This is a genomic window from Nocardiopsis deserti, assembly GCF_008638355.1.
Classification (GTDB): Bacteria; Actinomycetota; Actinomycetes; order Streptosporangiales; family Streptosporangiaceae; genus Nocardiopsis; species Nocardiopsis alborubida.
On sequence record NZ_ML703349.1, the window covers coordinates 400,534 to 458,204 of the forward strand.

The window sequence follows — 57,671 nt, forward strand, 5'->3', positions numbered from 1 at the left end:
AGGAGGTCATCGCCAGCGGCGAGCGCGTCCGCGACACCTGGCGGGTCCTGGGCTGGCGCGACGCCCCCACCCTGGAAGCCGACATGCGCGTGCGCCGCCTGTGGCTGCGCGGCACCGCGACCGGGCGCGTGGCCCTGTACCTGGCCTTCGCCCGATCCGGCCAGGCGCCCACCACCCCCTTCCGGGCCGGCACCGACGTGGAGGCCGAGTTCGCCTTCTACCCCGACGGCAACCGCGTCGCCCCCGTCGGCGACGGAGTCACCAGTGACGCGGCCCCACCCGAGGGCGGCACGGTCACACAGGCCCTCGACTCCTTCGCCGCCTCCCTCGCCGAGGACCCCTGGCGCGACACCTGGCCGGTCGTGCTCGACCGCGCCGCCCCCGCCCGCGACGGCCGGTGGTACCTCACCGACGACGAGGGACACGCACTGCCCCTGGCCTCCCCCGAGCCCTGGCGCCTCCTCGCGGTCACCGGCGGCCACCCCTCCACCGTCGCCGCCGAGTGGACGCCCGGGACGGGACTCACCCCCATCACCGTGTGGGACCGGAACGGAAAGGCGGTCTCCCTGTGACCCCCGACCCCCTGGCCGCCGTGGACTCCTGGGACCGCCTGGTCTCCACAGCCCTGGTCGGCACCTCCAAGCGCTCCGTCCCCGACACCCCCGACCTGCCCCCCATCCCCGAGGACGAGGACTCCGTCGCCCTCCTGGACCGGGCGGCCCTGATCGCCGTCCGCCGCGCCGCCGGGTACACCCCCGCCACCGGGATCGCGCCGGTCGAGCCCGGAGCCGAGGACGAGCGCCCCGAGCCCGGACAGGCCGCCACCACCCGGCTGGACGGCCTCCTCACGACACGGGCCGAACTCCTCCCGGAGTGGCTGGAGCTGGTGGCCGCCTCGGGACGGCGCGTCGCGCACTCCAGCGTTCCCGCCCTCCTCGAGCAGGGCGCGCGCGACAGCCAGCTGCGCCCTGCGCTCGCCGCCGCGGTCGGCACCCGCGGGCACTGGCTGGCCGGGCTCAACCCCGCCTGGTCCTACATGCTGGCCGAGTCGGTCCCCACCGACCGGTTCAGCGAGCGCGACTGGGGCTGCGGCACCCCGGGCGAGCGCCGCCGCGCGCTCGCCGCGCTGCGCGCCACCGACCCCGACCGCGCCCGCGAACTGCTCGGCGCGGTCTGGGCGGGCCTGGCCAAGGCCGACCTGCGCCGCCGCCTGCTGGAGACCTTCGCCACCGGGCTCGGCCCGGCGGACGCGGAGTTCCTCGACCGGGCGCTGGACGACCGCAGCGCCAACGTGCGCGGACTCGCGCTGTCCCTGCTCACCCGGCTGCCCGACAGCGTGCACGCCGAGCTGCTGCGCGGCCGCGTCCGCGCGCACGCCTCGCTAGACGCGGAGGGGGCTCTGCGGATGGACCCGGCCTGCGCCGACGACTCCGCCATCCGCCGTGCCCTCGCCCTGGCCGCGTCCGACGGCCGGGGCGAGGGCACGAACCAGCGGCAGGAGAGAATGTGGGCGCTGGTCACCCACACACCGCTGGATGTGTGGCCCGGACTCGTGGGCACCGATCCCGCCGGGGTCTTCGCGGCGGTGGTGAAGAGGCCCGGAGGGTACGGCAGGAACAACTGGCTGTTCGGAGCCCTCGTCAACGCCGTGGTGGTTCAGCGGGACGCGGAATGGGCCGGGGCCGTCCTCGGAACGGTCGGGGCCCAGACCATGCGCCATCCGAACACCGGCCAGCTGTTCCAGCTGACGAGTCTGCTGGGGCTGCTGCCGCCGCGGGAACGCTGCGAGCTCGTGTGCGGCCTCCTCGACGACTCCGCCCCCCTGATCCGCTGGGGGGAGCTGCTGCACGCCACGCACGGACCCTGGACCCCGGAGCTGAGCACGCGGGTGATCGGACGCCTGCTCACCAGGGCCCCCAAACACGACCACCACGGATACCGGGAGCTGTGTGAGGCCGCGGCCGCGCACATGGCCCCGGGGTACGTCGCCGACCTGCCCGGCGAACCCCCGATCGACACCTCCGCCGACGCCTACCTCCGGCTCCGGGACACCCTCCGGTTCCGACTCGACATGCACAGGGAGCTCAGTTGACCACCTCCACCCCCTCCATCCGCACCGACGCCGCCCAGGCCATGCGCCCGCACGCGGAGCAGACCTACTCCGCCGAGCTGGAGGCGCTGGCCAAGGTCGACGACCGGCAGCGGCCTCCGGGCTGGAAGCTCTCCCCGTGGGCGGTCACCCAGTACCTGCTGGGCACCACCCTCGACGACGGCACCGAGATCAGCGCCAAGTACATCGGCGCCCGCCGCGTCGTCGAGGTCGCCGTGGCCACCCTGGCCACCGACCGCGCCCTGCTGCTCATCGGCGTCCCCGGCACCGCCAAGACCTGGCTGTCCGAACACCTGGCCGCCGCTGTCTCCGGTGACTCCACGCTGCTCGTCCAGGGCACCGCCGGAACCTCCGAGGAGGCCGTGCGCTACGGCTGGAACTACGCCCGGCTGCTCGCCGAGGGCCCCTCCGAGGCGGCCCTCGTGCCCAGCCCCGTCATGACCGCCATGTCGCGCGGCTCCATCGGCCGCATCGAGGAGCTCACCCGCATGCCCTCCGACGTGCAGGACGGTCTCATCACCGTGCTGTCGGAGAAGGCCCTGCCGGTGGCCGAGCTGGGCATCGAGGTGCAGGCCCAGCGCGGCTTCAACATCATCGCCACCGCCAACGACCGTGACCGCGGCGTCAACGACCTGTCCAGCGCGCTGCGCCGCCGGTTCAACACCGTGGTGCTGCCCGTCCCCGACAGCGCCGAGGACGAGGTCCGCATCGTCACCCAGCGGGTGGAGCAGCTCGGCCGCGCCCTGGACCTGCCCGAGGTGCCCACCAGCCTCACCGAGATCCGGCGGGTGGTCACCGTCTTCCGCGAGCTGCGCTCGGGGGTGACCGAGGACAACGGCACCAAGGTCAAGTCGCCCAGCGGCACGCTGAGCACCGCCGAGGCGATCTCGGTGATCACCAACGGCATCGCGCTGGCCGCGCACTTCGGCGACGGGCAGCTGCGCCCGGCCGACGTGGCCGCGGGCATCCAGGGCGCCGTCGTCCAGGACCGGGTGTCCGACGGCGTGGTGTGGCGCGAGTACCTGGAGACCGTCGCGCGCGGGCGCGACGGCTGGGGCGAGTTCTACCGCGCCTGCCGCGAGGTGGGCGCCTGATGGGTCGGCCCCGACTGGACACGAGCGGGCTGCACGTCCTCGGCGTGCGGCACCACGGCCCGGGGTCGGCCCGGGCCGTCCGGGCGGCGCTGGAGGAGATCAAGCCCGACGCCGTGCTGATCGAGGGACCGCCGGAGGCGGACGCCCTCACCTCGCTGGTGGGTGAGCTGGAGCCTCCGGTGGCGCTGCTGGCCTACCTCGCCGACACCCCGAAGGGGGCCGAGCCCAGGGCTGGCGAGGGCTGGGCGTTCTGGCCCTTCGCCAGCTTCTCCCCGGAGTGGGAGGCGCTGCGCTACGCGGTGGAGAACGGCGTGCGGGTCCGCTTCTGCGACCTGCCCGCCGCGCACACCCTGGCCGAGCGCGTCGCCGAGGCCGAGGAGCGGCGCCGGGCCGAGGAGGAGGGTGCCCGAGCCGAGGGCGGCTCCGAGGATCCGGGGGCTGAGGAGGCTCCTGGAGACAGCGGAGTTTCCGGGACCGGTGGGAACGCCGGGACCGGAAGCGGCGACGAGAACCCCGGGGCCGCTGGGAACACCACGGCTCCCGGGGACACCGAGGCGGCCGGAGCCGGCGCGGCTGTTGCGGCACAAGAGACCGACGAGACCGACGGAACCGAGGCATCGGAGACCGCTGACGGGACGGACGGCGGCGAGGTCGGTGAGCCGGAGCGGATCCGGCTGGACCCCCTCGGAGTGCTCGCCGAGGCCGCGGGCTACGACGACGCCGAGCGCTGGTGGGACGACGTCGTCGAGCAGCGCAGGGACGGGGAGCCCTCCCCGTTCCCGGCGATCGCCGACGCCATGGCCGCCGTCCGCGCCGAGTCCGGCCCCGAGACGGAGCGCGACGCGCGCCGGGAGGCGTACATGCGCCAGACCCTGCGCGCCACCCTCAAGGAGGGCCACGAGCGGATCGCCGTGGTCTGCGGCGCCTGGCACGCACCCGCCCTGCGCGACCTGGCCGACCACCCGGTCAAGGACGACACCGCGCTGCTCAAGGGCCTGCCCAAGGTCAAGGTCACCGCCACCTGGGTGCCCTGGACCCACGGGCGCCTGGCCGCCTCCAGCGGTTACGGCGCCGGGGTCGCCGCCCCCGGCTGGTACCACCACCTGTTCACCGCGCCCGACCTGCCGGTGCACCGGTGGCTGACCGACGCCGCCCGCATGCTCCGGGAGGAGGGGCTGGCGGTGTCCTCGTCCCACGTCATCGAGGGCGTGCGGCTGGCCGAGAGCCTGGCCGTGCTGCGCGGGCGACCGCTCGCCGGACTCGACGAGGTGGCCGAGGCGCTCACCGCCGTCCTGTGCGAGGGCGAGCCCACCCGGGCCGCCCTCGTCCACCGCCGGATGGCCGTCGGCGAGCGGATGGGCGCGGTGCCCCCGTCCACGCCCATGGTCCCGCTCCAGCGCGACCTCATCGCGTTCCGCAAACGCCTGCGGCTCAAGGCCGAGCCCTTCGACAGCGACCTCGACCTGGACCTGCGCAAGGACAGCCAGCGCGAACGCAGCGTGCTGCTGCACCGGCTGCGGCTGCTCGGCGTCGAGTGGGGCGTTCCCCGCATCCCCGACGGCGGGCAGAAGGGCACCTTCCGGGAGTCGTGGCGGCTGCGCTGGGACCCCGACATGGACGTGGCGCTGATCGAGGCCAGCCGGTGGGGCACCACCGTCGCCTCCGCGGCCACGGCCCGGGTGGCCGACCTCGCCGAGGACGCGGCCCTGCCCGCGCTGACCTCCCTCACCGAGCAGTGCCTGTTCGCGGACCTGGGCGAGGCCCTGCCCCGCGTGCTGTCCCTGCTCACCGACCGCGCGGCCACCGACAGCGACGTCACCCACCTGATGGAGGCGCTGCCGCCGCTGGCCCGCTCCGCCCGCTACGGGGACGTGCGCGGCACCGACAGCGCCTACCTGAGCACGGTCGCCGAGCAGATCCTGCGGCGCGTGTGCGTCGGACTGGCACCGGCCGTGCACGGACTGGACGACAACGCGGCGGCGCAGTTCGTCCGGCGCATCGACGCCACCCAGGGCGCCGCCACCCTTCTCGGCGGGGAGGGCGCCCAGGCCTGGACGGCGGCCCTGGCCGCCCTGGCCGTGCGCGACACCCTGCCCGGCCGCATCGCCGGTCGGGTCAACCGGATCCTGTCCGACTCCGGACTCGTGGACGCCGACGAGCTGCGCCGCCGCCTCGGCCTGGCGATGTCCCCGGGAGCCGAACCCGCCTCGGCCGCCGCCTGGCTGGAGGGGTTCCTCCAGGGCAGCGGGCTGATCCTGGTGCACGACGACCGGCTGCTCGGACTGATCGACGCCTGGCTGCTCTCCCTGCCCGAGGAGCGCTTCACCGCGGTGCTGCCGCTGCTGCGGCGCACCTTCGGGGCCTTCGACGGCCCCGAGCGCCAGGAGATCGGTGCGGCCGCCCTGCGGCTCGGGACGGCGCCCGTCGCCGACCGGACCGCCCCGGCCCGCGTGGACGTGGACACCGGACGCGCGGCCCCGGCCCTGGCCACCGCGCTGGCCATCCTCACCGACGGAAAGGTGCGCAGATGAACGCCGTGGACGAGCGGGAGCGCCGCTGGAGGCTCGTGCTGGGCAGGGAGGCGCAGTGCTCCGGCGGGGTCGGCGCCTCCGGCCTCAGCGCCGCCGACCAGGGGATGGACGGGGCCCTGGAGGCGCTCTACGACAGCGTCGGCCCTGGCAGGACCAGCGCCCAGCGCTCCGCCGGGCTCGGCGGCTCGGCGCCCCGCGTGGCACGCTGGCTGGGCGACATCCGCGAGTACTTCCCCTCCACCGTGGTGCAGGTGATGCAGAAGGACGCCATGGACCGGCTGGGGCTGCACCAGCTCCTCCTGGAGCCGGAGATGATGGAGGCCGTCGAACCGGACGTGCACCTGGTGGGGACCCTGCTGTCCCTCAACCGGGTGATGCCCGACCAGGCCCGCGAGTCCGCCCGCGCGGTGGTGCGCCGCGTGGTGGACGACCTGGAGCGCCGGGTGGCGCAGAAGACGCGTTCCCTGGTGCAGGGGGCGATCGACCGGTCGTCCCGCACGCACCGGCCGCGCCGGGCGGCCGACATCGACTGGAACGCGACCATCCGCCGCAACCTGGCCCACTACCTTCCCGAGTACGACACGATCGTGCCGCAGACGTTGGTGGGGTACGGTCGCCGCAGCCGGGGCGTGCAGAAGGACGTGGTGCTGGCGATCGACCAGAGCGGATCGATGGCCTCCTCGGTGGTCTACGCGAGCGTGTTCGGCGCGGTGCTGGCCTCGATGAAGACCCTGCGCACGTCGCTGGTCGTGTTCGACACCGCGGTGGTGGACCTGACCGAGCAGCTGACCGACCCGGTCGAGGTGCTGTTCGGCACGCAGTTGGGCGGCGGTACGCACATCAACAAGGCCATCGCCTACTGCCAGGGGCTCATCACCAAGCCGAACGACTCGGTCTTCGTGCTGATCAGCGACCTGTACGAGGGCGGTGTCCGAGCGGAGATGCTGAGGAGGGTGGCCGCGATGCAGGCGGCCGGGGTCCAGGTGGTGGTGCTGCTGGCGCTGTCGGACGAGGGCGCGCCGTTCTACGATCGACAGAACGCGTCCGCGCTCGCCGAGATGGGGGTGCCCGCGTTCGCCTGTACCCCCGACGCGTTCCCCGAGCTGATGGCGGCGGCCATCCAGGGGCAACCCCTCACGTCCTGGGTCGAGAAGCACCAGGACGCCTGATCCGGGCGGGCGGGGCCGTGGCGGTCCCCGCCCGCCCCCTTCGTCGGGACGCGCCCCACGGATGATCTTGCTCCCAGAGGCACAGTGAGCCGCCCACAGTGACGCCAGGAGCAAGATCATTGAGGAAGGGAATCCCGCACGCCACACCAGCAGCTGCGGCCAGTCCACTCACTATGCTCGCCCACGAACGGTGATCCGCTCCGCGGCCGGACCGAGCGGCACCGGTTACCCCCACCTCCGGTCGGGAGAGCCCTTGAGCTACGACGTGGTGGCCCTGGTCGCCGAGGAGCCCGACGAGTACGCGATCGTCCACGCCCTTCAGAACGTGGACCCCGAGCTGAGGCTGCACTGGCACGGCCACACCCATGTCATGCAGATCCGTGACGGGGACGCCCGTCTGCTGGCCACCCTCGAACCCGGGCAGCTGGTGGAGCGTCCGGACGCGGTCGCGCGCCTGCTGGGGCCGGAGGCCGTGGCGGGGCTGCCGGAGAGGTTCTGGTGGGTGGAGACACGCGCCCGCCCCGACGAACGGGGGCGGGAGGTGGCGCACCGGTTCGCCGACGGGCTCGCGCTGCGGCTCGGCGGGGCGGTGTGGACCTCGGGGCAGGCCGACTTCGGCCTGTGGGAGGAGCCGGAGCACCCGGCGGTCGAGCGCACCGCGACCAGGGCGCTCCTGGTCGCCCAGGACCGGGCGGTGGTGCCGTTCTCGTCCTGGCTCAGCGACGCGGTGGCCACGCAGGGCGGGGAGAGAGCGCTCCAGGTGCTCACCCCGCCCACCGCACGGCTGACCTACGCGGTGCGCACCTTCGCGGCCGGATCGCTGGGGCGCTGGGTGGTGCGGGGCGGGGACGGCGGCCACTACGACGGCATCACCGGCCTGCCCCTGCGCTGGGACGACGAGCAGGGGTTCCGCGCGGACAGGGAACCGGTCGGGCTGGCGTGGGCGGCCGGGAAGCCGGACGCCGAGCCGGTTCCGGGGTTCCTGGCGGAGTTCGCCGAGAGCGCCGGAACGCAGGTCGTGGTGGACGTGTCCGTGCTCCACCGTGACCCGTTCACCCCGGACCCGGGCCGTGCGGCGGAGGTCGTCGCCGAGCACCTGGCCGGGACCGCGCCGTCGGCGTGGGGGCCGCACGAGCCCGCGCTCATGGCCTGGGACCGCGAACGGGTGGCCGGTTTCGTGCACGAGCGCGGACCCAGGCCCTCGATCCTGTACCTGGAGGGGCCGCTGGGCGGGGGGCGCCCCTTCTCGGGGCAGCTCCACCTGGCTCGGCGCGGGAGCCGACTCCTGGAGCGGGTGTCGGTGGTGACCGGGTTCGAGGACGAGGGCGCCGTGCCCTTCGACGCGTTCCCGGCCCTGGTGGAGGCGCTGGCGGCCGAGGGGTTGCTGGAGGGCTTGCGGGTGCGCCGCATCCCCGGACGCGCCGATGTCACCTACGTGCCGGTGTGGGCGGGACCCGCGGTCCCGGTCGGGCTCGCGGTCGGGCCGGACCGGCTGCGCCGGATCGGCACCGGCCGTGCCCAGGCGGGGCCGATCCCGGGCACGCTCGTCGGCGAGGGTGACGGTCAGGCGGTCTGGTACCCGGTGGCGGGGGAGGCCGGGGCGCCCCTGCGGGCGCTGGACCTCATGCGGCGGCAGACGGAGTACCTGTCCGCGGCTCCCGCGAAGAGGGCCTGAGCCGTTCCGGAGGGAGGCCGGTTCCCCTCTCCCAGCGTGAAAGTGACGCACGTCACTTCGATTGTTCCCATCTGCGTGTTCTACCCGGCTCGGCCAGGGATCCCACCCCTGACCACCGCCGGGTCGGTTCCTCCCGCGGAACCGGGACCGATCATGGAACGTCACTCCATATGCGCATACTGCTGTTGGAGTCCGCCAGGCGGACCACGGAGTCGACGAGGGAGGGTAGCGGCCGGATGAAGTTCGAATTGGTGGAGCCGCCGGAGGAGTCGGACGGGGACGCCGCTGTCGCCGGACCGCGGGAACCGGCACCCGCCGACGCGATCGTGGTTCTCAAGGAGTCGGACGCGACCTCCCCCAGGCCTGTGCGGGAACGCAGGGCCAGGGCGGTCGAGGGCGTGCGCGCCTCGCTGGAGCTGCTGCGGGCCCGCGTCGCCGAGCGGAGCATGACCGAGGCCCGTGTCCGTGCCGCCGAGGCCCGCGTTCATGCCGCTGATGTCCCGGAGGCTGAGCCCGGGGTCGTGTTCCACCCGCACCGGTTCGCCGCCCCCACGGCGGGAGGCCACCGATGAGCCAGTGGAACATCGACGTCTACGGGGTCTCACTGGTCCTGGGAGACCTGGGCGACCAGCTCGGCCTCGAAGGAGGCGGGTTCTCCGACACCATCGACTCCACCGCCGACGGGATCGAGATGGCGCTGACCAACGCCAAGAGCCCGCCCGTGGAGGCCGCGCTGTCCGGGTTCTTCGAGCACTTCACCGGCGAGACCGACGCCATGTTCACCCGCACCCTGTCCTGCCTGCAGGGCGCCAACGACGCGACCCTGGCCTACAACCAGGGCCAGGAGGAGATGGCCGCCGAAGCCCAGAGCCAGGCGGGCACCGGCGAGAACCTCGACCTGTGACCTGACACCCCGCCCCCGCCCCCACGGAAGGCCCCCTGGTGAGTTTCGAGCCCACCGAGCCCCAGAACGGCGTGGACCCCAACCCGTTCACGCTCATCGACCCCGACACCATCCCCTACCCCCTCACCGACGTCTGGTCCCTCAACTACGCGGCCCAGACCCTGCGCACCGGCGGGCAGGACCTCTTCGGCGGCGCCGAGGACATGTCCTCCACCTGGGGCGGGCTCCAGTCCCACTACACCGCGCCGGAGAGCGAGACGCTCTTCGCCGCGATGGACCCGGTCCTCACCCGCGGCGAGGACATCCAGAGCGATCTGGCCACCGTCGCCAGCGCGCTGGAGGACCTGGCCGAGGCGGCCACGACCGCGCGCGGCTCACTCAACACCCTGCGCATCGAGGCCCAGAGCCTGTGGAACGCCAACCACGACAAGAAGGTGTGGTGGCTGACCAAGGACGAGGAGACCGACGAGTGGGCGCTGGGCGAGAACGTCCGCATCAAGGACGCGGTCAACACGGCCTGGTCGACGTTCAACGAGGCCGAGAACGACTGCGCCTCCCGGATCTCGGCGACCTTCGGCGGGCCCGCCTACGTGTCCCCGGACCAGGCCGGCGGGGACGACGTGCTGGTCTACGGGCTGCCCACCGACGCCGGTGAGCGCGACATGTCCCTGGGACACCACCTGAGTTTTGACGGTGTCAACAGCAACATCAACGACATCACCGCATGGGCGGGGAGCGAGTTCCACCCCTCCCTGGCGGACTGGGGCAACCCCACCGGCCAGGCGCTGTGGGACACGGTGGTCACCGACTTCCTGTGGGGCTCGGCGGTGGGGCTGACGTCCAAGCTCGGGTTCTGGCACCCCGACAACGGGTGGAGGTTCGACCTGTCGGGGCGCCTGGACAACGCCGGGGCGGCCTGGAGCGACGCGTGGATGGACACGGTCGGGCTGGTCGGTGTCCACGACGAGCACGGGTGGCTGTGGGAGCCCGGAGAGGGCGGCCAGGAGGGCTGGGGCGCAGGATGGGACCGGTGGCTGGGCAATGCCGGGGACAGTATCGACGAGGTGTGGGAGGGGCACACCGCCTGGTCCACACGCGAGGACGGTGTCGCCTACTCCAACACCACCATGGCCGCCAACGCGGTGATGCTGACCGGTGGCCTGCCGCTCAAGCTGATCAAGATCGTCGCCGGAGCGGGGGTGGTCAGCTCCATGGACACTCCCACGGGTTCAGGCGGTCCGGACGCCGACGGCTCCGGGCCGGGTTCCGGTGAGGGTTCGGGCTCGGACAGCTCCACGTCGAGGGGCGGACCGGGAACGCGGGGCTGGCCCAGCAGCCCGCTGCCGGGCGCCGGGGAGGGGCAGCGTCCCACCGGTGAGCGCTTCGAGAACCCGCTCACCATGCTGAACAACTCACTGCTGGACCCCAACCAGTACCGCCCGCCCTCCTCCACCCCGATCACCCCCGTGCCCGACGGCGGCGGGGACCGGCCCTCCCAGAGCCCGTCCGCGCCGCAGCCCCAGGACAGCGGCACACCGCCCAACCGTTCCGACGAGGACACTCCGCGGCGCTCTGAGGAAGAGGACACGGAGGTACCGGGAGGACCCGAGGAGAGGCCCGGCACGCCCACATCGAGCACAGACCCAGACAACGATTCCCAGGACAATGCCAGCCAAGGCAGCACTGAATTTCCGTTCAACTCTGGTTCCTTTTCCGATGAGAGTAGCCAGAGGGGTTTCTCTAATCCTGAATCCGGACGTTGGTCGAATGCTGGTGCGCTCACCAATTCAGGCGTCCCACTCGGAACGCGGTTTTCTGTCGACATCACAGGACTTGGGGCCGGGGGCGATTTTAATGTCTCCGTTGGGCGCGGGGATGCTTTCGCCTCCGGTTCAGTGGTCCCAGAAGTCGAAAATCTTCCTGGTGGTGAATCTGTTCGAGAACAGGGTGCGTTGGAATCTAATGACCAGTACGGTTCTGATATAGGTGGGAACGAAGTTCCTCTCGATGGCCAGGATGGGCGCTCCGAAAACCCAGATTCGCGATCGGACCATCTGGGGCTGGACAACTGGTCGGATCTCCCTGTTGAAATATCTGATAAGATGCCGCCTGATATTGCGGCTGAGATTCGTGAATCTGTCAATCTCGTGGCCCAGGTTCACCAATTTCCGGAGGGAATGGAAACGATTGTATTCGAGTACAGAAAATTAGAACCCGGTCGCATGGGTAGGTACGATCCACGTGAGCGTATGATCATTGTTGGTGCAGGCACCCCCAACACTCGTGAGACTCTGGTTCACGAGATCGGGCATGCCATTGATCACGCTGTGCATCATGGAAGAACCGGCTCCCCCCTGACGTTGGCATCAGGTATGCCATCAACCCCGGAGATGAGGGAGTGGGCGAGCGTGGCAAGATCTTCTCCGGAGTACAAAGATCTGGCCAAAGCCACGCCTAGACACTACGCAAGTTACCTGCGCAGCCCTCAAGAGCTCTGGGCGCGCTCATATACTCAGTGGATCGCTGAGCAGACAGGGGACAGCCGTCTTCAGGAGGATCTTCGCATGCAGCTTTCCCAGCCGGGGGTTGAGCGGTATCGTCAATGGAGGGAGGGTTCCTTCCAACCTATTGCGGCAGCAGTCGAAGCAGTTATAGAGAACGATTGGAAGTTGCGATGATCAGTCTCGTGGACGATCCGGAGAACTACACTCTTGAGGAGCTCGTTCAGATCTACCTTGACGCGGGGTACGACCAGGAGTCCGCAGAAGGATACGCTGGCATGTTGAAGGAACCTCCGGAAGGTGTGAACTTCAACTGAAGTCGTGCTGACGAGGTAGAAACTCAGGCGGTGGCAGCGCCTGACAGCACGAAGAGCGTGTGAACCTCACAGACAAGGCGAGCTGAGGTGGTGCCTGCTCATGCCTCCGTGGTGCCTGGCTCCGGGGCCGGTTGACACCGCAGACGGCGAATCAACCAGACCACCACGCCACGTAATCAAGGGTCGCCGAAATGGTCGAGTTTACTGACCTTCCCTCATGCGTCATGCGCCACACGTGTCTCTGTTGCCCGACAGTGGCAGGCGCGGAAAACACATCACCCTTCCGGGAGGCAGTCTGAGAGGGGCGTCCGGGGCGGTCGATACGTTGCCGACGTTGAGTGGAGCGCGCGGAGGCCTGACGCGGTTGTGGCCGTACGGGCGCGCGAGGTCCGAAGACCCGCGCGCCCGGATGGGTCAGCGCACGTCGGCCGTGGTGGTGCTGAGGAAGGCGTGCCACTCGGTGGGACCGAAGGTCAGAGCGCCCATGTCACGGTTTTGGGTGTCGCGGACGGCGGAGAAGCTGGGGCTGTCTGCCACCTTCACGCAGTTGGATGACGTGCCGCTGTAGGACGACTTGCGAAACGACGCCGGCGCGTGCGCGACCTCGACACAGTCCCCTTGGGACGCGCTGTAGCTGGACTTGAACCAACCGGTCACAGGGATGGTCTGATGCATCTCACGCCTCTCGTTGGTGGTCTTGCAGGATCCGTTCAAGCAGACCGCGAGTAGGACGCCCTTCATCCAGGGAAGCCGCGCGAAGCCGGTTGAAGATCGTCGCGTACTCGGTCAAATCCTCAGGGTCGGTGAAGAACATGCTTGTCGTCTGCGCTTCGGAGTAGACAGCGGTCACACCGTGCGGAGCGATCTCCATGATCACAAACGCGGGGATACGCATAGCTACGTGGGCACCGGCGGAGAAGGGGAGGACCTGGATGGTGATGTTCGGTTCCTGGGCCAGTTCGATCAGGAGTTCCACTTGGTCAACCATGGTTCCAGGAGCACCGATCTGTTGACGCAAGGCGCCCTCGGTGACGATCAACCACAGTTCTGGAGGCTCGGGGCGCTTCAGGATGCTCTGCCGCTCCATGCGCACCTCGATCTCGCGATCCACGTCGCTGGCCGGGTGCAAAGTCGCTTCGATCACGGTACGCGCGTACGCCTCGGTCTGGGCAATCCCCGGAACAAGTTGTGCCTGGTAGGACTCGATCGAGGTCGCCTGGGACTCGATGTTGGCGTAGGTCCGGTAGCTGCGCTCCAGGTCGAAGGGCTGCCAGCGGTCCGGCTGCCGGGCCTCCTTGCGTAGCGCGAGGATGCGCTCCAGTTGGTCTTCCGCGTCGTAGATCTGGAGCAGACGCTCGACGGCTGCGGGGCCTGGGACCGACCCCCGGTCACCAGGGGTCTCCCACCTGGCCAAACTGCCGCCCGTGGTGCGCGCGGCTTTCACCACCTCGTTGAACTTGCGGTCACCTCGTATGCGCCGCAGCTCCTGTGCGAGTTGCCACTGGGCGAGCGTGGGGTTGCGGTCCATTTCTGAATCCTGCCTGTTCTTCGTAGTCGCGACAACTTGGACGACTTGTAAATGAGACTTGTGTTCAAGAGTCTATTCAGCTTCCCTGTAATAGGAATCTCACCCTCTGTGGGGGGCGATCGCATAGAACGTCTCCGTGTCTGCACCGGGAGTGCCGATGAAGCCGTCGATCCAACAGTCGAACCAGCAAGATGCGAGTACGCGTACCCCGGCCGCCGAACTAGTGCTGTGGCCGGAAACGTTCGCCCGGGTCAGTGATCGGTGTCAGGGTTGACCGCAACACCAGCAGTCGATCCTGGGAGCCGCGGTGTCCGCACCCCTCAAAGCCCGCAGACTCACCGATCCTGAGGGCCAAAAACTCCAACGCATCGTCCGCCGGGGCAGTACCAACACCGTGCGCTACCGGCGGGCGATGATCATCCTGGCCTCCTCCAGCGGCAACACCGTCCCAGTCATCGCCCGTCTGGTCGCCGCTGACGAGAAAACCGTGCGCGAGGTCATCCACGCCTTCAACACCCAAGAGCTGAGCTGCCTGGACCCTAAGTGGGCGGGAGGCCGTCCCCGCCTGCTCACCCCACACGAGCAAGACCTCGTCATCCACACGGCCACGACCCGCCCGACCAAGCTCGGCCAGCCCTTCACCCGCTGGTCGCTGCGCAAACTCGCCGCGTACCTGGCCCACAAAGGCGGACCGGGCCCGCGCATCGGCCGCGAGACCCTACGGACCCTGCTCCACCAGCACGGTGTCACCTTCCAACGCACCACGACCTGGAAGGACTCGCCCGACCCCGAGGCCGATGCCAAACTCGACCGCATCGAGCACGTCATGGAGCACTTCGCCGACCGGGTCTTCGCCTTCGACGAGTTCGGCCCCCTGGGCATCCGCCCCACCGCCGGGACGGGCTGGGCCCGCAAGAACTTGCCGGAGCGCATCGCGGCTACCTACCGGCGCACCCATGGCATCACCTACTTCCACGGCTGCTACTCGGTGGGCGATGACACCCTGTGGGGCATCAACCACCGACGCAAAGGCGGCGCGAACACGCTCACAGCGCTCAAATCGATCCGGGCCACCCGCCCGGACAGCGGCCCGCCCGACGGCACAGCCGGTAACGCCTCCCGCGGCCCAGCCGGTCACCCGTCCGGCAGCCCACTCGGCCACACGCCGGGCGGCCGCCCCGCCGCCCCCGCTCGTCTCGCTGGGCCGGACCCCGCGCGAGCGCGAACTGCTCGCCCGGATGCCCGACACGCCCCGGCTGCGCTACCGGCTCGCCCATGGGGACGTGCCCGCCTGGATGATGGCCTCCGGCGCCCGGGACCCCCGCCTGTGAGAGAGGCCCGCCCCGGTCTCCGACCCCGTCTCCGTTCCCGACCGCAAACCCGTTCCCAACCGGAAACCCGTCCCCGCTCACAAGCCCGCACCCGCACCCGGCGACGGACCCAGGCCCAAGCCCCTGTCGGTTCCCCGGCCCAGGCGCGAGCGCACGCCTCCGTCATCTCTCCCGCGCAGGTCCGACCGCTCTCGCCGCCCGGCGAGCCACCGCAGGCCCCGCCGCCGTCTGGGCTGGACAGTCGCGGGCTATGCCACCGCCACCGTCACCGCCGCCGGAGCCCTGGCCCACCACCTCACCCAGTTGCTGATCTGACCCGCCGAACGAACCAGCGGACCACCATGGAGGCCGCACCGGCGCGGGGCCCGATGCGGCCACAAACGGCCAAAGCCCGGTGGTCGAAGGCCCACGGATGATAAGTACGGGAAGCGGAACGGGTAAAGACGGTCGTCGAACGCCGTATCGCCGACCTCAAGGCTCAGATCGTCGACTTCCAGCTCGTCCCCGAGCACGAGGAGATCCCCAGGCCAGGCGGAGTCATCTGGAGATCGAGCTCAAGCTCGAAGCCGACGACAGCACCGGCATCTCCAACATGAAGATGTTCTGCGTCGACCTCACCTGGGCGGTGATCGCGCACCGGGCGGGACCCGGCCCCGACTTCCTCGTCCACGACAGCAAGCTCTACGACGGGGTGAACGAGCGACAGGTCGCCCGCGCTCCGGATCTGGCCGCATGGGTCCCACGCGAGGAGGGCAGGCAGTACGTCGTGACGATGAACTCCGACGACCTCGTCAAGGCCCAGCGGATGGGCTTCGACGCTGACCCCCACGTCATCACACCGAAGCTCGACGACGCCGAGGCCGGAGGGCTCTTCGGGTTCCGCTTCTGAACCGAACCCCTCCCCGGTACGGGGCGGCGGGGCGGGGTGCTCCTGGGGCGCTCCGAGAATGTTTGTGACTCCTTTCTCTGAATTCCGTTGCCCGGATGTCCTGATCCGGCCATGGAGACTGACGGAGAAGGGCGTTGCGGAGAAGATTTCGGGTTTTATGTACCACTTTGGGCGATATCAAGGTAATTGACTCGTCGCATTGCGTGTTCGGATCCCGCCTGTTCGAGATGGCTTCTCACGGAAAGAGGTAAACCCCATCCTGTGATTCGGCTGCTCCGATAAGGTTTCGGAAACGACTCTCGCGGTGACCTCCCCTTTCCTGGTCCTCGTGCCAATGCGATGGCCAGGCCCGTGACGCATGCCGTTTCGGCGGGCGAGGGGAGAGAACAGAGTCCGTCCGATTCGGGAAGTGGTGCGGCAAGCAGGTGGAGACCGAGATCAGACCAGGTGACAGGACCGCCCTGGTGGAGGAGCTCCGCTCGCTCGCCGCGGAGGAACGGCTCTCCGGACGCGCCGTCCAGCTCACCGCGCTCGCCGACTCCCTGGCAGGGGGCGAGCGGTTGGAGACCTGGGCCGAGGTCGACCTCGGGACCGCCTTCCCCTCGGCGGAGGCGGTCGACCCTCCCGCGAGGGGCGGCGCCGTCCGCGGCCTCATCGAGGCGGCGCCCACCGCACTGGTCTTCCTGCCCGTACTGATCACCTGGGCCGGTCTGGCCCTGGCCGCCGGAGCGTACGGCCGTTCCCAGGGTGACTCCTCCCTGGAGGGCCTGTCCTTCCTGGAGCGCTGGCAGGACGCCTTCAACGGCGCGCTGCCAGCGTGGCTCGCCTTCGACCGGGTCGCCGTGTACACGCTGACCGGAATCCTCCTGCTGATCGCCGTGGTCCTGGCCCAGAACCTCCACCGCCGCTGGTCCGACAGCCGTGACGAGACCGAGCGGACCCGCCTGGTGCGCCGCCTCACCTCCGCCATGACCGCGGTCCAGTTCGAGCTGGGCGCCGTGCGTCTCGGCAGTCCGGCCAGGATCGCCAGCGAGCTGGGCAGCAGCGTCCAGCAGCTGCGAGAGGTCGGGCTCCTCGCGCAACGCGCGCAACAGGACGTCCGGACCACGCTGGAACAGGCGCAGGAGAGCCTGCGCATGGCTCAGGGCGCCATCACCGTGCTCAAGGAGGGCAGCGACGGTATCACCGGAGCCGTCCACGAGGGCCTCGACGTGGTGCACGACCTCTACGGCCGGTTCGGCGAGGTGTCCGAGGCGGTCGACCGTGTCGCCACCGCCTCGGAGGAACTGTCCCGGACCGCCGAGGGCGAACGCGTCCGGTCGCGCGAGGAACTGGAGAAGGTGGTCACCGGCCTGACCGAACAGGTGAACAGGACGGTGTCGGAGAGCCTGGCGGGACTGACCGGAGCCTTGACGCGCTCCTCCGGGGACATCAGCAGGACGCTGGCGGACGGTGAGACGGCCCTGCGGACGGCGTTGGCCGAGTGGCAGGAGACCGGAACCGGCTTTGCACACCGCGTCGAGCTCGCGGCGGACCTGTCCGGCCGGGTGGCCGAGACCATGCGGGAGCTACCCGAGGCCGTGGGGAACCTGCCCGAGGCGGTGGAACGGCTCAACTCCGGCATCCAAGCGCTGAACCAGGGGCTGGCGGAGGCCGGGGAACGGGGCGGCGGTCTGCCCGAAGCCGTCGGGCGGTTGCGTGAGGGCATCGACGCGCTCCAGGAGATCCTGGCCGAGAACGCTGAGGCCGGCTCCGGGCGGAACGCCGAAGAACCCAACGAGGACCTGGTGGCCACGTGAACGACCAGCACCTGTCGATGCCCGCCGTGGCGATCGCCGGATGGCTGTTCGCCGACCTGCTGCTGGCCTTCCTCATCATCACGCTGGGCATGGACTCGGCACCGGAGCCCGAGCCCGTCGCTGAGGCGGCGGAGGAGACCGCCGAACCCCTGCCGCACGGTTTGGACCTCGAACCCGTCGTGGTCGAGCTGGACGGGGTGTCACCGTCGGGCGCCGCCGACGGTGACGAGGAGGTCGTGCGGGAGTTGCGCGAGGCACTCGGCGAGCACGGCGTGGCCGGACGCGAGGCCGGAATGGTCCTGACCTTCGGCGCCAACGGCGGGGCGGCAGAGGGGGAGCGGTTCGCCGACGATGTCAACGCCCTGCTGCCCGAGACCCACCCCGGGGTCTTCGACGAGGCGGTCACCCGTACCTTCCACAGCCTCGGCGGCAGTCCCGGCTGGCTGCGGATCGAGATCTACCTGTTCGCGTCAACCGAACAGTCCGAATGAGCAGAGAGGGAATTCCATCGTGAGCCAGCAGATCCTCCCGTTCTACCTGGTGTGCGACGAGTCGACGTCGATGGAGGGCGCGCCGATCCAGGCCATCAACGACGCGTTGCCCGACCTGCACCACCGGATCGGTTCCAACCCGGTGGTGTCGGACAAGGCGCACTTCTCCATCATCGCCTTCAACCACGAGGCCAAGGTCCTGCTGCCCATGTCCGACCTCAGCGACCTGGAGTCGCTGCCCGCGCTGCACGCGGACGGCGGCACCTCCTACGGGGAGGCGTTCCGGCTGTTGAGGGAGACGATCACCCAGGACGTGGAACGGCTCAAGGCGGAGGGGCACAAGGTGTACCGCCCGGCCGTGTTCTTCCTGTCCGACGGCTACCCGGGTGACGACGACTGGGACGTGGCGTACAAGCAGATCACGGACCTGTCGTGGGGGCCGCACCCCAACATCCTGGCGTTCGGCTTCGGGGCCGCCGACCCGCGGGTCATCCAGCAGGTGGCCACGGTACGGGCGTTCATGGCCGACGGGACCCTCAACCCCGCCCAGGCCCTCCAGGAGTTCGCCCGGTCGCTGACGAACTCGATCGTCAACTCCGGGACCCAGGCGGCCTCCTCGCCGGACGGGGCGGTGACCCTGTCGATCCCTGACCAGGTGGCCGGGTACACCTCGCTGCCCGCCGACCAGCTCTGACCCGGAGCGTAGGAGGAGTGGGACATGGGCGGTAACCCGGACGGTCTGGGAAGGAAGGCCTTGCGCTACTTCGGGTTGGACGAGTCCGAAGGGCCGGGTGCGGGTTCGGGCGCGCGGGGCGGTCGGAGGGCGGAACGCGCTTGGAAGCCGGTGAACGAGGAGGTGCTGCCTTCCAGGAGCCAGAGCGGTGACCTGCTGGACGGTGTTCCTCCGGGACAGGGTCCGACCGGCGACGGAGGTGCGGAGAGCACGGAGCGACGGTTCGCGGACGCCCTGAACGTCGCGGACGCCGACGACACCGCTGGCTCCGGAACCGAGGAGGCGGCGGGTCCCGAGCGGCTTCCTTCGGAGACGGCTCCGGCACCGCCAGCGGGGGAGGAACCCCCGAACAGGGCCTCGCCGGACGACACGGACACGGTGGTCATGGCGCGCCCCATCCGCCCGGAGCACACGAGGGACGAGGAGGGCGCGGGGGAGGCTCCGGAAAGGACGGCTCAGGAGCCCTCCGACGGTGGAGCCCCCGCGGAGCAGCCCGACGAAGAGGGGCGGCAGGAGAACGAGCTGCAGTGGACCGACGCGGGGGAGCGGCGGGGGAGCGAACCGCAGGGTCCCGCGGAGTTCGTCCCGCCGCCCGTCCTGACCAGGCCCGTCCATGCCGCCTACCACGCCAAAGGGCTCCCGGTGCAGGCGTGGGCGGTCCCCGACACCGCCGTGGACGAGGCCGACTACGAGGGCCTGGCCATTCGCGCGGCCTCGCTTCGGGGCGACGGCCACCGTTTCAAACGGGAGTCGCGGCAGGACGCCTTCGGCCTGTACGAGCTGGCACACGGGGACGAGCGTTTCGTGCTGGCCTGCGTGGCCGACGGCGTCGGCTCCCGGAGCATGTCGCACCGGGGCGCCGGGTACGCCTGCCGACTGCTGTTCCAGGTGGTGAGCGCCCACCTGGCGGAACTCGGCGACTTCGACGACGGCGACCGCCTGCACGAGCTGTGCGAGTTGGCCGTCCGTGAGGTGGCGCTCGGGATGGCCGGTCTCGCGCGGCGTGAGGAGGTGGATCCGGTGGAACTGTCCACCACGCTGACTGCCGCCCTGGTGCGGCTCACCCCCGAGGGGGAACGCGCCGAGGCCCTGGTCTTCGCGGTGGGGGACAGCCCCGCCTACCTCCTGAGGGACGGGCGTGCGAGACCGCTGACCGGCGGGGAGGAAGAGGACACGGTGGCCAGTACCAGGACCAACGCCCTGCCCACCGACATCGGCCACGTGCACGTACGCGGATGCGTGCTGGAGCGGGGGCGGACGCTGCTGCTGTGCACGGACGGGCTGTCCGGGCCGATGGCCAGTCCGTCCGTGGCCGACCAGCTCACCGCCTGGTGGGGCGGGGAACGCGTGCCCCGCCGCACGGAGTTCGCCTGGCAGCTGGACTTCCAGGCCAAGTCCTATGACGACGACCGGACCGCGGTCTGCGTGTGGGGGCGGTGAGCATGGCCTACCACGGGATCGACGGCGCCGACGTGGACCGGGAGACCCTGGTCCTGGGCGAGGAGCTCGGCAGCGGTGGACAGGGCACGGTCCACCGTGTCGCGGGTGGTCCCCACACTGGGCTGGTCTACAAGCACTACACCCTTTCAGGGGCCGACCCGCGTGCGCTGGAGCGCCTCGTGCTGCTGCCCTACGATCTCACCGACACCGAGCGCGACCGACTGTTCGCCCTGTCCTGCTGGCCGCTGGCCAGGGTGGTGTCGGGCGGATTCCTGACCGGTTTCCTCATGCGGGAGATCCCGGAGAGGTTCGTGGGGCACATCAAGGGCGGCGGGACGCACCTCCAGGAGTTGCAGTACCTGATCTTCGAGCCCAAACCGATCTGGGGCGACATCGTCCCGCCCGACGTGCACGGCCGTCTGGAACTGGTCCGCCAGTACGTGTCCCTCTTCCAGCTCCTGCACTCGCGCGGCCTCGTGGTCGGCGACGTGTCCATGTCCAACCTGCTGTGGACCGCGTCCGGGGGCTACGGGGTGTTCATGCTGGACTGCGACGGGGTCCGCAGATCCGGGGAGAGGCCGGTCCTGCCGCAGGCGGACACCGAGTCATGGAACGACCCGGAGCAGCCCGGCACCGGGGCCGACCTGGAGACTGACCGGTACAAGCTGGCCCTGTTGGTGGGGCGGGTGCTGAGCTGTCACAAGCAGGTGCGTCCCGGAGAGCCCCTCGACATGCTCCCGGGGTTGCCGTCCGGGGTGGCCGACGCGGTCACCAGGCGCTTCGAGGCGGCGGGGAAGGGGTACGGGGGCCGTCCGGACGCCCATCAGTGGGGTGTCGCCCTCGGCGGACGTGCGGAGATCCCCGTGCGCAGGCCGCGAACCGCGGCTCCGGTGGACCTGCCCCTGGCCAGGCTCCAACCGTCGGTGGGGGCCGAACGCCGCTGGATTCCGGTCCGCCGACCAGGAGGGGACCCCGTCGCCTGAGTGGTCGGTGTCCGTGCCGGAACGTCCTGTCAGCCCCCGTCGGGTACCGCCTCCGGAAGGACTTCGGCGGGCGGTGCGGATGAGATCACCGACGCGGCCGTGGGCTCGGGGCAGGGCGAGTCCAGGTCGGTCACCGGTGTGAGGGTGACCGAGAACCGGGGTACCCGGGTAAGGCCCTCCTCGCGGTCCCACAGCAGGTCGGTGTTGTTCGTTCCGGGAAAGTACAGCACCGGACGGTCAGTGGTCAGCGGCGGTCCCACACGCTGTACCTGGGTCTGGCCGACCTCCACGCACATGACCGACGGCCGGATGCCCGCGTGGGTCAGCGGCGCACCCCCTTCGGTCCGGTAGTGCTCTGTGTGTGCTCGTCCCGTGTCAGTGTCCCTTCCCATGATTACGGAAACGGCGATCAGCCCGTAGAGAAGGACGGTGCTCGCGGGCATGAGCCAGTTGAAAAGGCGCAGGTGGCTGTGACTGCCGAGATGGAGATAACGGAGAAGCTCGAAGATCCCCAGCGGCAGGAGGAGAGCGAGGAGTACTCGTGGAAAGACGTCCGCTATCGCGTCGAACCTGTGTGCGTTGGAAAGCACCATGTCCCCTGGTGCGATACCGAAGGCCCAGAGGTAGTTGGTGTGGCGAGCGTTCCCCAGAGCAATCACCAAGGGAGCGGCGAGAGCGGTCAGAATCAGTGGGAGCCAGGTGTTGAAGTGGCCCTCGGGCATCCGTCGGAGCGTTTGTACCACCCCGAGCAGACACAAGGGGGCTACGAGAAGAAGTATGAGTCCTAGGCGGAGACCGGTCTCACTGAAGAGATAGACAGCCAGAACGACGGCGGCAACCGCTGTCAGCAGGATGAGCGGGAAGTAGAGGCGGTAACCGTTCGGGGCTGTTTGCTCTTCGGCACTGCCGGAGGGGGCCTCGACGTCAGGTGGTCCGACGACCATGAGTTCGTCTGGTCCGTTAATTTCAGGGTTGCGCTTTACGAACTCCGGAAGCAGAGAATTAGCCTCGGCCAAGGAACGGGCTTGGATACGTCCTCTGGCTCGCCATGGGAGAAGAGGGTGGGCTAGTTCTGCGAGCCATTTCTGTCGTGACAGTCGCGTCCGTGGCAGGACAGGGTAGCTCCGGGTGAAGGAGCGCTGGGGACGCAGACGGGTGGCGAAGGTGACGCGGGCGTGGGCCCCGGCTCGGTCGCAGGCGTGCCGGAACTCCGTGAGCGCTGCGCCGACCGCGCCGAGCGCTGCACCGGCGAGGGCCAAGTGGACGTCGTAACGGCCTTCGTCGGCCTTCCGTATCTGCCAGGGACGACTGCGCACCAGCGCGAGGAAGCCCGGGACGTGCTCCGTGTCGACTTCCACGCCGATGCGCACGACGTGGTCGTAGTACACCGGAAGTTCGCCCTCCAGTTCGGACACCTCGGGCTCAAGGGCCGGGGGAGACGCGGGGACGGGCGTGGGTGCGGTGGAGGCGCGGAACAGGCGGCGAAGGGGGAGGAACACGGATCTCGGCTCTCGGGGGGAGGGAGGGCTGACGCGTCAGCCTAGGGCAGTTCCACGGCACGCGACACCGGGATCGCCTGACCCGGTGGGTGCCGGTACGCCGACCCGGAGCCCACACCTGGCAGAACCGACCCACATGTCGGACGGGCCGGCCTCCCTCCGGTACCCGGAGGCTCCGACAGAAGACACGTCACCGAACAAACCCCTGAGTGGCGAGCACGACGCACGGGTCGCCGTTGAGTGTCTGGCCGAGGTCGAAGCCGGTCGTTCTACGACCGTCTCCACGCAGGAACTGAAGCGGAATGCGCCTGTGACCCCCTGCGGTCAGCGGCAGGCAGCGGTACCGAGGCTGGTCCGGCAACGGCGCGGAAAACCGCTGGCCCGTGCCGCCGGGGACCGGCTAGGCTCCCGCCCGTGCCCGAATCGGATGACGTGGCCGCCTAGCGGCGGCCGACCCCAGAGTCCTCCCGCCGCATCAGCGACCACGCCGGTGCGGCACCGCGTGCTGCCCGGCTCCTCCGCTTTGCGATGCCACGGAGCCCTTCTTGTCCACACGCGACCGCGGCGGGGTACTGCTCCTCGCCGTCCTGCTCTCCACGCTCACCTTCCCGCTGGCCATCACCGGCGCCTCGGTGGCCCTGCCCGCCGTCCAGGCCGAACTCGGCGGCGCGCTGACCGCCGCCCAGTGGGTCGTCAACTCCTACAACGCCTGCTTCGCCGCCTTCCTCGTGTGCGCGGGGTCGGTCGCCGACGCGGTCGGCCGCCGCCGCGTCTACGCCTTCGGCCTCGCCCTGTTCTGCGCCAGCGGTCTGCTGTGCCTGCTCGTCCGGGACGTCGCCGCCCTGAACCTGCTGCGCGCGGCGGGCGGCGTCGGCGCCGCGGCGGCGGTCGCGGGGGGAAGCTCGATGATCGCCGCGGCCTTCGAGGGTCCCGCGCGGACCCGGGCCTTCGGGCTGCTGGGCACGGTGCTGGGCGCCGGTACCGCCTTCGGCCCGGCCGTGGCCGGACTGCTCGTCGAGAACCTCGGCTGGCGGGCCGCGTTCGCCTCCCCGGCCGCCGTGGCCGGGCTCGTCCTGTTCCTCGTGCCCCTGCTGCCCGCCGCGCGCGGCACGGGCAGGCCCGTGGACCGGCTCGGCGCGGTCCTGTTCACCTCGGCGCTGCTCGCCTCGATCGCCGTCCTGGTGGAGGGGTCCGCGCGCGGCCCGCTGGCGGTGCTCGGGGGGCTGGTCCTGACTGCGGCGCTGGTGATCGCCTTCGTGCTCGTCGAACGCCGCGCCCGCGACCCCCTGGTGGACCTGGTCCTGCTGGCCAACCGCCGGTTCGTCGCCCACGCCCTGGCCGCTGCCGCGTTCATGGCGGTGCTCGTGCCCCTGCTCGTGTACCTGCCGTCGTACCTGATCGCCGTGGTCGGGCTGGGCGCCGGTCAGGCGGGGCTGTGGCTGCTGATGCTCACGCTGCCCACACTGCTGCTGCCAGCCCTGGGCGCGGAACTGGCCGCGCGCCTGCCCCACACCGCGGTCGTGGTCGGCGCCCTGCTGCTGTGCGCCGCAGGTTCCACGGGGATGCTCGTACTGGGCCCGGACGCCACCCCGTGGGGGCTTCTCCTGCCGTTCGTGCTGATCGGAGCCGGGGTGGGTCTCACCAACGGCGTCGTGGACGGGATGGCCATGGGGACGGTGCCCGCCGAGCGGACGGGTGTGGCGGCCGGGGTGTTCAACGCGACCCGGATCACCGTGGAGACGGTCGCCCTCGCCGCGGTCGGGGCCCTCCTGTCCGCGCTCACCGGGGGACGTCTGGAGGGCGAGCGGTTCACGGACGCGTTCCACGTCGTGGGCCCGGCCCTGGGCGGACTGGCCGTCCTGGCGGCGGCCGGGGCCTGGTTTCTCGGAAGGAAGACCGACAATCCGGCGGATTCGCCCCTGAGCTGAGGCCCGACCGGGCATCATGGGTCGCGGGAGGACCCCGATGACGCCGAACCACTGGCCCGCCCGCACCTTCATGGACCGTGTGGAGCCCGACACCGCCGCCCGACTGCTCGCGTCGGCCCCGGCCCGCCGCGTGTCCGAGGGCGAGGTGCTGATCGGGCAGGGCCAGGACCGGGAGCAGGTCCTGCTGCTGTGCCCCGCCGGAGACGGGGAGACCGCCTGTGCCAAGGTCACCTCGGTGCTGCGCAACGGCACCGAGGTGATGCTCGGCATCCGGGTGCACGGTGACGTCGTCGGGGAGATGGGCATGTTCCGCTCCAGCGGGGCCAGCGCCACGGTCACCGCGTGCACGCCCATGTCCGTGCGCGTCTACACCCACGCGGCCTTCCGGGAGTTCCTGATGCGCCACCCCGACGCCTGGGAGGCGGTGGGAGCGGTCATGGGCGACCGGTTGGCCTCGTCCGACCTGCACCGCGCCGAGTTCGTCGGCTACGAGGTGGACGCCCGCCTGGCCCGGGTCCTGGTGGAGCTGGCGGCCAGGCACGGGGCCGCCGTCCCCGAGGGGGTCGAGCTCGGGGTGCGCCTGTCGCAGACCGACCTGGGCAAGCTCATCGGCGCGCGCACGGACGCCGTCGGCAACGCCGTGCGCCGCTTCCGCCAGGAGGGGCTGTTGCTGTCGCGGTACCGGCGCGTCGTCGTCGTGGACATGGACACCCTGCGCGCCGTCTACGAGAACGCCTGATTCCGTCCCGCCCCGCGGACGCCTGCTCCGCGAACACCCGCCACCCGAACTCCTCCGAACGTCCGTTCCGTGAACCCCCGGTGTCCGGCCCACCACGGTGGCTTCCGCGAAGCGAATGACTGGTTCCGGCTTACCGGGAGAACGTCCGAACCCTCCCTCCCGACGTGAGAACTCCCGGCGCCGATCCCGGCGCGACAACGCCCCTCTCAGCCCCACGCCCTTTCTGCCAGTCCATTCGCCACGATCACGACGAGCATCAGGGCGAGCCACGGGATGCAGCGCCGGATGTGCCGGTTCTTCTCCATCGCGATTCCGGACAGCATTTCCGCCATCCGCCACACCTCGTCGCAGGTCAGCGGCTGTCGCGGACGCGGCCGGGGAAAACCCGTCACCGCCCTTCCGCCGCTGTGGAAGCGCAGCCTGGGACCCAGGGCGCGGACCAGGTGGTAGCCCGCGACGAGGAAGGCGAAAGCGCAGACCAGGACGGGCAGGGCCGCCGGAAGGGGGGCGGTGTCGCCGGTCCTCCCGCCGTTCACGAGCGCCATGGCGAAACCGACCTGGGCGACGCACAGGAAACCGATCTTCGTGTCGGCCTGGGCGACGTTGTTCTGGAAAAACGCCACCACGGCCAGGGCAGATTCGATACCGTCTGACCTGGGGGACTCCACTGCCTTGTGGGTTTCCACGGCTCCCTCTCCTCGGAAAGTGAATACCCCCGTATTGCACTCCCCTCTGGCCGGCCGGATTCCGGACTGGTCCGTGTTCCGCCGTGTGCGGCTCCTCACGCGGAACCGGGCGGGAATTGCCGACTGGTCAGGGATTCGCGTGCGCGCGCCGGTCCACACTGTCAGCGTTCCGCGATTCCACGCCAGGAAGTAGTGAGGAAATGTCTCAGATTCCCGAGTTCGGGCGGCGCGTCATCGTCACGTGCGACGCCAAGGGGTACGGCAGCTCGGACGAGCTGACCCAGCACCAGTTCCAGGAGGCCATACCCGCGCTCCTGCGCGGCGCCGCCGAGCACAGCGGACTCGACCGCGGGGAGTGGCACGTCCAGTCCGGCGGCGACGGCGAGATGGCGGTGCTCCCGGTGACCGCGGGGGAGACCCGGCTGCTCGACCGCTACGTGCCCGAGGTCGAGTACGCCCTGCGCCGCCACAACCACAACCGGACCGAGGCGGGGCGCCTGCGGCTGCGCATGGTCGTCCACCACGGATCCGCCGTGTCCTCCCCCTCCGGCTACTCCGGTAACGGCATCGTCACCGCCGCACGGGTGGTGGACAGCGACGCCCTGCGCGACGCGCTCCGCGACTCCGGCGCCGACCTCGTCGTGGCGGTGACCGCGCCCGTCTACCAGGACGTGGTCGCCCAGGGGCACACGCGGCTGCGCCCCGAGGACTTCACGCTCACCGCCGTCTCCAACAAGGAGTACGAGGAGCCGGTCTGGGTCCACGTCCCCGGCCGGTACCCGGTCGGCGGCCCCCGGCACGCGGCGGAGGGCGCCTTCCGGGAAAACCCCGGGAACACGGCTCCCCCGGCTGCCGTGCCGACCGGCGCCTCGTCCACCTCTCCGCCCGACGCCCCCTCCGCCGTGCCGACCGCCACCACACCCTCCGCCGCCACGTCCCCCGCCGCCGCTTCCTCCGCGCGGTCCGCTGTGCGGGACGCCGCGCCGGACGCGGTCCCGGACTCCTCAGGGTCCGGTCCGGAGCGGCGAGACTCCCCTGCGATCACCAACGTCCTGCACGGCGGTGTCGAGGCCTCCCACGCCGTCTTCGGCGTGAGCTACCAGGGGCGCTCGTGAACCGCCGCTCCGACGACGCCCGGGAAGCCGTCGCGGACCCGTACGCGGGACACCGGGACGGCCCCGGATCCGGCCAGAGCGCGGAAGCGGGCCGCTCCCCGGAGCGGAGCGCGTCGGACGCCCCCTCCGCCCCGCCCCACGACGACCCGCGTCCACCGGACTCCTCCGCCGTCCCCCTCCCGGGCGGCCACCCCTCCGGGGAGCCCGCGGACGCCCCCGCCCCCCGGGCAGACCCGTGGGCGGGGAGCCGGGTCACCAACGTGTTCTACGGGATGGTCAACGCCCGCAACGGCGTCTTCGGCACCGCGGACGCCGCCGGTGCCTCCGAGGCGCCGGAGGGGGCCGGCCCCTCGGTCACCGGCCCCCTCCGGGAGCACGAGGTCAGGGCCGCCGTGGAGACCTTCGCGGTTCCCGAGCGCTTCGACGACGCCCTCAAGCTCCTGGACGACCAGCGAGTCCTCGTTCTCACCGGCGGACCCGGGACCGGCAAGCGGACCGGGGCGGTCTGCCTGCTGTCGCGGACCGGCACCGAGCAGATCACCGTGCTGTCCCCGAGCCAGGCCCTGGACGCGCTGGCCGGACGCGACCTCGTCCCCGGGCGCGGTTACATCGTCCTGGACTGGTTCGGGGTGGACCGCGGGGTCTCCTCGGCCGAGCACGAGTACCTGTGGTCGGTCCTGCTCCGGCACGTCCAGGACTCGGAGGCGCACCTCGTCCTGACCTGCGACCGCAGCACCCCCGTCGGCGCGACCGCGCCCGCCCTGCCCTGGCCGCGCCCCCGCGCCGCCGACGTGCTCCGCGGACACATGCGCGGGGAGTGTGAGCGCCTCGGAACGGAGTTCGACGACGGACGCGCCGAGGCAGTGGAGGCGGCGGCCGAACGGCTCCCCGACGACCGCCCGATCACCGACCTGGTCGAGGTCGCCAGGAGGATGGCGGCGGGGGAGCCGCCCCGGGAGGCCGTCGACCGCGTCCTGCGCTCCTCCTCCCACACCCGCGTCCGCACGTGGTTCGACGCTGACCCGGACCGCAGGGACGTCGCCGACGCCGCCGCGCTGGCCCTCCTCCACGGCATCCACGAGCGCGACTACGAGCTGCTTGCCAAACGTCTGCACGAACGCGTGACCAGGGCGTTTCCGCCCCCGCCCCGGGACGATGCCGCGCCCGGCGACGGAACCGACCGCGACAAGCTGCCCGCCCTCCGGCGCAGCCGCGGCGAGGGCGGCCACGACCTGATCCGCGTGGAGCACCGCGACGACGGCTGGATGGTCCGCCGCTTCCCCGCCTTCGCCGAGGCCGGGGACCGGACCGAGGTCCTGCGCCAGCTCTGGGAGCGCTACGACGCCGACTTCTGGAACGCCGTGGAGGCGTGGACCCACACAGTCGTCCATCACCAGACGCGGAGGGTGCACCTGGCCCACGGCCTGGCCGCGCTGGCCGGGATCGCCTTCGAGGAGGTCCACGACCTCTACCTGGACCGGTGGTCGCGCGGCGGAGGGAGCCGCAGGGACGCCTGCGTCTTCGTCCTCTGGGCCATGTGCATGGAGGGCCACGCCCCGGCGGCGCTGCGCACCGTGGACCGCTGGCTGGCCCGCGGCACCCCGGCGCAGGTCGAGACCGCGCTGCACGCGTGGAGCGGCGAACTGGGCGTGAAGTACCCGACCGAGGCCGTCAACAGGTTGCGGGAGCGGCTCCTGGACCCCCGGGGGACGCACCGCTACCAGGCGGCACTCTCCGTCGGCGTCCTCTTCGGCAGCCTCGTCGACCGGGGAGGCAGCGGCAGGGCGCTGCTCCGCGGCCTCGGCGACGACCTCGCGGACCTGCGCCCGGTCGGCTCCCAGCGGACCGACCGCGTCCTCGTGCTCACCGCGGTCTGCTCCGCGCTCACGGTGGCCACCAGCGAACCGCTTCCGCAGGGGTCCGCCCACGGCGCGGACGACCCGGGTGAGGACGACGGCGACCGCGGACCGGAACGCGACGGAGACAGCGGCCGGGGCGGTGACGGCGAGGGCGGTGACGACCGGGCCGGTGACGGGGCCCGGTCCGAGGGCCGCCCGGACGACACCCGCGACGGCGCCGCCGAGCTCCACGGGTGGGAGGCCGGGCGGGGCGGGGACGCCCCGCCCGGCGGCGATCCCGCGATCGCCCGCCACGTCGTGCTCGTCCCCGCTCAGATCCCCCTCGTCGCCGGGCTGTGGGTGGAGGCGGTGCGCTACCGGCCCGCGCGCCGCCTGGCCATCGAGTCGCTGTGGCGCGCCCTGCTGGCTCTCCAGCGCAACGGCGCCGACGCGCAGGGCCACGCCAGGAGCCTGCTCGGCTCCCTGGCGGGGGCCCTGCGGCCCGACGAGCGCGAAGGCTTCCGGTCCGGCTTCGCCACCTCGGCACGCCACCGCGAGGACCCCTTCACCGACACCGTCCTCGACCTCCTGGCGGAGGTGTTCGAGGACGGTTCCGCCACCGGACCGGATGACGTTCCCGGATCCGGTCACACCGAGAAAGCGACACCGGTATGACGTCCCATCCTTCCTCCTACCCGGTCGCCGAGGAGCGCCCCCTGGGCACCCCGGGCCGCCAGGGCTTCCTGGGCCTGCGCGGCCGCCGACGTGACTCCTCCGAGCTGCCCCAGGCCTCCGCCCACCAGGTCCTCGTCTACCGCAGCGGCGGCGACTTCCACGTGGACCGTGGCGGTATCGCCCCCGACGACGGCCGCGTGGTCGACGCCGACCACGTGAGCCTGGTCGACGTCAGCCACGACGTGTCGGTCGTCGTCGACCTGTCGATCCCGTCCCTGGAGGACGACGACTTCGAGGTGCGCACGACGTTCTCGTGCACGGTCCTGGACCCCGCCACGGTGGTCAGTGAGGGCCGGGGCGACGCGCACCGCTTCCTGAGCGGCTACATGCGGCGCTACGACAAGCTGCCGCAGGTCGCCCAGCACCTGAGGCTGGAGGACATCAACGAGGTCCGCGGACTGGTGTGGAGCCACGTCAAGGCGTTCATCGACCTGTCCCCGCCCGAGGTGCGGGGGATGCGTATCGAGTACGTCGGCACCGAGGTGCTCACTCCGCACAGCCTCCGGCAGGTCCGGGGGACCTGGCGCACCACCCGCCACGAGCAGGAGGTGGAGGTGGCGCGCACCGAACACGACCACCTGATGAAGGAGAAGGTCACGGAGCACACGCACAAGATCATGGCCGGCCTCAGCGAGGCCGTCCAGAACGACACCATCAACGCGGTCATGCTGGCGCTGGCCGAGGGCCGGATCGACCCGACCGAGGTCGCCCACCGCATCACCGCCGAGCGCGAGCGCGTGCTCGCGCACCAGGCGCAGAGGGAGGACGCCGAACGGGAGGAGCGGCTGCGGCAGCAGGAGTGCACGCGCGAGGACCGACTGCGCCGCGAGGCCTGGGCCCGGGAGGACGAGCACCAGATGATGCAGATACGCTCCCAGCTCGCCCAGACCGCGATCAGGGAGAACTACGTGGACGGCTCCATGACCACCGCCCAGGTCGTGGACTTCGTCGCCCCCGAGATCTTCTCGTCGGGCGCCGCGTCGATCGGCGGCGGGCGCACACGGGTGGAGACGGAGAGCGGGGAAGGCCCCTCCGCCGGGGCGCGGGACTACCAGGAGACGGGGGAGGGCGGCGAGCCCGGGACCTCCGGGGACGCCGCCGCGGACAGGCCCCGGGGACGGCGCGCCTCCACGCGGGGACTGAGCGAGGACGACCATGACGTCTAGCACCCTTCCCCGCCCGCCAGAGCGGGAGCGGACGCCGGCCCAGGACGCGGCCGACCGCCGCGAACCCGCGGATCCCGGCACCCTCCGGGCACGCGCGGGCCGTCTGCTGCGCCGCCTGACCGGGGTGGACGAGGGACTGCTCTCCCTGATCCCGGAGGAGCGCCCCCGCTACACCCTCCAGGGGCTGGTGGTCGTGGCAACCTCCTCCATGGCCGGGATCGCGGTGTTCGTGGCCCTCCAGCGCTTCACCCCCACCCCGTGGCCGCTGCTGGTTCCGGCCGCGCTGTTCTGGGCGGGGCTCATCCTGGTCTTCGACTGCTGGATGCTCTCGACCATGCACGGCGTGCGCAAGACGGGCCGCCTCGGCGGCCTGGTGGGCCGGGTCGTGCTGGCCCTGCTGGTCAGCGTGGTCATCGCCGAGCCGTTGCTGCTCTACGCCTTCCGCCCGTCCGTCGAACAGCAGGTCAAGGTCGAGCGGGCACAGGAGTCGGACGCGTTCCGCTCGGCCCTGGAGCGCTGCAACCCCGAGTCGGGGGTACGCAGCACCGACCCCGGGTGCACGGAGGAGTACCTGCTGACCGTCGGCGGCAGCACGCTCACCGCGGACCAGACCGCGCTGGCCTCGACCACCGCCGAACGGGACCGGGTGCGCGAGCACGTGGCCACCCTCCAGGAGCGGTTGGAGGAGAAGCAGGAGCTGGCCCGGCTGGAGTGCAACGGCACATCCGGCGAGGGCCTGACCGGCCGCGCGGGCGCGGGCGTCAACTGCCAGCGGCTGCGTGGGGAGGCCGACGCCTTCGCCGAGGACAGCCGCCTCTCCGAGCACCAGGAGAACCTGCTGGACCTGGACGAGGAGGTGGAGGCGCTCACGTCGGCCACGGGAGCCTCCTCCGCCGACTTCTCCGCCGAGCGCGCCGCGCTGATCGACGAGAAGGTCGCCCAGCGGGCCGCGGAGGAGGGGGAGCACGGCGTCATCGAGGAGATGGAGGCGCTGGGCGCGCTGGCCAAGGACAGCTTCTACGTGATGGCCGCCGTGTTCCTGCTGCGGGCGCTGCTGGCCGCCGTGGACCTGTTCCCGGTCCTGACCAAGCTGTTCGGCGGCACCAGCAAGTACGACGAGCTGTACACGGCGCAGGTGGACCTGCACCGGGAGAGCCACGAGCAGAAGGTACGGGTGGGACGCAAGAAGCTCCAGGTGTGGACCGATCGGGAGATCGGCGAGCTGGAGGTGCGCCAGCAGGCCGACCGCAACGAGAACGAGCAGCGGATGCGGGCCGACAAGGTCCAGCAGCGCGCCCATTTCGAGGACGAGATCGCCCGCCAGGCCGAGCAGTACCGCCACGGCCGCAAGGAGGGCGCCGACCGGGGCTGACCGACCACGCCGGGCCGGTCCTCGCGCGGCCTGCGGGTCGTCGGTGCCATGGCGATGCGGTCGCCAGGCGGTCGCCGCCCAGATCGACGGGGCCGGAGGCGGTGGTCATGATCGGTTCCCTCGCGGAGCGGGCGGCATGGCGGTCCCCCCGCGGGAAGGCACGAGGACCGGTAGGGGGTGTCAGAGCCTGACGACGGCCCTGCCGGGAAGTGTCCCGGCGTCTCTGCCGGCGTGCACCTTCGGCGGGGTCGAGGGGGGTCCGCGTCCCGACGCGGACGTGGAACGCACCGGCGCCCCCGGGCGGGAGAACCGCACGGGGGCGCCGACGACCGGCGGGACGGAGCGGCGCCACCGCCCCGCCCTCACGGCGACCGCTACCCGGCGAGGTCCTCCTCGTCGGGGCGCGCCGAGTCGGGGCTGAGCGGGTCGTGTCCCACCGACATCAGCCGGTGCCGCCACCGCGCGTCCTCGCGGTGCGGGTCCGCCAGCTGGCCGCGGACGTACTCGGTCACCTCGCGCATCAGCTCGACGTCGGACTCGGTCACGTCCCCGCGGCGCTTGTTCAGCAGGTTCACGACCGCCTCGCCCCTCCTGGACACCGTGTGCCCCGGCTCGGTCCGGAAGGAGTCCTCACCGGAGGCGTTCGTGAGCAGCCACTCGCGCAGCTGCTCCCCGGTCATGTTCACCACCGCGTGGAACTCCTCCCACGCCTCGTCGACGACGGGATCGTGCTCAACCATGCTCTTCCCCCTCGGTTTCGGCTTCGTTCGGGATCAGGACCGTCGGCGCGCTCCCCGCGCGACCGCGTAGCCCGCGGCTCCGGCCGCGAACCCCGCGGCTCCCACCAGGGCCACGGTGCTCCGCCGCTGGTTCAGTTCCTGGAGCAGACTCGACTCGCGCGACTCGTCGTCGAACTCGCCGTGCGCGCCGAAGTCGTGCTCGTCGTCCAGGGGGCGGAACAGGTTGTCGCGCGCGGGTGGGTGGGCGTCGCGGACCTGGCTCCTGCGTCCGGTGAGCCCCAGTTGCCAGTCGAGCACCCTTGGTGCGAACCGCTGGCCCAGGACGGTGGCCACCGTCGAGATCCCCACCCAGTACCGGCGCCGCCGCGGGTGCTCGGCGCCCCAGACGATCGCCCGGGCCGCGACCTCGGGCTGGTAGACGGGGGCCACGGGGCGCGGGCGGCGGCCGTCCAGGTGCGCGCGCGTCCAGGTGAACTGCGGTGTGTTCACCGCGGGCAGGTGCACCTCCGTCACCCGGATCCCCGATCCGCGGTGGACCAGCTCCGCGCGTACGGAGTCGGTGAACCCGCGGATCGCGTGCTTGGCTCCGCAGTACGCCGCCTGAAGGGGGATGCCGCGGTAGGCCAGGGCCGACCCGACCTGCACGATCACACCCCGGTCCCGGGGCAGCATGCGCTCCAGGGCGGCCTGGGTGCCGTACACGTAGCCGTGGTAGCAGACGTCGGTGACCCGGCGGTACTCCTCCGGCTCCACCTCCATGAACGGCGAGATGACCGTGGCGAGCACGCAGTTCACCCACACGTCCACCGGTCCCAGCTCCGACTCGACCTGGGCCAGGGCCCCGCGCACCGCCTCGGCGTCGCTCACGTCCACCCGCAGCGGCAGCGCGGGCACGCCCTCGGCACGGGCCTCCTCCGCGGCGGCCTCCAGCCCCGTCTGTCCCCGCGCGAGCAGCGCGACGGTGTACCCCCGCCGGGCGAACTCCCGCGCGGTCGCCCTGCCGACACCCGCGCTGGCCCCGCTGACCACCGCGATCCGGCCGTTCGGTCTCCCGGTCACCTCGGCCACCCCCACACGGGTCGACACGGCCGCTTCCGGCCCTTCGCCCCTCCGCTACCCGGGAGCGCCGCCCGATATGTACATGCCACGGCAAGCTTCTGAGCTGTCGTTTCGCCAGGGGCGCCCCAGGGCAGTCGCACATGAGGGGTTCCCGGGAACACGACACGACTCGGAGGTGCGGATGGGACAGGGCACCACGAGCATCGGCGACCACGGCTTCCTCTCGGACTGCCACACCGCCGCGCTCACCACACCGGACGGCACCGTCGACTGGTTGTGCGTCCCCCGGTTCGACGGACCCGCCCTCGTCTCGGGGATCCTTGACCCGTGCGGCGGCGGGTGGACTCTGGAGGTCGAGGGGGCGGGCCCGGCCGGACGCGCCTACGTCGACGACACGCTCGTCCTGGAGACGCTCTGGCGGGGCACGGACACGGAGGTGGCCGTCCGCGACCTGCTCGCGGTGCGAAGGCCGGAGGAAGGCGGGTCGGGCCTGTACCGGGAGGGTTTCCTCCTGCGGGTCGTCGAGTGCCGCTCGGGGAGCACGTCCGTGCGCTCACGGCTCGACGCCAGGCCCGACTTCGCGCGTGCCGAACCCGTGTGGGAACGGGTGGACGGCGGACTGCGGGAGGCCTCGGGGCCGCTGCTGTCGGGCTCGCCCGCCCCCGCGCTCGCGCGGGACGGCGTGCCGGAGTACCGCGTGGAGCTCGCCGAGGGGGACACCGCCGTGTTCGCCCTGGACTACCTGGAGGGCGGGCGCCGTGTCGGACTGGGGGAGGGGCGGGCCCTGCTCCGGGAGACCCTGGAGGCCTGGCGGGAGTGGTCCGGGCGCATCGGTTACGACGGGGTCGGCGCCACGCACGTGCGCCGCAGCGCGCTCACTCTGCGCGGCCTGCTCCACGAGGAGAGCGGGGCCCTGATCGCCGCGCCCACCACCTCCCTGCCCGAGTGGCCGGGGGGTCCGCGCAACTGGGACTACCGCTACGTCTGGCACCGCGACGCGGCGCTCGTCGTCCTGGCCTTCCTGCGGCTCGGGCACGCGGAGGAGGCCGGGCACTACCTGCGCTTCCTGCTGCGGATGTGCGGCCAGCCGATCGACTGGGTTCCTCCGGTGCAGGCGGTCGACGAGCAGCCCCCGCCCGAGGAGGAGAGCCTGGACCACCTCGCCGGGCACACCGGGTCGAGGCCGGTCCGCATCGGCAACGACGCCTACTCACAGCACCAGCTGGACGTGTACGGGCACGTGCTCGACGCCGCGCTGTCCTACGAGGAGGCCACCGGCGGACTCGGGCGCGAGGACGTCGAACAGCTCTCCTCGATGGTCGACGCGGCGTGCCGGATCTGGCGCGAGCCGGACGACGGCATGTGGGAGGTGCGGTCGCGGCCGCGGCACTGGACGAGCTCCAAGGTCTACGCCTGGGTGTGCCTGGACCGCGGGATCCAGCTGGCCACCGAGTCCGGCAAGGCGGGCGGGGACGTCCCCCTGGACACGTGGCGCAAGGAGTTGGGCGCCATCCGCGAGGAGGTCCTCGACCGGGGCTACGACGCCGCGGCCGGGACCTTCACGCAGTCCTACTGCTCGTCCCACGTGGACGGGTCGCTGCTGCGGATCCCGCTCCTGGGCTTCCTGGACGGGACCGACCCGCGCGTGCTCGCGACCCTGGAGCGGGTGGAGGCGGAACTGGGCGGAGAGGGCGGCCTCGTCCACAGGTACGACCCCGAGACGACCGACGACGGACTGGGCACCCCCGAGGGCGCCTTCCTCCTCTGCTCCTTCGACATGATCTCCGCCCTGGTTCTGGCCGGGCGGACCGAGGAGGCGCGGCGGAGGTTCGAGGAACTGTGCGGGAGCTCGGGAGAACTCGGCCTGCACGCGGAGGAGATGGCCGCCGACGGCACCATGCTGGGCAACTTCCCCCAGGCCTTCACCCACCTCGCGCTGATCGAGGCGGCGGTCAACCTCGACCAGGCGGGGGACGGGGAGGCGCTGCACGCGTGGGTGCGCGACAGGTCGGGAGGCACGACAGGACGAAGGAGGACTGGAGCAGATGGCTGACCACAACACCACCGGGGACATCAAGGAGACGATCCAGGAGGAGGCGGAGGCCTACCGGGGCGACAGCGACCAGCCGCTCTTCGGGTACGCGGCCGTGGCCTCGGGCTACCTGACCCTGGTCGGGGTCGGACTGCTCGCCGCGCGCCGGTTCCGGGGCACTCGCAGGGCCGAGAGCGCGGGGCCGTGGGACCTGGCGCTGATGGGGCTGACCACGCACAAGCTGTCCCGGATGCTGGCCAAGGACGCGGTCACCAGCCCCCTCCGGGCGTTCTTCACCCGCTTCCAGGGGGTCTCGGCTCCGGCCGAACTGGCGGAGGAGGTGCGCGGCCGGGGCGCCCGCCGGGCGGTCGGCGAGCTGATCACCTGCCCGTTCTGCACCGCGCAGTGGATCGCCACGGCGTACGCCTTCGGTCTGGTGTTCGCGCCCGGGGTGACCCGTGGAACCGGGGCGGTGTTCAGTGCCGTGGCCGTGTCCGACTGGCTCCAGTTGGCGTACGTGCGTCTCCAGAAGGCTCAGGAGTAACGTCGAGTAGCGCTGGGTAGCGCTGATACGCCCTGGGGTTGGCGCCGTTACGTCCCGGTGGCCGGTGAGCGGGTCAGCGCCGTTACGTCCTAGAGGTAGCGCCGCTACGTCTCGGCGCGGCGGCCGGTGAGCGGGTCAGCGCTGGTACCGCTTGGGGTTAGCGCCGTTACGTCCGGGTGTTGGCCCGGTCCTGCGTTAGCGCCGATACGTCCTGGGGTTAGCGCCGTTACGATCCCGGCCGCCGGCTTGGATCGACCGGAGCCCGGAGGGTGCGGCGGAGAAGCGGGGGCGGGCGACCGATCGCCCGCCCCCGCTTCTCCGCTGTCAGGGCCGGTGACGCTTTTTCCGTCTCCCGTGTTCCCCGCAGTCGCCATGTTTCCCGTGATCATCGTGCTTCCCATGATCACCGTGGCCTTCATGGCCACCGTTACCCCCGTGCTTCCCGGGGTGCTCATGGTCTCCGTGACCGCAGTGGCTTCCGTGTCCTCTGTGCTCCCTCTGCTCCCGGCGACCTCCGCGTCCCCGACGTTCCCGGTGGCCCTTACGGCCCCCAGCGGCCCCAGTGCGCCCCTGGCCTCCATGACCCCCGTGACCTCCGCAGCAGCGCCCCTCCTCGGGGCCGTCCCCGGAGCCTCCGGTTCCGGCCACCACGGTCTCGGGCGGCTCCCCGACCATGAGCCCGAAGACCACGTGGTCGAACAGGAACGCCCACCGCTCCTGGGGCCGGTGCCTGCGCGCGTGGGCGAGGCCGAGCGCGGGGGCGACACCCAACTCGTACGCACTCCAGACCGCGACCCCGAACACCGGACCGGCCAGCCGCCACCGCCTCACCCGGCGCGGCAGCAGAGCGAACACGGTGCCCGCCGCCGCCCCGTAGCCCCAGTGCGCCAACTCGATCGCGGCCTTCCTCCGCTCGGGGGGAACGCTCTCCAGCAGGGCGGGCACGCCCTCCGCCAGGACGGCCTCGGGCGGCGTGCGCTGCGTGAACCCCATACCGACCTCGACCTGCCGCATACCGCTCATGGCCATCGCACCCGTGACACCCCGCACAGCGCCCCTCAACCACGGGTGCTTCGGAGGCGAATCCGACTTCCTGCCCATCTCATGGCTCCCTTCGCGCGCACCCTTGCTTGTACCTCCCTGACCGCCCCACGGCGTCTCCACACGCCCCGGCCCGGGAGTGGGTTGAAGGCGGGGCCCCTGGGTAGTTGTGGCGACCACATGACCGGAGCCGAGGAGGCCGTTCGGGGGTACGTATGGAGGCCCGCAGGGGCACGGACGGGGTCGGACGCGCGGTGATGGCCTGGTGGCACGTGCCCGGACAGGGGCCGCCGGTGGTCTGCGTACACGGAGCGGGGATCTCCTCGCGCCAGACGCTGCCCGTGGTCACGGCCCTGGGGGGAAGGACGCCCGCCTGGGCCGTCGACCTGCCGGGGTTCGGCGCGAGCACCGCGCCCGACCACACGCCCACGGTCACCGGGCTCGCGGACGCCCTCCTGGAGTGGCTCCGCGTCCGCGGGATCGAGCGGCCCTGTCTGCTCGGGCTCTCCCTGGGAACGCAGGTGGTCGCCGAGGCGGCGGTGCGTGCGCCCGACGAGGTGGGAGCGCTCGTGCTGGCCGGGCCCACGACGGACCCCCGGGCTCGCTCGCTGCCCGCGCTGGCCGCGCGGCTGCTGCGCGACGGCGTGCGCGAGGACCTCTCCACCGTGTTCTCCGTGATCGCCGACTACTGGGACGCGGGACCGCGCCGGGACGTCCGCAGTCTTCTGGCCAGCCGTGAGCACCGGATCGAACTGGTCCTGCCGAGGGTGACGCAGCCGGCCCTGGTCCTGCGCGGGGGCAGGGACCCCCTCTGCCCTGAGCCCTGGGCACGGGAGGCCGCCCGACTACTGCCCCGCGGACGGCTCGTGACCCTGCGCGGACAGCCCCACGCGCTCACCGCCGCCGCCCCCGAGCAGGTCGCCGACCTGGTCGAGGAGTTCGTGCGGGAGGCGGTGCGGGACCGAGGAGGGGCATAAGACCCACGGAATCCACGGGGTCCAGGAAACCCACAAACCCCACGAGATCCACAAGACCGACGAGACCCACAAACCCCACGAGGTTCAGGAGAGCCACGAGACCGGTGAAGTCGAAGAGGGCCGTGGCGGGCTCCGCACAGGCCACCGGCACGACGCGCGTCCCGTCCACCCTCGGCGCGGGCAGGGACCTCACCCCCGACGAGAGGGCGTCCCGGATGTGCGGACGGCGGCCCGCTCCGTCCCGGCCGCCAGGGTGGCGGACCGCCGGGTCCCTCAACGGCGCCGGAGGCGTCGGACCGGTCGGGGAGAGGAACCAGGATTCGGAGACCAGATGGCAGTCGAACGGCTGAGGAGGACCGCGGCCAACGCCCGCGAGGTGCTGCGCCGGGTCGTCGAACGGCGCGGCTACGAGCGCGAGACCGTGGTCATCATCGCCAAGTGCGTCATCGCCTCCACCGGAGCCTGGGTCGTGGGCGCGCTCATGGTGGACTCGTCCCAGGTCGGGTTCGCCCCCTTCTCCGCCCTCCTGGTGGTGCGGCCCAGCGTGTACGGGTCGGTGCTCCAGTCCCTGCGCTACGTCCCCGCGGTCTTCCTCGGCGCCCTGATCGCGGGCCTGACCGGTCTCACCGTCGGGCTCAACGTGTGGTTCTTCGCCCTGGCCGTGCTCCTCGCGATGGTGGCGGGACAGTTCACGGTCTTCGGCGACCAGGGCAAGCAGATACCCGTGGTGGCGTCCTTCGCGCTCGCCGGAGGCACCGCGGGCAGCCCCGTGGACCTCGGGACGCTGCTGCTCATGGTGCTGGTGGGGGCTGGGGCCGCGGTCGTGACGAACACGGTCCTCGCGCCCGCCATCCGCTTCCGCGACGCCGAGAGCGCCGTGTTCGACTTCGCGGACGGCCTGCGCGACCTCTGCCGGGAGATGTCCGAGGCGCTCCGCGAGGGCAGTGAGGGCCTCGGAGACGCCAGCTACTGGGCGCGGGTCGCGCAGGGGTTCGACAACACCGAGCGCAATGCCCGGGAGTCGGTCTCCCAGCAGGAGTACCGGGCGCGCCTGAACCCGCGGCGGCTCCTGGCCGCTCCCTCCCCGAAGAGAGCGCCGAAGGCCTACTACGGCTGGATCCTCGCCCTGGGCCGGTCCTCACGCCACCTCCAGTCCCTGATCCGCACCCTCCGTGCCGCCAACAACGGCCGGTCGCGCTTCCCCGAACCGAGCGACGTTTTCCTCCGCGAGTTCGCCCCGCTCCTGGACGCGGCCGCCGACGCCCTCGCGGCCGTCCACGAGGCCGGGGAACCCGAGCGCGACACCGTCTCCGCCGACCTGGACTCCTGCCTGGAGGGAGGACTCCGGCGGATCGACCGGGCACGGGAGCGCATGAGCGAGGACTGGGACTCCGAACGCTGGCCCGTGCACAGCGCGCTCCTCACCGACCTGGAACGGATGCTCGAGGAGTTGTGGGAGGGGCACGAGAACAGCACGGAAGGGGCGTCCGGCGGCGCGGCGGGGTAACGGCGGCGCCAGGGGGAAGGGAAGGGACATGGAACCTTCAGCGCGGGCGGGGCCGTTGCTCCGTACCGCCTCCGTCCTCGGCGCCCTCGTCCTGCTCGCCGGGTGCGGCGCCCAGGGGATCACCGGCGGCGCGGAGGGGGACGGGCCGGGCGGGACGGACGGCCAGCAGGAGCCGGGCGGGCACGACGGCTCCGCCGGTACCGCCCCCGGCCAGCCCGAGGACGTCGCCACGGGCCTGGAGGTGCCGTGGGGGCTGGCCTTCCTCCCCGACGGCTCGGCCCTGGTCGCCCAGCGCGACTCGGCGGAGGTCGTCCGCGTGTCCCCCGACGGCTCGGTCGCCGACGTCGGCGCCGTCGAGGGAGCCGCACCGAACGGTGAGGGCGGCCTGCTGGGGCTGGCCGTGGACCCGGGCTTCCCCGGGGAACCGTACGTGTACGCCTACCACACCGCGGACTCCGACAACCGGATCAGCCGGATGGAGTACGACCCCGAGGACGGGGACGGGGGCTTCGGGGAGACCGAGGTCATCCTCGACGGCATCCCCTCCGCCTCCTACCACAACGGCGGCCGGATCGAGTTCGGCCCCGACGGTCTGCTGTACGTCGGCACCGGGGACGCGGGCAGGGAGGGCCTGTCCCAGGACACCGACTCGCTGGGCGGCAAGATCCTGCGGATCACCGCCGACGGGGACCCGGCTCCGGGCAACCCCTTCGGCAACCCCGTCCACAGCTACGGCCACCGCAACGTCCAGGGCCTGGCGTGGGACGACGAGGGGAACCTGTACGCCACCGAGTTCGGGCAGAACGAGTTCGACGAGGTCAACCTGATCGAACCGGGCGGCAACTACGGCTGGCCCGAGGTGGAGGGCACCGGAGGAGGCGACGAGTACGTCGACCCCCTGCTGACGTGGAGGCCCGCGGAGGCCTCGCCCAGCGGCGCGGCGGTCGCGGGCGGCTCCCTGTGGGTGGCGGCGCTGCGCGGCGAGCGCCTGTGGGAGGTGCCGCTCACCGGTGACGGCGGCGTGGGCGAGCCCGTCGACCACCACCAGGGGGAGTACGGCCGCCTGCGCACGGTGGTGGCCGCCCCCGGCGGCGGCGAGCTGTGGCTGACCACCAGCAACCTCGACGGGGTCGGGGAGCCGGCCGAGGGGGACGACCGCGTCCTGCGGGTGCCCCTGGAGTAGGCGTCCCCCCGAACCGGCGCGCGCCAACCCGTCATCCCGTGCGGGCGCCCCGGAGGAATTCCAGGCCTCTGACCAGTACAAAAGGGAGTACCAGCGGTAAACTTCCGTTTTCGCGCCCTCCCCGTGGGCACGGGCCGGACATGTCCTCATCAGGCTTACCAGGTAAGGCACGGCGCTCGGCGAAGGACGCCCACGCGGCGGGCCGACGCGCGGGACGCCAGGCGGCCCACAGCACCTGGCTGCGCGGGCTCGCGGGCGTGGGCTTCGCCGCCACGGGCCTGCTCTACCTCATCATCGGCTACCTCGCCCTGCGCATCGCCTTCGGCGACAGCGGCGGCCAGGAGGCCAGCAACAGCGGCGCACTCCAGCTCGTCGCCCAGAACACCGGCGGCATGCTGCTGCTCTGGGTCGCGGCGGCGGGGCTGGTGGGGCTCACCGTGTGGCAGGCGGTCTACGCCGCCGTGGGCCTGGAGAAGGCCACCAAGCGCATCGCTTCCGCGGCCCGCGCGGTGGTCTACGCCGTGCTGGCCTCCAGCATCGCGGGCTTCCTGCTGGGACAGGGCTCGCCCCAGTCCCAGGACAGTCAGTCGGAGGCGCTGACGGCCCAGGTCATGGCGCTGCCCTTCGGCCGGTTCGCGGTCGGCGCGGTGGGTTGCGGCGTGATCGCCGTGGGCCTCCACCAGATCTGGAAGGCGGTGACCCGCCGCTTCACGCAGGAGCTGGCGCTCGGCGCGCTCACGCCGCGCCGACGCAGGGCCGTCGTCACCGTCGGCGTGCTCGGCATCGGGACCCAGGGCCTGGTCCTGGCCGCCGTCGGCGTCTTCTTCCTTCAGGCCGCGATCGCCTTCGACAAGGACCAGGCGGTCGGGCTGGACGGCGCGCTGCGGGCCTTCTCCCAGACCCCGGCCGGGCCCTGGGCGCTGGTGGCCGTCGCCCTGGGCGTCGCCGTCTACGGCGCCTACTGCTTCTGCCAGGCGCGCTGGCAGCGCTGAACCTCCCTCCCCTCCCCGGACACGACGGACGGGGCCCCACGCTCTCCTGAGGGGCCCCGTCCTCCAAGGGGGGTCTTACGGCGTGGGCGGGCGCGCCGTCGTCGCCCCGCCCGCGGATCAGCTACAGACCGAACCGTTGAGGGTGAACCTCGCGGGCACCGCGTTCGCCCCGGACGTCACGGTGCCGATGAAGCCGAACGTCACCTCGTCGCCGGGGTCGATGGTCCCGTTCCAGTCCGCGTTCACGGCGGTCACCGCGTGCCCGGCCTGCTCCAGCGCGCCGCTCCAGTGGCGCTCCACGATCTGGCCGCCGGGGAAGGACCACACCAGCTCCCATCCCGTCACGGGCTCGTCACCCGTGTTGCGGACGGTCACCTGGGTGTTGAAGCGGTCGTGCCACTCGCCGTGGACCACGTAGTCGACCTCGCAGGAGGACCCGGCGGGCAGGGAGGCGTCGCCCTGGTCGGCGACGAACCCGGACACCCAGGCCAGCGTGGAGTTCCAGTTGATGGTCAGCTCGTTGGTCGCCCACGAGTCGATGTGGTCGATGTAGCAGAACTGGGGGGCGCACCCGTCCAGGTTGGCCTGGGCCACCGGGTCCCAGGTGCCGGTGTCGGAGTTGGGACCGCCGGACAGGGTTCCCTCGGGCGGGTTGGGCAGGCTCGGGTCGAGCTGGTTGGCGTACCAGCGGCTGTGCTGGTTGACCGCGTCGTTCTCGCCGTACCCGGTCACGTACGACTGGTTGAGGGCGTTGCGTCCCAGGACGTAGTCCATGCCCTCCAGGACCGCGTCGCGGAAGCGCGTGTCCCCGCCGATGTCGTAGGCGCTGGCCATCACCACCATGTTGTTGAGCACGAGGTTGTTGGAGCCCCAGGCGAAGACCCCGCCCTCGGGGTCGTAGGCCAGCCCGTAGGCGTGCTCCGAGGCGTCGGCCAGGTACTGCTCGGCCCCCTCCACGACGGAGGCGCGGACCTCGTCGCGGCCGTCGAGGCCGCTCGGCACGGTGGCGAGCTGGAGGCGGCCCAGCGGGGCGGTCCAGCGCCAGTCGAAACCGGCGGAGGTGAACACGTCGGCGGTGTGCAGCTCGGACGAGACCACCGCCTCCTCGTAGTCCCCGTGCCCGGTCGCCAGGTACAGTTCCGCGGCGGCCCAGTAGAACTCGTCGGCCACGTTGTCGTCGTCGTAGGCGCCGCCGCCCTCGCCGCCGACGGTCGCGTAGCGCTCGGGTTCGGCCATCGCGGCGTCCCAGGCGGTCTCGGCCGCCTCCAGGCAGGTCGCGGCGAAGTCGGCGTCGTGGGGGGCGAACACCCGGGAGCACTGGGCGGCGGTCGCGGCCAGGTTCAGCGTGGCCGCCGTCGACGGCGGGTGCAGGTAGCGGGGCTGGGGGTCCTCGGAGGGCAGCAGGGGCAGGCCGGTCCAGCGCTCGTCGTGGACCTTGTGGTGGGCCATCCCCGCGAGTTCCTCGCCCTCGGGGACCTGCATGGACAGCAGGAACTCCATCTCCCAGCGGGCCTCGTCCAGGACGTCGGGCACGCCGTTGTCCCGCTCGGGGACGGACAGGGTGGAGTCGGCGACCCGGGCGGGGTTCCCGGTGGGCGCGGTGTGCGCGCGCTCGTAGACGCTCATCAGCTGGTGGACGGAGATGCCGCCGTTCACCACGTACTTGCCGTGGTCGCCCGCGTCGTACCAGCCGCCGGACACGTCGAGCGAGTAGTCGCACGGGGCGGAGGGGTGGCAGGTGACGTCGGTGTCGCCCTGGTTGGGCTCCACGCCGACGTGCCCGGCCTCGCGTCCGTACCCGGGGGCGAGTTCGTCGAGGATCTCGACGCCGCTGCGCTGGGTGTAGTAGAAGTCCAGGGCGTCCGTGGCCAGGGCGGCGTAGGGGTCGGCGGTGATCCCGAAGGGGTGGCTGGTCTCGCCGTCGGCGGTCAGGGTGTAGCCCTCGCCCGTCCCGGTGAAGCCGCTGAAGTCGACGGTGTGCACGTTCTGACCGGAGGACTCGTCCAGGCCGTACGGCACGGTGTCGCCCTCGGCCACGACCGCGCCCTCGGCGTCGGCCAGCTGCCAGGGCAGGGCCTCCTCGGCGTCGGTCACCACGGTGGCGTTCTTGGGGCCCTGCGGGAGGTAGCCGACCTGGTTGACGCGGACGCGCGGGCCCGTGTCGGGCTCGTGGACGGGGGGTTCGGCGCCGCCGAGCAGCGACACGTCGTCCAGGCAGAACGTCCAGTCCTCCTCGGCCCCGCCGATCTGGAAGGCGAGCTGGGCGTCGGCCATCTCGGCGGACGCGGTGAAGACGTACTCGTAGCCGGTCGCCGTCGGTGTGAGCACGGGGCGCTCGTCCAGTTCGGTGCGCCAGGGGTCGACGGGCTCCTGGACCAGCGCGCGGACGGGCAGGCTGTCGGCGCCGGAGGCGGTGAACGTGAGGGAGTAGGACTCCCCGGCCACGAGGGGGATGTCGTTCTGGCCGACGATCTGGTCCCACGGGTTGCTGGTGCCGCCGGGGACCGCGACGCACAGGGCTCCGTCGTCGCTGACGGCGAGGTCGATCCCCTCGGTCGCCCACCAGCCGGTGGTGCCGTCGGCGAAGTCGCCGTTGGTGATCTGCTCGACCGGTTCGTCGTCGGCCTGGACGGGGGAGGCGACGAGGAGGCTCGTGCCGAGCGCGGCTGCGGCGCCGAGCGCCACCGCGCTGTTTCTTCGTGCCGGACTCACGGGGGTCCTTCCGCTGGGGGGTAAGCGGCCGGAAGCGCTGGGAGCGCTCCCAATAGTATGACCATTGTTGTGGCGCGTATCACAGGTGTCAATGGGGGCACGCGCACGAACCAGCGGGCGGCGGAAGCGGTGGAAGGAGCCCGGGGCGGGCAGGCGGTGGCGAAGGGAGGGAAAGCCCTGCGGCTGGGGAGCGGAGGCGAGGGCGGACGAGCGTGACCGGCCCGCGGCTGGCGGGCGAGGGCGGACCCGCGACAGGGAGGCGGGCGGGCGAGCGGGTCCGGACCGGGAGAGCCGGACCCGCTACCGGGGTCAGTCCTTGAGCAGGCCCTGCGCGACGACATCCTCGACCAGGGCGCGGCGCACCTCGTCGGCGTCGCCCACGTGCCCCAGGTGGCCGGTGGCGGCGCGCAGCTGCGTGCGGACCGCCTCCACCACGGCGTCGCTGCGCAGCACCTCGGCGACGGGGGCCGCCTCGACGGCCTCCTTCCACTTGCGCAGCGTGTCCAGCCGGCCGCGGTCGACGGCCTCGCGGGTGATGTGGAACAGGGCGTCGATGTTTTGCTGGTAGGCGTCGGCGTCGGTGAGGTCGACGTCGATGACCTCCACCGGCTTGTTGCCGCCGTCACCGTCGGGGCGCAGGTGGTAGACCTTCCAGAGGCGGCCGTTGGTGAGGATCACCCACTCGGCGCCCTCGTCGACGGCCAGGCGCCGGGACACCTGGATGTTGCGCTGGTCGAGCTCCTGTCCGACACGGCGCACCTCCACCGGCGCGAACAGCTTGCCGTCCAGCATGATCGCGTAGTCGATCGAGTCCCCGCTGGTCCGGTACTCGGTGGTCATGTCCTGGTACTTGCTGAAGTTCAGTCCGACGCTGAAGAAGTCGGCGACGAGCATGCGGGTGTCGCCGTCGTTGGCGTCGCGCTCCAGCAGGTCGGCCAGCGGCCCGGAGAGGCGGTCGACCGCCGCCGCGACCCGGCCCCGGACCGAGGTCTCCCAGCTCAGGGTGGTGCTGGTGAACTCGCCCGTTCTGGCCATGACCTGGGTGTCTTCAGCGTCCATGAACATCCGTTCCCGTGTGTGTCGAGGAGCCCCGCCGTACGGCCTTCGCCGGGACCGGAGGAGCGGGTTGCAGGGGGGAGGAATCCGGCCACGATGCTACAGCTCACGCCGCTGACCGGGCACCTCCGGGACCGAGGGGAGCGCGGCTCCGGCGGAGCGCGTCCCGTGGGAGCGGCACGTATGGGACGGAAGGAACAACGGACATGTTGCGGTACTAGACTGGCGCGGCTCTCGAACCCCCTGTAGAACAGGAAAACGTTGGCTTCCCGCTGCCCCTACGCCGAACTCCACGCCCCCGAGTTCCACGCTGATCCGCACGACGTCTACACGCGGATGGCCAAGGAACACGGCTCCGTCTTCCCCGCCGAGATCTCCCCCGGGATCAGCGCATGGGTGGTCGCCGACTACGCGCTCATCACGGCCTGGTGCAGGGACACCCGCACCTTCCGGCGCGACTCCCGCCTCTGGCTCGACTGGTCCGAGGGGCGCGTCCCCGACGACGCCCCCGTGGCCGCGATGATGGCCTACCGCCCCAACCTGCTCTTCGCCGACGACGACGCCCACGCCCGCCTCAAGCGGTCGGTGGTCGACTCCCTGGGCCGGGTGCCCGAGAGCCGTGTCGGCGAGAGCACCCGCCGCCACGCCGACAGCCTCATCGACGCCTTCGTCGAACGCGGCAGCGCGGACCTGGTGTCCGAGTACGCCCGCCTGCTGCCGCTGCTGGTGATCTGCGACCTCTTCGGCTTCTCGCGCGACGTCGGCGAGCGCGTCCTGACCTCGCTCATCGACCTGTGGGACGGCAACGACGTCGTGCGGGCCAACGCCGAGTACGAGCGCGCCCTGTCCGACGCGATCTCGCAGAAGCACGCGTCGCCGGGGGAGGACGTCACCACCTGGCTGCTCCAGCACCGGGCGGGGCTCACCGACGAGGAGATGCTGCACCAGCTGGTCGTGACCATCGGCGCCGGCGCCGAGCCGACCGCCAACCTCATCACGGCCGCCACGCACACGATTCTGACCGACCCCGAGGTGAGCCGGGCCCTCAACGGCGCCCTGGTCGGGATCGACGAGGTGGTCGAGCAGGTCCTGTGGCGCGAGCCGCCCATCACCAACTACCCGGTCCTCTACCCCGTGCGCGACGTCGAGATCAGCGGCGGACGGAGCATCCGCAAGGGGGAGCCCATCCTCCTCGGCTACGCCGCGGCCCACACCGCGATGGCCGAGAACGGGCCCGACATCGAGCACGTCACCCGCGCCCACCTGGCCTTCGGGGTCGGCCCGCACCGCTGCCCGGCCCACGGGTTCGCCCAGGCCATGGCCCAGGTCGGCGTGGAGGTCCTCACCAAGCGCCTGCGCGGCCTGCGCGTGACCGACCCGGCCCCGCGGTGGCGCGTCTCCCCGTTCGCACGGGCCCTGGCCGAACTCCCCGTGGAATTTCCGCCCGACTCCCCGAAGGGAACACCGCGATGGCAGCAGACATCCCCGTCCTCCACCCCTACGACCTCCACCGACAGACAGCCGGACTCCGGGGTCGCGGCCCCGTCGTCGAGGTTGAGATCACTGGTGGCGTGGTTGTTCGGGCGCTGACCGGCCACGACGTCGTCATGGAGGCCCTCGCCCACCCCGGCGTGCGCAAGGAGGCGCGGCACTGGCGGGCGTGGGCGCAGGGCGAGATCCCCATGGACTGGCCGCTGATCTCCTGGGTGGCCCCGGACAACATGCTCACCGCGGACGGCGACCGCCACCGGCGTCTGCGGACCCTGGTCTCGCAGGCGTTCACCCCGCGCCGGGTGGAGGAGCTGCGCCCGAGGATCGCCGAGATCACCGCCGAACTGCTCGACGACCTCGCGGCGGCGGGGCCGGGACCGGTGGACCTCAAGGCGGCGCTGTCGCTGCCGCTGCCCATGACGGTCATCTCCGAGCTCTTCGGGGTCGGGGCGGAGCACCGCGGCACCCTGCACACCCTGATGCGCCGGGTCTTCGACGCGACCACCACCCCGGAGGTGGCCGCCCAGACCAACGCCGACATGCAGACCTTCCTCGCGGAGCTGGCCGAGCGCAAGTCCCGCGAGCCGGGCGACGACCTCACCAGCGCGCTGCTCCAGGCACGGGCCGAGGGCGACGAGCGGCTCTCCCACACCGAACTGGTGTGGACGCTGATCCTCATGATCGGCGCGGGCTACGAGACCACGATGAACCTCATCACCAACGCCGTGCACGCGCTGCTCACCCACCGGGACCAGCTGGAGCTGGTGCGGTCCGGCGGCGCCTCCTGGGACGACGCGGTGGAGGAGACCCTGCGCTGGGACGCCAGCATCCAGTACCTGCCGCTGCGCTACACGGCCGAGGACGTCACCCTCGCGGGCACGCACGTCCCCGAGGGGGAGGCGCTGCTCATGGGTTTCGGCGCGGCGGGGCGCGACCCCGGGCGCCACGGCGACGACGCGCACGCCTTCGACCTCCGGAGGGAACAGCGGGGGCACCTGGCCTTCTCACACGGTCCGCACTTCTGCCTGGGCGCGGGGCTGGCCCGGCTGGAGGGCGTGACCGCGCTGGAGGCGCTCTTCACGCGCTTCCCGGACCTGCGCCTGGCCGAGGGGGCGGAGGTGGAGGAGTCCCCGTCCATCGTGGCGAGCGGTCGGACCGCGCTTCCCGTCGTCTGGGGATGAGGGAGCCCGGGGCTGAGGCCGTCCGGCCCGGGGACCGGCTTCGGCCCCGGGCCGGGTGCGGTCCCCCGGACGGACGGGCGCGCGGGCGGACGCGGGAGCGGGTTCCGCCCCGGGGCCGTGCCCGGGTCAGGGACCGTGACTGGACCCGGTGCCGGGCACAGGAGCGGGACCGGGCTCGGACAGCATGCTCCGCAGGCGGAACTCCCGCGGGCTCAGCCCCCGCAGCCGCTTGAAGGCCGTGCTGAACGAGGACGGGTCGGCGTAGCCCACGGCTCCGGCCACCTTCGCCACGCTCAGGTCGGGGTCCGACAGCAGCTCCTCGGCGGTGTACATGCGCCACTCGGTCAGGTAGCCCAGGGGCGACTGGCCCATGACCTCGGTGAAGCGCTTGGCGAAGAGCGCGCGCGACACCCCCGCCCTGGCGGCCAGCGCGCCCACCGTCCACGCCTCGTGCGGACGCCGGTGGACGGCCTCCAGCGCGGGGCCGGTCACCGGGTCGAGGGCTCCCCGGTACCAGGCGGGGGCGTCGGCGCCCTCCTGCTCGAACCAGCAGGCCAGGCTGCACACCAGTCCCATGTCCACGACGCGGTCGACCAGGGCCTGGCCGCCCGGGAGGTGCCGCCGGGACAGGGCGTCCTTCGCCGCGTCGAGCCAGAAGACGTTCTCGGGCTGCTCCTCGGTGAGGACCAGCGTGGGCGGCAGGGTGCGCAGCAGCCGCTCGTGGCGGCTCCGGGTGGCCCGGTAGGCGGCGACGATGAGGGTGGTGACGCCCGGGGGGACCTGGTCCGGGAGGCCGCCATTCGGGAGCCCGGCGAAGGAAGGCCCACCGTTCCGGAGCCCCTCGTCACGGAGCCCGCCACCCCGGAAACCGCTGTCACGGAGCCCGCCGTGCCGGGGGAGCCCGCCCGGGGGACCGCCGTCCGGCCCGTACCCGGGGTCCGGTTCGAGACAGGCGATCTCCTGGTTCCGGTGGGGACGGCGGAGTGAGGCGGGGTCGTCCGCCAGGTGGAAGGGATCGGGGCCGCGTACCAGCGCGGTGTCGCCCGCGCCGATCCTGAGGCCGGTCCCGTCGGGCAGGACCAACGACCCGCCGCCGCTGATCACCGTCAGCATGGTCAGCGGCGCGCCGCCGGTGAAGCGGATCGTCCACGGCGGATCCAGCGAGGCCTGGCTGACGGAGGCGCCCGCGGAGCGGATGCCGCTGAGCATGTCGCTCAAAGGGTCCATGGAGGCGAGTGTAGACGCACGTGTAGACGCACGCCAAAGAAACGCAGCTTCTCAGCTATGGAACGTCCACGTCTGCTGGTCTGTACTGGACTCATGAACCAAGAGTCCTTCACACCTTCCGAGCCCTCCGAAGCCCCCGCGTCGACCGGGCGCACCGCGCTGGTCGTGGTCGCCCACCACCGTCCGGACTCCCTGACCGCCGCCGTGGCCGGACGGGCCGCTGCCCGCCTGGAGGCGGCCGGATACCGCGTCGACCTGCTCGACCTGCACGCCGAGGGGTTCGACCCCCGTAACAGCGAGGCCGACGAACCCGACTACGGCGACCGGGACAAGGTCTACTCCGACGAGGTGCACGCCCACATCCGCCGCGTCCACGCAGCCGATCTCATCGTCCCCGTGTTCCCCGTGTGGTGGTTCGGGCTACCGGCCCTGCTCAAGGGCTGGATCGACCGGGTGTGGAACTACGGCCTCACGTACGGCCGCAGCAGGTCCCCCATGGCGGGGAAGCGGATGCTGTGGCTGGGCCTGGCCGGTCTCGTCGAGGGGGACACGAACACGGACCTGGTGCTCGACCTGCTCGACGGGCCCCTGCGCCGGGGGATCTCGGAGTTCTGCGGGGTCTTCGACGTCCACACGGCCGTGCTGTTCGACAGCGAGGCACAGGACCTGTCCGGCGAGGCCCGGGAGCGCCACTACCGGGAGCTGTTCGCCGAGGCCGAGGCGGCGGTCGACAAGCTCGTCATCGGATGACCTGGAGGGGCCGCCCCCGCGCTCGGCGGTGGGCGGCCCCTCGGTCCGGAACGGCTCACAGCGGCCGCACGCGGTCAGGCGTTGGTACTGACCAGGTGCTCCACGAAGGAGCGGTAGTCGCGCAGGGCCACCCGCAGCGACTCGGTGTCCGTACCCTCTCCCTCGTTCCACGCGGAGCGCAGCGCGGAGCGGCGCTCCTCGATCTCCGCGACCACGGCGTCGGCGACCTCCGCCGCCAGCGCGTCGGCCTCGCGCACGGCGCCGTGGGGGTCGTCGACGAACCTGCCCTGGGTCGCGTTCCAGCGCTCCCGGACCCGTTCCAACTTCGCGCCCTGCGTCCGGGGCCCGGCGGCCGCGTCCGAGCGGTCCGCTCCGGTGCCCGGTTGCTCCGGCACCCGGCTCGGCGCGGTTCCGCGCACGCCCGGCCGGGCGTGTCCGGAACCGGCGGTTGGGGTACCAGCGGTGCCGATGTGCTCAGCACCGGCCGAACCGGTGCTGCCAGGACCGGCGGTACCGGGAGCACCGGTGTAGCCGGTGTCCGGGGCGCCGGTGTGTCCGGCGGGTCCGGTCCCGCGCCCGGGGTCGTTCACCTCGGCGTCGACGGTCACCGGCTCCGCGGTGCGGGGGCCGGTCCCGGGGCCGGGCGTCTGCGCCGGGTACTGCTCCGGTTCGGTCTCCCGGCTCCTGCCGGGACCGGGTACGCGTTCCACCATGTCGTCCGCCTTCTCGTGTCGTCGTCGGTTCCACGGAGCGCCGCCGAGGCCGGTCACAGACCCGCCTCCGGTCCCCTCTCCCGGTTCGGCTGCTCCACGGCGGTCCGCTCCGTGCTCGTGGCAGGAGCGGTGTGGTCGACCGCGGTCCGCTCCGTGCCCGGGCCCCGGGTCGTCGTGCCGTCGGCCGTCGGCAGGCCGCCCAACAGGGACTCCACCAGGCCGCGGTAGGACACCAGCTCCTCGCGCAGGTGCTCGGTGCCGGTCTGGCCCGCCTCGGCGGGGCGCCCGGCGGCGTGCGCGCGGCGGAACCCGGTGACCGCGGCGGAGTGGTCCACCGACAGGTCGTTGAGGCGCTGGTCGAAGGCCGCGTCACCGTCGGCCGCGGACGCGGGGCCGGGGTAGCCGCGGTCCGCCATGATCGCCTCCACCAGTCCGCGGGCGTCGCGGACGGCGTGGACGGGATCGTCGACGAACTCCTGCTGCACCGCGGCCCACGTCTGGGTGTGCGCCACGCGCTGCTGGTCGCTCAGCTCGCGGAGCGTCATGTTGTCGCGGCGGCGGAGCCTCTCGGACAGGTCGTTCTCGGCGGCCGTCCTGTTGCCGTGAACCTTCACGGCGCGGTCGTACTCGGCGCCGAAACGCTTCTTCAGCCGGGCGGTGCGCCGGGCCGGGAGGATCGAGGACCGCGCGGCGATCGCGATTCCTCCGGCGATGACGACCACCACCACTAAGGCGATGATGACAATTATTCCGGTCTCCATTGGAGCACCTCCTGTCATATCGCACTGCCCCCCAAGGCCGACCCAAAACTTGGCCACGGTTCAGTCAGGTGCCCGTGGTGGGCGTACGTGCAGGTGAGAGGCGTTGCGACGATATTACGAGACTATCACGAAAGGTGGGGATTACGGCCTCCCGGCGGAGTGTGCGCTGGCGGACGCCGCGCGGGGAGCCAGAGGGGGGCGTCCGCGGAGGAATGCGTTCTTCCTTTCCGGGGAATTCTCGTTTTCACCCTCCGTGGCGAGGGGGAATTCCACCGGGCCCCGTGCGGACAGGGGGTGTGCGCCGAGCCTCCGGACACGGAATCGGGTCCTGCGCGCAACCGGTCAGGGCGTGGCACGCGGAAGGGTGATCGTGACGACGGTGCCGGAGGGGCCGCTGTCGATCCCCACCCCGCCGCCCTGGGCCTCGACCATGGAGCGCACGACCGACAGGCCGAGCCCGGAGGTACGTCCCGATCCGGTGCTGCGGGTGGTGACGAACGGTTCGAACACGTGGGGGAGCACCTCGGCGCTGATCCCCGGGCCGTCGTCGGCCACGGTGAGGATGATCGTGTCCTCGCCGCAGCGGGCGGTCACGGTGGCGCGGGTGCCGGGCGGGTTGTGGTCCACGGCGTTGGCGGTGAGGTTGGCCAGGCACTGCTCCAGGCGTGACTGGTCACCGAGCAGGACGTCCGGCGGTGGCTCCTCCAGGGTGACGGCGTCGGCGTGGGGCAGGGCGTCGAGCCGGGCCCGCACGTCGTGGAACAGGTCGGGCAGGAACACGGCCTCGACGCGGACGTCGATCTCGTCGCCGCCGCGGGCCACCGCCATGAGGTCCTCCAGCACGCGGCGCAGGCGGTCGAGTTCGGAGCGCACGACCGCCGCCTCCGCGGTGCCCAGCAGTTCCAGGTGCCCCTCGGCGACGGAGAGCGGGGTGCGCACCTCGTGGGAGATCGCGGCCAGGTACCGGCGCCGGTTGCTGTCGGCCTGCTCGATACGGGTCAGCATCTGGTTGATCTCGGTGGCCAGTTCGGCGATCTCGTCGCGGGTGGAGGGCACGGGGACGCGGGTGGCCAGGTCGGCCGGCGAGATCGCCTTGGCGGCGTCGGAGACCTCCCGCACGGGGCGCAGGGTGCGCCGCACCACCAGCCACAGCACGACCCCTCCGCCGACGACTCCGATCGCCCCGGCGAGTCCGGCCCACAGCAGGACGGTGGCCGCGGTGTCGCGGGTGGAGTCGAGCGGGGCGGCGACGGTGACGACGGCCAGGGTGTCACCGGCGTCGTCGACGACCCGGGTGTCGAGCACCCGGAGCGGGCCCGCGTCGGTGTCGAGCGTGCGGACGGTCCCGGGCTCGGGCTCGGGGGCGTCGCCGCCGCGCATGAGGCCCGCGACGCGCGAGGGGCCCCCGGTGCTCTGCAGACGCACGTCGTTGACGGTCACCAGCGTCACGTGGCGGGCCCCGCTGGGGCGGACGGCGAGCGCCTGGCGGGCGGCGCGCTCGGCCTCGGGCCCCGAGACCACGCCGTCGAGCCCGGCGGCGGCGGGCAGCCGTCCGTCGAGGGCGTCGCCGACCAGCGCCGACTCCTCGCGCAGCAGGCGGTCGATGTCGCCCAGGCCCGACACGCGCACCAGTTCGTAGGTGAGCAGGGCGACGCCGCCGATGACCAGGGCCATGACCATCAGCGACCGCAGGACGACCCGGCCGGTGAGGCTCACCGAGCGCCGTCCCCGAGCCGGTATCCGGCGCCGCGGACCGTCTGGATGCGCTCGCCGCCGAGCTTGCGGCGCAGCTGGCTGACGTAGACCTCCACCACGTTGGAGGCGCCGTCGAAGTCGTAGCCCCAGACCCGGTCCAGCAGTTGGGGCCGGGAGAAGACCTGCGTCGGATGGCGGATGAGCACCTCCAGCAGCGCGAACTCGCGGGCCGACAGGTTGACGGTGCGTCCCTCCACCGAGGCGGTGCGCGCCCCGAGGTCGAGCACCACGCCGCCCGCCGCCAGCACGTCGCCGCGTTCCTGGCCGCCGCCGCGCAGCCGGGCGCGCACACGGGCCAGCAGCTCGCTCACGCTGAACGGCTTGACCATGTAGTCGTCGGCCCCGGCGTCGAGGTTGGCGACCCGGTCGCTCACGGCGTCCTTGGCGGTGAGCACGATCACCGGCACCGAGGGGCGGCGCATACGCAGCCGACGCAGCACCTCCTCCCCCGGGATCCCCGGCAGCCCCAGGTCCAGGACGACGAGTTCGACGTCCGAGGACAGCGCCATCGTGAGTCCGTCGACCCCGTCGTCGGCGGCGAGCACCTGGTAACCGGCCGTCTCCAGCCCGCGCCGCACGAAGGAGACGATCCCCTCCTCGTCCTCCACCACCAGAATCGCCAAGGCCGTGCCCCTCCCCGTTCCCCCGTGTCACCCCCACCGTGGCGGAGGCCGCTGAACCGTTCCTGAGCGCAACATGAAGAAGGCCCTCATGTCGACCTCATGCCGCCATCATCGGGCCGCCGCATGCTGGGAGGTACAGAGACCTCCGAGCATGTGAGCAAGGGACCCGCGATGCAGACCAAGACCATCATCATCCTCTCCTCCTCCGTCGCCGCGGGACTGCTGGCCGTGGGCACGGTCGGCTACGTGGTCGCCGGTGACCCCGAGCAGCAGGTGGCCCCGATCGAGCTCACCGGTGTCACCGCAGGAGCCGACTCCGAGACGGGCGGGAACGGGCGGTCGCAGCAGAGCGGGCCCTCGACCCGCTCGGTCGACGGACTGGAGCAGCTCGTGGGCGAGCTGCGCGCCGGGGACGACACCGACGACTGGTCCGTGTCCGGGGTCGAGGTCGACTTCGGTCCGGAGGAGTGGCTGCTGACCAACCCCGAACTGGAGGACTTCGACGGCAACGGCACCGTCGAGCCGCTCCTGGACGAGCTGCGCGGCCTGGAGGGCACCGAGGTCACCCTGGGCGTGCGCTACGAGGCCGACGACGATGACGACGGCGACGGCGACGACGAGGAGCGCGACGACGCCGACGTGTTCACCGTCAACGGCACGGCCTTCCGCGACACCGACGGCGGCCCCGCCCCCTGGCAGAACACCGGCGAGCAGTCCGCGGCCGACCGCGAGACGGTCTCCGCCAACGCCGCCGCCGCGGTGGGCGAGGGCGCCACCACCGTCGACGTCGAGCGCCAGGACGAGGACGGCTGGGACGGCTGGGAGGCCGAGGTGCACGGTGCCGACGGCCAGGAGTACGACGTCATCCTCGACGCCGCGGGCGAGGCCGTCGACGTGCGCGCCGAGGACTGACGGCCGGGAGGCGTGTCCCGCGCGGGCCCGTGCGGGGACCGTCGGGGATCGGCGCCCTCGGGCGGTCGGGGCAGGCCGCGCCGGGGCGCCGACCCTTTCGCGCTTCCGGGGCGGCGACAACCCGGTTCCCGCACCGGTTCTCGTACTTTGGGCCGATCCGGACGGCGGCGGCGCCTCCTACCATGAACCCGTGTACGAACTCCTCCGCTCCGTGTGGAACGAGCCCCGCCCCTCGCGCCCGCCGTCGCGCACGTGGTGGGACTGGGCGCTCGTGGGCGTACTCGTGCCCGTCGCGGTGCTCGAAGGAGCCCTGCGTCCGGACCTGCCGTGGCGGTCCGTCGCAGTGGCGGTCACCGTCGGGCTGGTGCCCACGCTGCTGTGGCGCCGGACCAGACCGCTGCTCATGGTCGCGATCGCCTTCGGCGTCACGGGACTGGCCCCGCTGCTGGCGGGCGGCCAGGCCCCGGAGACGTACACGTCGGTGTACATGCTGCTCCTGCCGTACGCGCTGTTCCGGTGGGGGACCGGACGCGAGGCCGTCATCGGCTCGGCGGTCGTGCTCGCCAAGGCCTGCCTCGCGGCGGTCCTCGGAAACCTCGGCCCCGCCGACACGATCGGCGGGCTCGCCTTCCTGCTCTCGGTCAGCGCCCTCGGCGCGGCTCTGCGCTACCGGGGCAAGGCCAGAACACGCGAGCTCGAGCAGGTCAGGCTGCTCGAACGCGAGCGGCTGGCCCGCGACCTGCACGACACCGTCACCCACCATGTCTCCGCCGTGGCGGTCCGCGCCCAGGCGGGCCTCGCGGTGTCGGCCTCGCGGCCGGAGGCGGCGGCGGAGGCGCTCGGGGTGATCGAGTCCGAGGCGTCGCGCGCCCTCACCGAGATGCGCACCATGGTCCGCGTCCTGCGCCGCGACCACCCGGCGGAACTGGCGCCCAACCCCTGCGTCGGCGACCTCGAACAGCTCGCGAGCCGCTCCCGGACCGGGCCCTCCGTCGTTGTGGAGGTCGTCGGCGACCTCCACGGCCTTCCCCCCTCGGTCGGAACAGCGATCTACCGCCTCGCCCAGGAGTCGGTCACCAACGCCAGGAGGCACGCCCGCAACGCGACCCGTATAGAGGTCCGCGTCGCGGCCGACGACGAGTCGGTGCGCCTGCGCGTCAGCGACGACGGCGAGCTCAGCCCCCTGCGTCCGAGTGCGGTGCCGGGCTACGGGATCCTCGGCATGGCCGAACGGGCCGACCTGCTCGGAGGCACCTGCGAAGCCGCACCGAACCACGACCGGGGCTGGACTGTGACCGCGGTGCTGCCCCGGACCGGATCAGCCGGGTGAGCATCCGGGTCCTCGTCGCCGACGACCAGGAGATCGTCCGCACGGGCCTCGTGATGATCCTCGACGCCCAGCCGGGCATCGAGGTGGTCGGCGAGGCCGCTGACGGGCGCGAGGCCGTGGCGCTCGCGCGGAGGCTGCGTCCCGACGTCTGCCTGTTCGACATCCGGATGCCCGGCATGGACGGCATCGAAGCCACCCGCGCCCTCGCCGGTCCGTCCGTCCGCGATCCCCTCGCCGTCGTCGTCATCACCGTCTTCGACCTCGACGACTACGTCTACGCCGCCCTCAGGGCCGGTGCCCGGGGCTTCCTGCTCAAGGACGCGGGCCCCCAGCTGCTCGCCCAGGCCGTCCACGCCGCGGCCGGGGGAGAGGCGCTCATCGCTCCGGGCATCACCGCCCGACTCCTCCAGGCCTTCGCCGACACCGGGCCCGCCTCACCACTGGCGCAGCCCGTCGAGCCGCTCACGGACAGGGAGGAGCAGGTTCTCGCCGCGCTGGCGTGCGGCCGGACC

General features: G+C 72.0%; 48 protein-coding genes and 1 pseudogene (2 of these 49 only partly in view). 35 read left to right on the forward strand and 14 right to left on the reverse strand.

Going from position 1 to position 57,671, the window contains the following annotated elements; genetic code table 11:
• The 10 genes from FYW99_RS06840 to FYW99_RS31700 all read left to right on the forward strand — a co-directional run.
• Positions 1–572, forward strand: the 3' portion of a protein-coding gene (locus FYW99_RS06840; RefSeq protein WP_150251218.1) for an SWIM zinc finger family protein. 676 nt of this gene lie to the left of the window's left edge; the window shows 572 of its 1,248 coding nt (coding positions 677–1,248); the start codon falls outside the window, past its left edge; the stop codon is at positions 570–572.
• Entirely contained in the window at positions 569–2,092 is a 1,524-nt protein-coding gene (locus FYW99_RS06845) for a DUF5691 domain-containing protein (RefSeq protein ID WP_150251097.1), read from the forward strand. Before FYW99_RS06840 ends, FYW99_RS06845 begins: the two co-directional genes overlap by 4 nt.
• A 41-nt stretch (positions 2,093–2,133) precedes the next feature.
• On the forward strand, positions 2,134–3,204 hold the full coding sequence (locus FYW99_RS06850) for an ATP-binding protein (protein ID WP_394350335.1): 1,071 nt from the start codon (positions 2,134–2,136) through the stop codon (positions 3,202–3,204).
• Positions 3,204–5,735: a DUF5682 family protein gene (locus FYW99_RS31695; protein ID WP_190394573.1), complete on the forward strand. Its 2,532-nt coding sequence runs from the start codon at positions 3,204–3,206 to the stop codon at positions 5,733–5,735. The genes FYW99_RS06850 and FYW99_RS31695 overlap by 1 nt, the downstream gene beginning before the upstream one ends.
• Positions 5,732–6,904, forward strand: coding sequence for a VWA domain-containing protein (locus FYW99_RS06860; RefSeq protein WP_150251099.1), 1,173 nt, complete (start codon positions 5,732–5,734; stop codon positions 6,902–6,904). The genes FYW99_RS31695 and FYW99_RS06860 overlap by 4 nt, the downstream gene beginning before the upstream one ends.
• Positions 6,905–7,157: 253 nt before the next feature.
• Positions 7,158–8,579: a DUF6177 family protein gene (locus tag FYW99_RS06865; RefSeq protein ID WP_150251100.1), complete on the forward strand. Its 1,422-nt coding sequence runs from the start codon at positions 7,158–7,160 to the stop codon at positions 8,577–8,579.
• Between the two features lie 236 nt (positions 8,580–8,815).
• Positions 8,816–9,151, forward strand: coding sequence for a cell envelope biogenesis protein TolA (locus FYW99_RS06870; protein ID WP_223838812.1), 336 nt, complete (start codon positions 8,816–8,818; stop codon positions 9,149–9,151).
• Entirely contained in the window at positions 9,148–9,483 is a 336-nt protein-coding gene (locus FYW99_RS06875) for a DUF6507 family protein (RefSeq protein WP_150251102.1), read from the forward strand. Before FYW99_RS06870 ends, FYW99_RS06875 begins: the two co-directional genes overlap by 4 nt.
• Before the next feature lie 38 nt (positions 9,484–9,521).
• Positions 9,522–12,161, forward strand: a complete 2,640-nt coding sequence (locus FYW99_RS06880; protein ID WP_150251103.1) for a hypothetical protein — start codon at positions 9,522–9,524, stop codon at positions 12,159–12,161.
• The gene (locus FYW99_RS31700; RefSeq protein ID WP_190394574.1) at positions 12,158–12,301 is read left to right on the forward strand and encodes a hypothetical protein; all 144 of its coding nucleotides are present in this window, start codon (positions 12,158–12,160) and stop codon (positions 12,299–12,301) included. Before FYW99_RS06880 ends, FYW99_RS31700 begins: the two co-directional genes overlap by 4 nt.
• 414 nt (positions 12,302–12,715) lie before the next feature.
• On the opposite strand, the gene FYW99_RS06885 is transcribed toward FYW99_RS31700, so the two are convergent.
• Both FYW99_RS06885 and FYW99_RS06890 read right to left on the reverse strand, forming a co-directional pair.
• Positions 12,716–12,976 (reverse strand): DUF397 domain-containing protein, encoded by a 261-nt coding sequence (locus FYW99_RS06885; protein WP_150251104.1) that lies wholly within the window; start codon positions 12,974–12,976, stop codon positions 12,716–12,718.
• 1 nt (position 12,977) lies between these two features.
• Positions 12,978–13,829 (reverse strand): DUF5753 domain-containing protein, encoded by an 852-nt coding sequence (locus tag FYW99_RS06890; RefSeq protein WP_150251105.1) that lies wholly within the window; start codon positions 13,827–13,829, stop codon positions 12,978–12,980.
• Between the two features lie 307 nt (positions 13,830–14,136).
• Here FYW99_RS06890 and FYW99_RS32940 point away from each other — a divergent pair.
• The 7 genes and pseudogenes from FYW99_RS32940 to FYW99_RS06920 form a co-directional block, all read left to right on the forward strand.
• Positions 14,137–14,922, forward strand: a pseudogene (locus FYW99_RS32940) (helix-turn-helix domain-containing protein); the annotation flags it as partial.
• A gap of 650 nt (positions 14,923–15,572) precedes the next feature.
• The gene (locus tag FYW99_RS06900; protein WP_223838814.1) at positions 15,573–16,049 is read left to right on the forward strand and encodes a DUF2326 domain-containing protein; all 477 of its coding nucleotides are present in this window, start codon (positions 15,573–15,575) and stop codon (positions 16,047–16,049) included.
• Positions 16,050–16,474: 425 nt separating this feature from the next.
• Positions 16,475–17,848 carry a coiled-coil domain-containing protein gene (locus tag FYW99_RS06905; RefSeq protein ID WP_150251106.1) on the forward strand — a complete coding sequence of 458 codons (1,374 nt, stop codon included), beginning with the start codon at positions 16,475–16,477 and terminating at the stop codon, positions 17,846–17,848.
• On the forward strand, positions 17,845–18,339 hold the full coding sequence (locus FYW99_RS32225) for a hypothetical protein (RefSeq protein WP_223838815.1): 495 nt from the start codon (positions 17,845–17,847) through the stop codon (positions 18,337–18,339). The genes FYW99_RS06905 and FYW99_RS32225 overlap by 4 nt, the downstream gene beginning before the upstream one ends.
• A 19-nt stretch (positions 18,340–18,358) precedes the next feature.
• The gene (locus FYW99_RS06910; protein WP_223838817.1) at positions 18,359–19,033 is read left to right on the forward strand and encodes a vWA domain-containing protein; all 675 of its coding nucleotides are present in this window, start codon (positions 18,359–18,361) and stop codon (positions 19,031–19,033) included.
• Positions 19,034–19,057: 24 nt separating this feature from the next.
• Positions 19,058–20,512, forward strand: coding sequence for a protein phosphatase 2C domain-containing protein (locus FYW99_RS06915; RefSeq protein ID WP_150251108.1), 1,455 nt, complete (start codon positions 19,058–19,060; stop codon positions 20,510–20,512).
• Positions 20,513–20,514: 2 nt separating this feature from the next.
• Positions 20,515–21,495 carry a hypothetical protein gene (locus tag FYW99_RS06920; protein WP_150251109.1) on the forward strand — a complete coding sequence of 327 codons (981 nt, stop codon included), beginning with the start codon at positions 20,515–20,517 and terminating at the stop codon, positions 21,493–21,495.
• Positions 21,496–21,524: 29 nt separating this feature from the next.
• Here FYW99_RS06920 and FYW99_RS06925 read toward each other — a convergent pair whose 3' ends face one another.
• Positions 21,525–22,910: a hypothetical protein gene (locus FYW99_RS06925; protein ID WP_190394575.1), complete on the reverse strand. Its 1,386-nt coding sequence runs from the start codon at positions 22,908–22,910 to the stop codon at positions 21,525–21,527.
• A 629-nt stretch (positions 22,911–23,539) separates the two neighbouring features.
• Here FYW99_RS06925 and FYW99_RS06930 point away from each other — a divergent pair.
• Both FYW99_RS06930 and FYW99_RS06935 read left to right on the forward strand, forming a co-directional pair.
• Positions 23,540–24,922 carry an MFS transporter gene (locus FYW99_RS06930; protein WP_150251110.1) on the forward strand — a complete coding sequence of 461 codons (1,383 nt, stop codon included), beginning with the start codon at positions 23,540–23,542 and terminating at the stop codon, positions 24,920–24,922.
• A 37-nt stretch (positions 24,923–24,959) separates the two neighbouring features.
• Positions 24,960–25,661 carry a Crp/Fnr family transcriptional regulator gene (locus FYW99_RS06935; protein ID WP_223838822.1) on the forward strand — a complete coding sequence of 234 codons (702 nt, stop codon included), beginning with the start codon at positions 24,960–24,962 and terminating at the stop codon, positions 25,659–25,661.
• A gap of 206 nt (positions 25,662–25,867) precedes the next feature.
• Here FYW99_RS06935 and FYW99_RS06940 read toward each other — a convergent pair whose 3' ends face one another.
• Entirely contained in the window at positions 25,868–26,347 is a 480-nt protein-coding gene (locus FYW99_RS06940; protein WP_150251112.1) for a hypothetical protein, read from the reverse strand.
• Positions 26,348–26,547: 200 nt separating this feature from the next.
• Here FYW99_RS06940 and FYW99_RS06945 point away from each other — a divergent pair, with 200 nt between their 5' ends.
• Genes FYW99_RS06945 through FYW99_RS06960 form a run of 4 tightly spaced genes read left to right on the forward strand, consistent with a single transcriptional unit; the run spans position 26,548 to position 32,573 of the window.
• Entirely contained in the window at positions 26,548–27,462 is a 915-nt protein-coding gene (locus FYW99_RS06945; protein ID WP_150251113.1) for a hypothetical protein, read from the forward strand.
• Complete coding sequence (locus FYW99_RS06950; RefSeq protein WP_150251114.1) at positions 27,459–29,975, forward strand: hypothetical protein; 2,517 nt, start codon at positions 27,459–27,461, stop codon at positions 29,973–29,975. Before FYW99_RS06945 ends, FYW99_RS06950 begins: the two co-directional genes overlap by 4 nt.
• Positions 29,972–31,201 carry a hypothetical protein gene (locus FYW99_RS06955; protein ID WP_150251115.1) on the forward strand — a complete coding sequence of 410 codons (1,230 nt, stop codon included), beginning with the start codon at positions 29,972–29,974 and terminating at the stop codon, positions 31,199–31,201. Before FYW99_RS06950 ends, FYW99_RS06955 begins: the two co-directional genes overlap by 4 nt.
• Complete coding sequence (locus FYW99_RS06960; RefSeq protein ID WP_150251116.1) at positions 31,191–32,573, forward strand: DUF4407 domain-containing protein; 1,383 nt, start codon at positions 31,191–31,193, stop codon at positions 32,571–32,573. Before FYW99_RS06955 ends, FYW99_RS06960 begins: the two co-directional genes overlap by 11 nt.
• Before the next feature lie 374 nt (positions 32,574–32,947).
• Here the strand turns inward: FYW99_RS06960 and FYW99_RS06965 are convergent, their stop codons facing one another.
• Complete coding sequence (locus FYW99_RS06965) at positions 32,948–33,313, reverse strand: DUF3140 domain-containing protein (protein ID WP_150251117.1); 366 nt, start codon at positions 33,311–33,313, stop codon at positions 32,948–32,950.
• Positions 33,314–33,346: 33 nt separating this feature from the next.
• A complete protein-coding gene (locus tag FYW99_RS06970; protein ID WP_150251118.1) occupies positions 33,347–34,399 on the reverse strand; it encodes an SDR family oxidoreductase in 1,053 nt (350 codons plus the stop codon).
• 154 nt (positions 34,400–34,553) lie between these two features.
• Between FYW99_RS06970 and FYW99_RS06975 the strand changes: the two genes are divergently transcribed.
• Together FYW99_RS06975 and FYW99_RS06980 are read left to right on the forward strand one after the other, a co-directional pair.
• Positions 34,554–36,425, forward strand: a complete 1,872-nt coding sequence (locus FYW99_RS06975; protein ID WP_150251119.1) for a glycoside hydrolase family 15 protein — start codon at positions 34,554–34,556, stop codon at positions 36,423–36,425.
• Complete coding sequence (locus tag FYW99_RS06980) at positions 36,418–36,948, forward strand: DUF1360 domain-containing protein (protein ID WP_150251120.1); 531 nt, start codon at positions 36,418–36,420, stop codon at positions 36,946–36,948. The genes FYW99_RS06975 and FYW99_RS06980 overlap by 8 nt, the downstream gene beginning before the upstream one ends.
• 324 nt (positions 36,949–37,272) lie before the next feature.
• On the opposite strand, the gene FYW99_RS32945 is transcribed toward FYW99_RS06980, so the two are convergent.
• Complete coding sequence (locus FYW99_RS32945) at positions 37,273–37,971, reverse strand: hypothetical protein (protein WP_317846981.1); 699 nt, start codon at positions 37,969–37,971, stop codon at positions 37,273–37,275.
• A 233-nt stretch (positions 37,972–38,204) separates the two neighbouring features.
• Here FYW99_RS32945 and FYW99_RS06990 point away from each other — a divergent pair, with 233 nt between their 5' ends.
• The 4 genes from FYW99_RS06990 to FYW99_RS07005 all read left to right on the forward strand — a co-directional run bounded on the left by FYW99_RS06990 (position 38,205) and on the right by FYW99_RS07005 (position 42,648).
• Positions 38,205–38,966, forward strand: a complete 762-nt coding sequence (locus FYW99_RS06990; protein ID WP_150251121.1) for an alpha/beta fold hydrolase — start codon at positions 38,205–38,207, stop codon at positions 38,964–38,966.
• Positions 38,967–39,297: 331 nt separating this feature from the next.
• Positions 39,298–40,473, forward strand: coding sequence for an FUSC family protein (locus tag FYW99_RS06995; RefSeq protein WP_150251122.1), 1,176 nt, complete (start codon positions 39,298–39,300; stop codon positions 40,471–40,473).
• A gap of 28 nt (positions 40,474–40,501) precedes the next feature.
• On the forward strand, positions 40,502–41,656 hold the full coding sequence (locus FYW99_RS07000) for a PQQ-dependent sugar dehydrogenase (RefSeq protein WP_150251123.1): 1,155 nt from the start codon (positions 40,502–40,504) through the stop codon (positions 41,654–41,656).
• Between the two features lie 140 nt (positions 41,657–41,796).
• Entirely contained in the window at positions 41,797–42,648 is an 852-nt protein-coding gene (locus FYW99_RS07005) for a DUF1206 domain-containing protein (RefSeq protein WP_223838823.1), read from the forward strand.
• A gap of 117 nt (positions 42,649–42,765) precedes the next feature.
• Here the strand turns inward: FYW99_RS07005 and FYW99_RS07010 are convergent, their stop codons facing one another.
• Both FYW99_RS07010 and FYW99_RS07015 read right to left on the reverse strand, forming a co-directional pair.
• Positions 42,766–45,360, reverse strand: a complete 2,595-nt coding sequence (locus FYW99_RS07010) for a glycoside hydrolase family 9 protein (protein WP_150251124.1) — start codon at positions 45,358–45,360, stop codon at positions 42,766–42,768.
• A 309-nt stretch (positions 45,361–45,669) separates the two neighbouring features.
• Complete coding sequence (locus FYW99_RS07015) at positions 45,670–46,419, reverse strand: hypothetical protein (RefSeq protein WP_150251125.1); 750 nt, start codon at positions 46,417–46,419, stop codon at positions 45,670–45,672.
• 258 nt (positions 46,420–46,677) lie between these two features.
• Between FYW99_RS07015 and FYW99_RS07020 the strand changes: the two genes are divergently transcribed.
• Together FYW99_RS07020 and FYW99_RS07025 are read left to right on the forward strand one after the other, a co-directional pair.
• Entirely contained in the window at positions 46,678–48,006 is a 1,329-nt protein-coding gene (locus FYW99_RS07020; RefSeq protein ID WP_150251126.1) for a cytochrome P450 family protein, read from the forward strand.
• Positions 47,988–49,088, forward strand: coding sequence for a cytochrome P450 family protein (locus FYW99_RS07025; protein ID WP_150251127.1), 1,101 nt, complete (start codon positions 47,988–47,990; stop codon positions 49,086–49,088). The genes FYW99_RS07020 and FYW99_RS07025 overlap by 19 nt, the downstream gene beginning before the upstream one ends.
• 126 nt (positions 49,089–49,214) lie before the next feature.
• Here the strand turns inward: FYW99_RS07025 and FYW99_RS07030 are convergent, their stop codons facing one another.
• Complete coding sequence (locus FYW99_RS07030) at positions 49,215–50,315, reverse strand: AraC family transcriptional regulator (RefSeq protein WP_223838825.1); 1,101 nt, start codon at positions 50,313–50,315, stop codon at positions 49,215–49,217.
• 93 nt (positions 50,316–50,408) lie between these two features.
• Here FYW99_RS07030 and FYW99_RS07035 point away from each other — a divergent pair, with 93 nt between their 5' ends.
• Positions 50,409–51,065 (forward strand): NAD(P)H oxidoreductase, encoded by a 657-nt coding sequence (locus FYW99_RS07035; RefSeq protein WP_150251128.1) that lies wholly within the window; start codon positions 50,409–50,411, stop codon positions 51,063–51,065.
• Positions 51,066–51,139: 74 nt separating this feature from the next.
• Here the strand turns inward: FYW99_RS07035 and FYW99_RS07040 are convergent, their stop codons facing one another.
• From FYW99_RS07040 to FYW99_RS07055, 4 genes are all read right to left on the reverse strand, one after another.
• On the reverse strand, positions 51,140–51,778 hold the full coding sequence (locus FYW99_RS07040) for a hypothetical protein (RefSeq protein WP_150251129.1): 639 nt from the start codon (positions 51,776–51,778) through the stop codon (positions 51,140–51,142).
• 53 nt (positions 51,779–51,831) lie between these two features.
• Entirely contained in the window at positions 51,832–52,539 is a 708-nt protein-coding gene (locus FYW99_RS07045) for a hypothetical protein (protein WP_150251130.1), read from the reverse strand.
• 342 nt (positions 52,540–52,881) lie between these two features.
• Positions 52,882–54,255, reverse strand: coding sequence for a sensor histidine kinase (locus tag FYW99_RS07050; RefSeq protein WP_150251131.1), 1,374 nt, complete (start codon positions 54,253–54,255; stop codon positions 52,882–52,884).
• A complete protein-coding gene (locus tag FYW99_RS07055) occupies positions 54,252–54,917 on the reverse strand; it encodes a response regulator transcription factor (protein ID WP_150251132.1) in 666 nt (221 codons plus the stop codon). The genes FYW99_RS07050 and FYW99_RS07055 overlap by 4 nt, the downstream gene beginning before the upstream one ends.
• 171 nt (positions 54,918–55,088) lie before the next feature.
• Between FYW99_RS07055 and FYW99_RS07060 the strand changes: the two genes are divergently transcribed.
• The 3 genes from FYW99_RS07060 to FYW99_RS07070 all read left to right on the forward strand — a co-directional run.
• Positions 55,089–55,829 (forward strand): PepSY domain-containing protein, encoded by a 741-nt coding sequence (locus tag FYW99_RS07060; protein WP_150251133.1) that lies wholly within the window; start codon positions 55,089–55,091, stop codon positions 55,827–55,829.
• Positions 55,830–56,019: 190 nt separating this feature from the next.
• The gene (locus FYW99_RS07065; RefSeq protein WP_150251134.1) at positions 56,020–57,159 is read left to right on the forward strand and encodes a sensor histidine kinase; all 1,140 of its coding nucleotides are present in this window, start codon (positions 56,020–56,022) and stop codon (positions 57,157–57,159) included.
• Positions 57,156–57,671, forward strand: partial view of a response regulator gene (locus FYW99_RS07070; RefSeq protein WP_150251135.1) — the 5' portion only. It continues 171 nt past the right edge of the window; the window shows 516 of its 687 coding nt (coding positions 1–516); its start codon is at positions 57,156–57,158; its stop codon lies off the right edge, out of view. The genes FYW99_RS07065 and FYW99_RS07070 overlap by 4 nt, the downstream gene beginning before the upstream one ends.

What these genes read in the sequence shown, in the direction of transcription:
- FYW99_RS06850 (WP_394350335.1), top strand. Translation starts at nt 2,134, where the DNA reads ATGCGCCCGCACGCGGAGCAGACCTACTCCGCCGAGCTGGAGGCGCTG.
- FYW99_RS31695 (WP_190394573.1), top strand. Translation starts at nt 3,204, where the DNA reads ATGGGTCGGCCCCGACTGGACACGAGCGGGCTGCACGTCCTCGGCGTG.
- FYW99_RS06860 (WP_150251099.1), top strand. Translation starts at nt 5,732, where the DNA reads ATGAACGCCGTGGACGAGCGGGAGCGCCGCTGGAGGCTCGTGCTGGGC.
- FYW99_RS06870 (WP_223838812.1), top strand. Translation starts at nt 8,816, where the DNA reads ATGAAGTTCGAATTGGTGGAGCCGCCGGAGGAGTCGGACGGGGACGCC.
- FYW99_RS06875 (WP_150251102.1), top strand. Translation starts at nt 9,148, where the DNA reads ATGAGCCAGTGGAACATCGACGTCTACGGGGTCTCACTGGTCCTGGGA.
- FYW99_RS31700 (WP_190394574.1), top strand. Translation starts at nt 12,158, where the DNA reads ATGATCAGTCTCGTGGACGATCCGGAGAACTACACTCTTGAGGAGCTC.
- FYW99_RS06885 (WP_150251104.1), bottom strand. Translation starts at nt 12,976, where the DNA reads ATGCATCAGACCATCCCTGTGACCGGTTGGTTCAAGTCCAGCTACAGC.
- FYW99_RS06890 (WP_150251105.1), bottom strand. Translation starts at nt 13,829, where the DNA reads ATGGACCGCAACCCCACGCTCGCCCAGTGGCAACTCGCACAGGAGCTG.
- FYW99_RS06900 (WP_223838814.1), top strand. Translation starts at nt 15,573, where the DNA reads ATGATAAGTACGGGAAGCGGAACGGGTAAAGACGGTCGTCGAACGCCG.
- FYW99_RS06915 (WP_150251108.1), top strand. Translation starts at nt 19,058, where the DNA reads ATGGGCGGTAACCCGGACGGTCTGGGAAGGAAGGCCTTGCGCTACTTC.
- FYW99_RS06920 (WP_150251109.1), top strand. Translation starts at nt 20,515, where the DNA reads ATGGCCTACCACGGGATCGACGGCGCCGACGTGGACCGGGAGACCCTG.
- FYW99_RS06935 (WP_223838822.1), top strand. Translation starts at nt 24,960, where the DNA reads ATGACGCCGAACCACTGGCCCGCCCGCACCTTCATGGACCGTGTGGAG.
- FYW99_RS06945 (WP_150251113.1), top strand. Translation starts at nt 26,548, where the DNA reads ATGTCTCAGATTCCCGAGTTCGGGCGGCGCGTCATCGTCACGTGCGAC.
- FYW99_RS06955 (WP_150251115.1), top strand. Translation starts at nt 29,972, where the DNA reads ATGACGTCCCATCCTTCCTCCTACCCGGTCGCCGAGGAGCGCCCCCTG.
- FYW99_RS06960 (WP_150251116.1), top strand. Translation starts at nt 31,191, where the DNA reads ATGACGTCTAGCACCCTTCCCCGCCCGCCAGAGCGGGAGCGGACGCCG.
- FYW99_RS06965 (WP_150251117.1), bottom strand. Translation starts at nt 33,313, where the DNA reads ATGGTTGAGCACGATCCCGTCGTCGACGAGGCGTGGGAGGAGTTCCAC.
- FYW99_RS06975 (WP_150251119.1), top strand. Translation starts at nt 34,554, where the DNA reads ATGGGACAGGGCACCACGAGCATCGGCGACCACGGCTTCCTCTCGGAC.
- FYW99_RS06980 (WP_150251120.1), top strand. Translation starts at nt 36,418, where the DNA reads ATGGCTGACCACAACACCACCGGGGACATCAAGGAGACGATCCAGGAG.
- FYW99_RS32945 (WP_317846981.1), bottom strand. Translation starts at nt 37,971, where the DNA reads ATGAGCGGTATGCGGCAGGTCGAGGTCGGTATGGGGTTCACGCAGCGC.
- FYW99_RS06990 (WP_150251121.1), top strand. Translation starts at nt 38,205, where the DNA reads ATGGAGGCCCGCAGGGGCACGGACGGGGTCGGACGCGCGGTGATGGCC.
- FYW99_RS06995 (WP_150251122.1), top strand. Translation starts at nt 39,298, where the DNA reads ATGGCAGTCGAACGGCTGAGGAGGACCGCGGCCAACGCCCGCGAGGTG.
- FYW99_RS07000 (WP_150251123.1), top strand. Translation starts at nt 40,502, where the DNA reads ATGGAACCTTCAGCGCGGGCGGGGCCGTTGCTCCGTACCGCCTCCGTC.
- FYW99_RS07005 (WP_223838823.1), top strand. Translation starts at nt 41,797, where the DNA reads ATGTCCTCATCAGGCTTACCAGGTAAGGCACGGCGCTCGGCGAAGGAC.
- FYW99_RS07015 (WP_150251125.1), bottom strand. Translation starts at nt 46,419, where the DNA reads ATGGACGCTGAAGACACCCAGGTCATGGCCAGAACGGGCGAGTTCACC.
- FYW99_RS07030 (WP_223838825.1), bottom strand. Translation starts at nt 50,315, where the DNA reads ATGGACCCTTTGAGCGACATGCTCAGCGGCATCCGCTCCGCGGGCGCC.
- FYW99_RS07035 (WP_150251128.1), top strand. Translation starts at nt 50,409, where the DNA reads ATGAACCAAGAGTCCTTCACACCTTCCGAGCCCTCCGAAGCCCCCGCG.
- FYW99_RS07040 (WP_150251129.1), bottom strand. Translation starts at nt 51,778, where the DNA reads ATGGTGGAACGCGTACCCGGTCCCGGCAGGAGCCGGGAGACCGAACCG.
- FYW99_RS07045 (WP_150251130.1), bottom strand. Translation starts at nt 52,539, where the DNA reads ATGGAGACCGGAATAATTGTCATCATCGCCTTAGTGGTGGTGGTCGTC.
- FYW99_RS07060 (WP_150251133.1), top strand. Translation starts at nt 55,089, where the DNA reads ATGCAGACCAAGACCATCATCATCCTCTCCTCCTCCGTCGCCGCGGGA.